This is a genomic window from Citrobacter sp. CFNIH10 (assembly GCF_002934585.1).
GTDB lineage: Bacteria > Pseudomonadota > Gammaproteobacteria > Enterobacterales > Enterobacteriaceae > Citrobacter_A > Citrobacter_A amalonaticus.
This window is the reverse complement of the sequence record NZ_CP026216.1, coordinates 4,468,927-4,524,923: the sequence shown is the minus strand read 5'-3', so window position 1 is coordinate 4,524,923 and position 55,997 is coordinate 4,468,927. Positions and strand designations below refer to the sequence as shown.

Genomic DNA, 55,997 nt, shown 5'->3' with positions numbered 1-55,997 from the left:
TGGTGATGTCATCAACCAGCTCGCGGGCATGACGGGTTTGAATAATCAGGTGCTCAGGTCCATAGAGGTTAGAGATGGCAATACACTGCGCCAAATCTTTCGTCACGATTAATCGACTGGCGCTGAGCGCCTGACGCGCCGTTTCTGCGCGCGGGAGTTCAGCCAGTTGACGTTCAACGGCTTCGGCAACGCGACGGGCGATGTCGGCATCCGGGGTCAGCAGAATGACCTGGGAATCCGGACCGTGTTCCGCTTGCGAAAGCAGATCGGAGGCGACGAAATCCGGCGTGGCGCCGCTGTCGGCAATCACCAGTACTTCGGACGGTCCGGCTGGCATATCAATCGCCGCGCCGTCAAGACGCTGGCTCACCTGACGCTTCGCTTCGGTCACAAATGCGTTTCCAGGGCCAAAAATTTTGTCTACTTTCGGCACGGATTCGCTGCCAAACGCCAGCGCGGCAATGGCCTGTGCACCGCCAACATTAAAGACTTCCTGCACACCGCACAGCTGCGCCGCGTAGAGAATTTCATCGGCAATCGGCGGCGGGGAACACAGCACCACCTTCTTACAGCCCGCAATACGTGCCGGGGTGGCGAGCATCAGCACGGTAGAAAAGAGCGGGGCGGATCCGCCGGGAATATACAAACCGACGGACGCCACCGGACGCGTCACCTGCTGGCAGCGGACGCCTGGCTGGGTTTCAACATCAACGATCGGTAATTGTTGCGCGTTGTGGAAGGTTTCAATGTTTTGCACCGCGACAGCCATCGCCTGTTTGAGATCGTCGCTCAGTCGTGCGCTGGCGGCGGCTATCTCTGCTGTGGTCACCTTTAGCGCCGCAACCTCGGTTTTATCAAACTTCGCGCTGTACTCGCGCAGGGCGTCATCACCACGGGTTTTGACGTTATCCAGAATCTCGCTCACGGTGCGGGTGATGCTGTCAGACGCGGAAATCGCCGGGCGCGTCAGTAATTCACGCTGCTGCTCAGGGGAACAGGCGTTCCAGTTAATGATTGTGCTAAAGCTCATGGCCATCACTCCATCATCTTCTCAATTGGCAGCACCAGAATCGAACTGGCGCCGAGCGCTTTCAGTTTTTCCATCGTCTCCCAGAACAGGGTTTCGCTGCTGACCATGTGCATCGCCACGCGTTGCTGATCGCCAGCCAGCGGCAGAATAGTTGGGCGTTCGGCGCCTGGCAGCAGCGCGATGACCTCTTCCAGACGCTCGCTTGGCGCGTGCATCATGATGTATTTCGATTCGCGAGCCTGGATAACGCCCTGAATACGGGTCAGCAGCTTATCGACCAGTTGCTGCTTGGCGTCGGTCATCTCACCGTCACGCTGGATCAGACAGGCTTTAGAACGGTAAATCACTTCGACTTCGCGCAGCCCGTTGGCTTCCAGGGTCGCGCCGGTCGAGACCAGATCGCAGATGGCATCGGCGAGGCCCGCGCGCGGAGCCACTTCCACAGAACCGTTAAGCAAGCAGGATTTAAAAGAGACGCCTTTCTGGTCGAGATAACGTTTGAGCAGGTGCGGATAAGAGGTGGCGATGCGCTTGCCATCCAACGCGGCGGGGCCATCCCAGGCTTCATCCACTGGCGTTGCCAGGGAAAGGCGGCAACCGCCAAAGTCGAGACGACGCAGCGTAAAGTAGCGAGGATCTTCACCCTGGGCGCGGCGGTTCAGCAGTTCTTCTTCCAGAACGTTCTCACCGATGATGCCCAGGTCAACCACGCCGTCCATCACCAGACCGGGGATATCGTCGTCACGCACACGCAGAATATCAATTGGCATATTCTCTGCCATCGCAATCAGGCGCTGAGTGTGTAAATTAATTTTAATCCCACAGCGGGCGAGTAATTCGCGTGAGTCATCGCTCAAACGACCTGATTTCTGAATAGCTATGCGTAAACGGCTGTTGTCTAACATTCTCTTTTCCTCTTTATCCTGTCTGAACCTGTCTGAATTTCGCGCCAAAAAAAAGCCCCCGGAAGATGATCTTCCGGGGGCTTTCTCATGCGTTCATGCACCACTGGAAGATCTGAATGTCTCCCAGCACACATCGCCTGAAAGACTAGTCAGGATGATGGTGATGATGGTGATGTTTAAATTGAACGCGTGTCATAAAATTCTCGATGAATGCTTATTCATGTGATGCCTTTTAACCTAAACCACTTTAACGTCTTAAAGCAAGCGCTTTTTTTAATTCCTATTTATAGTATGAATTGTCAGTCTTAAAGCGCTGGCGTAGCCTTATAGACATAGTGCTGGAGTCAGGAGAAAACGGATGAAAAAGGTCGCAGTTGTCGGTTTAGGATGGTTAGGCATGCCGCTGGCGATGTCGCTCGCTGCCAGAGGCTGGCAGGTGACGGGGAGCAAAACCACCCAGGATGGCGTGGAAGCGGCCAGAATGAGCGGGATCGAAGGATATCCGCTACGGCTCGAGCCTGAATTGGTGTGTGAAACAGACGATCTGGATGCGCTGATGGATGTCGATGCGCTGGTGATTACCTTACCGGCTCGACGCAGCGGTCCGGGAGAAGACTTCTATTTGCAGGCGATGCAGGAGCTGGTGGACAGCGCGCTGGCGTATCGTATTCCGCGCATTATCTTTACCAGTTCGACCTCCGTCTATGGTGATGTCCAGGGGACGGTAAAAGAGGGAACCCCGCGTAATCCGGTCACCGCCAGCGGCCGTGTGTTAAAAGAGCTGGAAGACTGGCTGCATAATTTACCGGGTACCTCGGTTGATATCTTGCGACTGGCCGGGTTGGTAGGGCCGGGGCGTCATCCAGGCCGCTTCTTCGCGGGCAAAACCGCGCCTGACGGCGAACACGGCGTCAATCTGGTGCATCTGGAAGATGTGATTGCCGCCATTACGCTGCTGTTACAGGCACCGAAAGGGGGACACATCTATAATATATGTGCGCCTTCGCATCCTGCACGCAATGTGTTTTATCCGCAGATGGCGCGTCTGTTGGGAATGGAGCCGCCGCAGTTCCGCGATTCTGCGGATAACGGTAAAGGTAAAGGTAAAATTATCGATGGCAGCCGGATTTGTAATGAGCTTGGGTTTGAATACCAGTATCCCGATCCGCTGGTGATGCCGTTGGAGTAATGCATACCGCCAGCAGTTAGTCGCCATACAACGCAAGGGGGCGTGTATGAAACCACTGCTGGACGTGCTCATCATCCTTGATGCCCTTGAGAAAGAGGGCAGCTTCGCGGCGGCGTCCGCCAAACTGTATAAGACGCCGTCAGCTCTTAGCTATACCGTCCATCGTCTGGAAAGCGACCTCAACATTCAGATCCTCGATCGCAGTGGCCATCGCGCCCGGTTCACGCGCACGGGGCAAATGCTGTTAGAGAAAGGGCGAGAAGTTCTGCATACCGTGCGGGAACTGGAAAAGCAGGCGATAAAACTCCACGAAGGCTGGGAAAATGAACTGGTGATCGGCGTGGACGATACCTTTCCTTTTTCCCTGCTCGCCCCCCTGATTGAATCCTTTTATCAGCACCACAGCGTCACGCGCCTGAAATTCATTAATGGCGTGTTGGGGGGATCGTGGGATGCGCTGATCCAGGGCAGGGCGGATATTATTGTTGGCGCGATGCATGAACCTCCTTCATCCAGCGACTTTAGCGTTGCGCGCCTGGGTGAGCTGGAACAGATTTTCGCCGTTGCGCCACACCATCCGCTGGCTGAAGAAGCCGAGCCGCTGAGCCGCAGTACCATCAAACGCTATCGCGCGATTGTGGTCGGCGACAGTTCGCCTCTCGCTGCTGCAACGGCGACGCAACTGCTTGACGATCAAGAGGCCATCACCGTCTTCGATTTTAAAACCAAACTGGAACTGCAAATCAGCGGTCTGGGATGCGGTTATCTTCCGCGTTATCTGGCGCAGCGCTTCCTGGAAAGTGGGGCGCTGATCGAGAAAAAAGTGGCGGCGCAAATTCTCTTTGAACCAGTATGGATGGGGTGGAATGAGCAGACGGCGGGGCTCGCCAGCGCCTGGTGGCGGGACGCGATTTTAGCAAATAGTGCTATTGCGGGGATCTATAAAAAAGACGATAGCGAAAAATCAAACATTTAAGAAAAAATAGTTCGCGACAAGCTACTCATTCTCTTGTCTTTTCGCCTCATTTTAGTGCACAATGCGCCGCTTGCAAAAAATGACATTAACCGACGTTTTAATACGCGTCGGTTATTTTTTTGCATCAAACCAATCATTCATACAAAGAGGCCGGGCTTCGTACCGGATAGATATTTACTAAAAACCGACAGTTGTTGTCGCTGAGGAATCCAGAAGATGGGGCAATTTTTTGCTTACGCGACGGCATTCGCCGTAAAGGGGAATGACCATGTCGCATAACGCTACTCCAAAAACCTCTCGCGTGGAATTGCGTAAAACGCTTACGCTGATTCCGGTTGTCATGATGGGCCTTGCCTATATGCAGCCAATGACGCTGTTCGATACGTTTGGTATCGTTTCAGGCCTCACTGACGGTCACGTTGCAACGGCGTATGCCTTTGCGCTGGTCGCTATTCTTTTTACTGCGTTGAGCTACGGTAAACTGGTTCGCCGTTTCCCGTCCGCTGGCTCAGCGTATACCTACGCCCAGAAATCCATTAGTCCGACCGTCGGCTTTATGGTTGGTTGGTCATCTCTGCTGGACTACCTGTTCATGCCGATGATCAACATCCTGTTGGCAAAAATTTACTTTGAAGCGCTGGTGCCGTCCGTACCGTCGTGGATCTTTGTTGTTGCGCTGGTGGCCTTTATGACTATCTCCAACCTGCGTAGCATCAAGACCGTGGCAAACTTCAATACCCTGATTGTGATCCTGCAGATGGGCATTGTGGCGGTGATTGTTGGCCTGATCATCTACGGCGTTTCGAACGGTGAAGGTGCGGGTACGCTGACCAGCACGCGTCCGTTCTGGTCGGAAGGTGCGCACGTCGTACCAATGATTACCGGAGCAACGATTCTGTGCTTCTCGTTCCTGGGCTTTGACGGTATCTCTTCGCTGTCTGAAGAGACCAAAGATGCAGAGCGCGTGATCCCGAAGGCTATCTTCCTGACGGCGCTGATTGGCGGCCTGGTATTCATCGGTGCCTCTTACTTCCTGCAACTGTACTTCCCGGATATCTCTCGCTTTAAGGATCCAGATGCCTCTCAGCCTGAAATCATGCTGTATGTGGCGGGTAAAACCTTCCAGTGGGGCGTGCTGATTTTCTCCAGCGTGACCGTTCTGGCGTCCGGTATGGCGGCACACGCAGGCGTCTCTCGTCTGATGTACGTGATGGGCCGTGACGGCGTATTCCCGACGCGCTTCTTTGGTTACATTCATCCGAAGTGGCGTACCCCGGCATGGAACGTGCTGCTGGTGGGGGCAATTGCGCTGATGGCGATTAAATTTGACCTGGTGACGGCGACGGCGCTGATCAACTTCGGTGCGCTGGTGGCGTTTACCTTCGTGAACCTGTCTGTGATTTCACAGTTCTGGATCCGCGAAAAACGCAACAAGACGCTGAAAGACCACTTCAACTATCTGGTGCTGCCGGTATGTGGCGCGCTGACTGTTGGGGCGCTGTGGATCAACCTGGAAGAGAGCTCTATGGTTCTGGGGCTGATCTGGGCCGGTATTGGTCTGGTGTATCTGGCCTGCGTGACCAAAAGTTTCCGCAACCCGGTTCCGCAGTACGAAGATATCGCCCAGTAATTCATAAGGTTTGTAGACCCGGTAAGCGAAGCGACACCGGGCAGGAAGCCGGAGTTAACCACTCCGGCTTTTTTTATGTCGCTGGTTTATTTCCCGTCATTATTCATAACCATTCGTTCTAAATTAGAGAATTTCGTTATTGGTTCCCGGCCGCATGCTCAGGAATAATTTCCTGATTGATATTCTTCAGGCTAATGAATTTATGTTTTCAATGATTTTAAGCGGGGTTATCTGCGGCGCGCTGTTGGGCTTTGTGATGCAACGTGGTCGATTCTGCCTGACCGGCGGTTTCCGCGACATGTATATCGCTAAAAACAACCGTATGTTTTATGCGCTGCTGATTGCGATTTCCGTGCAGAGCGTCGGTGCCTTTGCGCTGATTCAGGCGGGAGTGATTCGTTACGATGCGGGCGCGTTCCCGTGGCTCGGTACCGTTGTTGGCGGTTATATCTTCGGGATTGGAATTGTCTATGCGGGCGGATGTGCCACCGGAACCTGGTATCGTGCGGGTGAGGGGCTGATCGGCAGCTGGATAGCACTGGCGACCTACATGGTGATGAGCGCGGTAATGCGTTCGCCCCATGCCAGCGGTTTAAACCAGACGCTAAAAACGTACAGCACGGAGCACAACTCCATTGCTGACACGCTGAACCTTTCCGTCTGGCCGCTGATCGCCGTTCTGCTGGTGGTGACGCTCTGGGTAGTCAGTAAAGAACTGAAAAAGCCAAAGCTGAAAGTCGCCTCTTTGCCGCCGCGTCGTACCGGGCTTGCACATATTTTGTTTGAAAAACGCTGGCATCCGTTCGTGACGGCGGTACTGATTGGTCTTATCGCGCTGCTGGCCTGGCCGCTGAGCGAAGCTACCGGGCGTATGTTTGGGCTCGGGATCACCTCGCCGACGGCTAACATTCTGCAGTTCCTGGTGGCGGGAGACAGCAAATTCCTTAACTGGGGCGTTTTCCTGGTGTTGGGGATTTTCCTTGGTTCGTTCATCGCGGCGAAAGCCAGTCGTGAATTCCGCGTGCGGGCTGCCGATGCGGCAACCACGCTGCGCAGCGGCTTCGGCGGGATCCTGATGGGATTTGGCGCCAGTATTGCCGGTGGTTGCTCTATCGGTAACGGTCTGGTGATGACGGCGATGATGACCTGGCAGGGCTGGATTGGCCTGGTATTTATGATCCTTGGCGTCTGGACCGCGTCATGGATTGTGTTTGTTCGACCGCAGCGTAAAGCCCGTCTGGCAACCGCTGCGGCAAATTAAGCGTAAGGATTAATGATGGCGATTAAAAAACTGGACGTGGTCACACAGGTTTGCCCGTTCCCACTGATTGAAGCAAAAGCCGCGCTGGCTGAAATGGCGAGCGGTGACGAACTGGTAATTGAGTTTGACTGCACACAGGCGACAGAAGCGATCCCACAGTGGGCTGCTGAAGAAGGGCATGCGATTACAGATTATCAGCAGGTTGGCGACGCCGCCTGGAGCATCACCGTCCAGAAAGCGTGATAACAGGCCCTCCGCCGTGGCGCGGAGGGCGATTCTCAGACGATCTCTTCAGCGTACTGCCACAGCGCCTTCAGCAGTACCTGCTTCTCTTTATCATCCGCATATTCCTGATACAACATCTGCAACTCGTCGGCGTAGCGCTGCAAATATTCCGGCGTAAAGACCTGACGACGGTGCTCCAGCCAGCGCTGTTGCTCCGCTTCATCCAGCGTGCCGGGGAAATTACGCGCCCGATAGTTGAACAGCAGTTTCTCAATACGTGGATCGACAAAGGTGATGTCCAGTGCCGGCAGGTTTTGCGGGTCGGTTTCCAGCACAATTTTCATTGCCGCACGGTCAGCATCGCTAAAGAAACCATTATAAAGCTGGGCATCGACGTTGTCAGACGGCGTGAACGGCTCGGCTTCGGCAAAGATGGCGACCACTTTGTCACGCACCTGCGGATTTTCACGCAGGACTTTCAGATTATCGAGACAGTGCTGGCGATTAATCCCCAGACGGTCGGCATCTTCCGGGCGCAGCGTGTTCGCCTGCGCCAGCACCGGGCATTTGTTGATGTGCACCAGCTTCAGCGGCACGGCGGCGGTATCGCCCAGATCGGCTTTGGCGGTGTACAGACGTTCGCGCAGGGTGTCGCTGTCCAGTTCCAGCAACGGCGAAATATCACCGGCCAGGTCGACCATGATCACCGCATTACGGTTATCCGGATGCCAGGCTAGCGGTGCAACCCAACTGGTGTTGCCGCGCCATGCGCCAAACATGCCGGAAACATGCACCAGCGGTTTCATTTGCGGCACGTCAATCAGCGCGGCCAGCTTGTGCTTATTGCGGTGCGTATAGAGATACTCAAACAGACGTGGCTGCCGTGACTTCACCAGTTGCGCCATCGCAATGGTGGCATAGACATCCGCCATCGCATCGTGCGCGTTGCTGTGCTCAATACCGTTTGCTTTCGTCAGATGCTCCAGGCGAAAGCTGGGGAGGCCGTCGTCATTTTCCGGCCAGTTGATGCCTTCCGGGCGCAGGGCGTAGCAAGCGCGCATCACGTCCAGCAGATCCCAGCGCGAATTATCATGCTGCCAGCTCCAGGCGTAGGGATCGTAGAAGTTACGGTACAGCACGTTGCGCGTAACCTCGTCGTCGAAGCGCACGTTGTTGTAGCCAATAATGCAGGTTTTCGGCACCGTAAACAGGGTGTGGATCCGCGCGGCAAACGCAGCTTCATTATCACCTTTCTCTCGTGCTTCCTGCGGGGTGATTCCGGTGACCATCACCGCGCCCGGCTGGGGCAAATAGTCATCCGCCGGTTTGCAGTAAAAAACCTCTGGTTCACCGATGATGTTGAATTCGCTATCGGTACGCAGAGCGGCAAATTGCGCAGGTCTGTCGAGCGCCGGATGAATGCCAAAGGTTTCGTAATCGTGGAAGAGAAAGGTGGGTTGTTGCTTGCCGTCATTCATAAATAAGTGGGTTCCGTGACTTCTGGTTGCGCGCTGCCTGGACTGCACAGAGTACCAAAATTCGGCGTGGTAATCAGCCTGACTCACAGAGAAGAAAGACAGAAAGCGGCTGGAGATAAGGTGCAACGGATCAATCAAACAGGGATCAATGTGCGATAAGTCACATTTTCTTGCAATTATTCCCTGTTCGTTTATCAGAATTTCCGTAAAAAGGACGGCTCTTTTGAAACGTCTGAGGACATGCTGTTGAAACCCCGTCTGTTTATTACCGCTTCTTTACTCGCGATGCATCTCTCTTCTGCACTTGCTGCCGGTACGGCTGACTTTGCGCCACCGCCACCTGGCATTGAAGCCGGTTCATGGGTGCTTATGGATTACACCACGGGGCAAATTCTCACGGCGGGTAATGAACATCAACAGCGCAATCCTGCCAGCCTGACCAAGCTGATGACCGGTTACGTGGTCGATCGCGCCATTGACAGCCAGCGCATTACGCCGGACGACATCGTCACCGTGGGACGCGACGCGTGGGCGAAGGACAACCCGGTGTTCGCCGGATCCTCGTTGATGTTCCTCAAAGAAGGGGACCGGGTGTCCGTGCGCGATTTAAGCCGTGGGTTGATTGTTGATTCCGGTAACGACGCCTGCGTAGCGCTGGCAGATTACATCGCCGGAGGACAACCGCAGTTTGTCGCGATGATGAACAATTACGTCAAGAAGCTCAATTTGCGGGACACCCATTTTGAGACGGTGCACGGACTGGATGCCCCTGGTCAGCACAGTTCAGCTTACGATCTGGCGGTGTTGTCCCGGGCAATCATTCATGGTGAGCCGGCGTTTTATCACATGTACAGTGAGAAAAGCCTCACCTGGAACGGTATTACCCAGCAAAACCGTAACGGACTGCTGTGGGATAAAACCATGAACGTTGATGGCCTGAAAACCGGACACACTTCGGGGGCTGGTTTTAACCTGATTGCTTCTGCGGTGGACGGTCAGCGCCGACTGATTGCCGTGGTGATGGGCGCGAATAGCCCAAAAGGGCGTGAGGAGCAGGCACGTAAACTGCTGCACTGGGGACAACAAAATTTCGACACGGTGCAAATCCTGCGCAGCGGTAAGCAGGTCGGAACAGAGCGTATCTGGTACGGTGATAAAGAGAAAATCGCGTTAGGTACCGAACACGATTTCTGGATGGCGCTGCCAAAGGCGGAAATGCCGCACATCAAAGCGAAGTACATCCTGGATAAGAAGGAACTGGAAGCGCCGCTTGCCGCCCATCAACGGGTCGGGGAAATTGAACTCTACGACCGCGACAAACTGGTCGCTCACTGGCCTCTGGTCACGCTGGAAGCCGTCGGTAAGGGAGGCGTCTTCTCCCGTCTGAGTGATTATTTCCATCACAAAGTCTGAATCGTACTGACAGAGACTGGCAGGAGTTCGGTTCCGCTCACATAATAACCACAAAGTGCTTGTGACGGCGGTTTAGTCTTCGTTATGCTGTATATAAATACAGTGTAACGATGGAGGCAACATGAATTACGAGATCAGAAACGCTGATAAGCGCACCGTTGCAGGTTTCCACCTGGTGGGACCGTGGGAGCAAACGGTGAAACAAGGCTTTGACCAGTTGATGATGTGGGTCGATGGCAAGCAGGTTGTAGCGCAGGAGTGGATCGCCGTTTACTTCGACAATCCGGATGAAGTGCCCGCCGAAAAACTGCGCTGTAGTACGGTCGTTTCCGTGCCTGCTGATTTTGTCATCCCGGAAAACAGCGAAGGCGTGACGCTCAGCGAAATCGACGGCGGTCAATATGCGACGGCAGTTGCACGCGTCGATAATAATGATTTTGCCACGCCGTGGTATCAGTTCTTCAATAGCCTGATGCAGGACAAGGCATATGAAATGGCATGCAAACCCTGCTTTGAAGTCTATCTGAATAACGGTTGCGAAGACGGTTACTGGGATATCGAGATGTATATCGCGGTGCAACCAGCCACGAAGTAAGTCTAAAACCAGGCGGACCGGCGCGGAGCGACTACGCTTAGCGAGATGTCCTGTCCGCCACAGTGAACTTCTGCGCGTAAAAACAGGTACAATCATTTTTTGCTTTTCCTGATGGAGTGCATGAGTGCGTGCCGACAAGTCACTGAGTCCATTTGAAATCCGCCTGTATCGCCATTACCGCATTGTGCATGGTATTCGCATCGCGCTGGCCTTCATCCTGACTTTTTTGCTTGTTCGTTTATTTAACATTCCGGAAGGGACATGGCCCTTGATTACGCTGGTGGTGATTATGGGGCCGATCTCGTTCTGGGGAAACGTGGTTCCCCGTGCCTGGGAGCGGATTGGTGGTACGATCCTCGGATCGGTGCTGGGTCTGGTGGCGCTGCGTCTTGAGCTATTCTCATTGCCACTGATGCTGCTCTGGTGTGCGGCAGCTATGTTCCTGTGTGGATGGCTCGCGTTAGGAAAAAAACCGTATCAGGCGCTCTTGATTGGCATCACGCTTGCTGTTGTCGTGGGTGCGCCCGCTGGCGATATGGAGACCGCACTCTGGCGCGGCGGCGATGTCATTCTGGGGGCGCTCCTCGCCATGCTGTTCACCGGAATCTGGCCGCAGCGCGCCTTCATTCACTGGCGCATCCAACTGGCGCACTGCGTGACGGCCTATAACCGGGTGTATCAGGCCGCGCTGTCGCCTAATCTGTTAGAACGTCCCCGTCTGGATAAACATCTGCAACAGCTATTAGGTGACGTGGTAAAAATGCGCGGACTTATTACGCCGGCGAGCAAAGAGACGCGCATCCAGAAATCTATTTTTGAAGCCATTCAGACCGTCAATCGTAATCTGGTTTGCATGCTCGAATTGCAGATCAATGCCCTGTGGGCGACCCGTGAAAGCCATTTCGTCATGCTCAATGCCCATACGCTGCGGGAAACGCAGCAAATGACCCAGCAGGCGCTGTTGACGATTGCCCATGCCTTGTTCGAAGGTAATCCGCAGCCGATTCTCGCCAACAGCGAAAAACTGAACGAGACCGTTAACGAATTGCGCACGCTGATCCGTCAGCACGATGAACATCATGTGGCTGAAACGCCGATTCATGGCTATGTCTGGCTAAGCCTGGAAACCGCCCGTCAACTGGAGCTGCTGTCGCATCTTATCTGTCGCGCACTGCGCAAATAAAAAGCAGGTAAGGGGAATGCTGCCCTGGCTGCTTCGATTCAGCAAGGAATAAGGGTATGATGGAAACCAGAATGAAGCCATTGTCATTTGCGGCTGCGAAAAGTAATGTTAGCCCTATCGTTTAAACGAATCCGACTCTCACATTATCAGGGGTGTAAAAATGGAAACTACCAAGCCATCTTTCCAGGACGTGCTGGAATTTGTCCGTCTGTTCCGTCGTAAAAACAAACTGCAGCGTGAAATCCAGGACGTTGAGAAAAAGATCCGTGACAACCAGAAACGTGTTCTGCTGCTGGACAACCTGAGCGATTACATCAAGCCGGGGATGAGTGTTGAAGCTATTCAGGGCATCATCGCCAGCATGAAAAGCGACTATGAAGATCGCGTTGATGACTACATCATCAAAAATGCAGAGATCTCTAAAGAACGTCGCGACATCTCCAAAAAGCTGAAAGCGATGGGTGAAATGAAAAACGGCGACGCGAAAGCGGAGTAACGTTTTGCCAGCAGTGAGGATCCGTCAGGCGATCCTCACTGTCGCTTCACGCCACCGCTGACCATTCGCAATAAATGCTGTTCCGGCCAGTGCTCGGTCAGTCTGTTCCTTGCCAGTAACCACTTAACGTAATCGACATCGTGTCGCTGTCTGTCGAGCATCAGTCCGACGACGCTGCCGCTGTGCGCCACGTTCACGCCGTATAAACCACACTCTTCAACCAGCGACAATAGCGCGTCGAAATCCGGTTTTGGCAACAGCATCTGGCTGGCAATAGCGCTCAGCGTCGCCGCTTCTCCCATACGATAAGGATTTTGCTCCGCACAGGCTTCCTGTACTTTTTCCCATGCCCGCTTCAGCGCCGGTGCGCCCGCATGTAAACCCGCCTGCCGGGGAATGCGATGATAATCCGCGGTGCGTAAAGTTTGCGGACTCTCCAGTACGAGAAGATCCAGCGCCGGTTGAGCATCGCAGGGGATTTGCGTCGATGCGTCGTTGTGGTCAAACAGCGTCAGTTGCTGAAAAACGGTGCTGTCCGTCGGTTCCAGCGAGACGCATAGTTGCGCGAGGGTGGACTCATCCAGCTGATGACCCAGATGCTGCGCGGTGGCGACAGCGGTTGCGGCAATATCCGCCGTACTGCTGGCCATGCCTTTGGCAATCGGGATAGTTGAATGGATCGAAACACGGATATCCTGACTCAGGTGGGCAGGGTAGTCCCAGTGTTCAAGAAGTCGGTTGACCATCGCCCGCGAAAGAGGGCGCTCATCCGCCAGAGGGGAACCGGTGCTAACCTCGACAGTGCTGTACCAGTCAACCGGGCAGGAGACCAGTTTCTCGCTGCCCATTATCCAGCCCTGAATAAGTTCTCCGCATGACGCGGGGCACTGCGCAACAGCCACGTTATCACCTTTCTGATCTGTAATCCTCGGCGCATAGTGTCATGGCGATTGCGCTATTACCATGATTTGCCGCAATTTGCGCGGCGCGAACTCAGGCCGACACGGCGATACTTTCTGATTCTGCGAGAGCAATCCGCATCACATCCTGGGCTATCATCAGCTCTTCGTTGGTGTTGATGACCGCCACTTTAACCATGGCGTTTTCCGCCTGAATAAAGGTCGCATTCCGCTGATTCTTCTCTTCGTCTACGATCAGACCCAGGAAGTGCAGATTCTGACAGATTGCCGCTCTGGCGCGAGCTGAGTTTTCCCCGATACCTCCAGTAAACACCAGCGCATCCAGACCTCCCATCTGCATGATATAGCTGCCAATCGTGGCGCGAATACGCTCTGCAAACAGTGACAGGGCGAGCGCGGCGCGGGGATTTCCGCCGTCAGCAGCCTGCTCAACGTCACGATAATCATGCGAGACGCCTGAAACGCCAAGCAGCCCGGATTCATTGTTCAACAGGTGGTTAAGTTGCTGTGGCGTTTTGCCTTCACGTTGCGCAACCCATGGCAAGATGGACGGGTCGATATCCCCGCTGCGGGTACCCATCATCACGCCGGACTGTGGGGTGAAGCCCATCGAAGTATTAACCGACTTACCGCCTTTAATCGCGCAAATACTGCTGCCATTGCCCAGATGGCAACACACGACCCGCAGCGAGCTAAGCGGGACGCCAAGTTTTTCGGCGAGCGTCGCGCTGACGTACTTATGGCTGGTTCCATGAAAACCGTAGCGACGGATGCCAAACTCTGCGTAATACCGCCACGGAAGCGGATAGATATAGGCTGGCTCTTCCAGCGTTTGATGAAACGCGGTATCAAACACGGCAACCGAAGGCACGTTGGGCAGCAACTGGCGAAACACGTTGATGCCGAGCAGGTTAACCGGGTTGTGCAAGGGCGCCAGTTCGGCAAGGCGTTCAATTTCCGCCAGTGATTCATCGGTCACGCGCGCAGAATCTTTAAACGATTCCCCGCCATGCGCCACACGATGGCCGACCCCCTCGATGTCCTGCAGGCTGGTAATAATGCCGTGGCTGATCAGCATTTCGAGAAGCAGGGTCACCGCCTCGCGATGGTCGGCAACCGGGGTGGTCTGCTGCCATTTTTGATCCTGCGCTTTCAGGGTGATCCGGGCATCCGGCAGGCCGATACGTTCAATCAGCCCCTGACACAGCAAGTCACCCTGCGGCATGTCCAGTAACTGAAATTTAAGGGACGAGCTGCCCGCGTTGATCGCCATTATTTTGTGAGACATGAAGATTCCTTTTGGTTCAGAAAGGCAAACAGTTCATCGAGTCCGGAATGGTTGACGGCGCTGGTCACGAACACACGTTCTGCGCCAGCCTGTTCCAGCCAACCTGTGACCTGCGCAATTTTCTGCGGGTCCGCTAAATCTGATTTGGTCACAACGCCGAACGCCGGTCTGTTCATTGGTGCCGTAAAACCGGGGGAGAAAGGTGACCACTGTGCATCGCTGTTGAGCACGAGCGCAATGACATCCGCCTCGCAGGCACTCGCCAGCAGCGCGCTGTAAAGACAGCGGTTTTCCAGATATTCGCCAGGCGTGTCGATGGTTTCGGCAGACCAGACAATCGCCTGCGTTTTCTGATACGCGAGAGCCTCGCCGCGCAGACACTGCGTCAGCGAGGTCTTACCGCACTGGCTGGGGCCAATTAACATCATGCGCTGCATTACGCTATGTCCGCGTGATGGAACAGGTTGTAAAGCGCATCATTTCGCCGAGCGTGCGCGTAACCTGTTTGAGGGCGTATTCCACCGCCGAGACGTCGCCGGTTAACACCACCGCACCCGTGAAGCGGTCAAGAAAGCCGATCTCGACTGCGCCGGATTTCGTCGCGATATCGCAGGCAATAATGGATGCTTCACTTGGCGTGATGGTGAGAATGCCAATCGCCGAGACGCTGTCCTGCAACCCCAGCTTCTTGAACAGGTCTTTGCCGGGATTCGCAATCAGATGCGCCAGCGTGACCTGTTTGCCGGGTACGTACTCCTGGATCATGCGATCCGTGGTCGGTTGCCTTTCCATCATCCCTCCACCATCTGACGCCACATCGCTTCGTGCGGGCGAGGGATCACTGAACGATAAACCAGCAGGCCTTTTTCAACCGCGCTCTCACTGGCAACCGCGACCGCGTTGTTGACATCGGAGACATCACCCGCGACCACCATGTAGCATTTACCTCCGATACCGAACGCCATATGAACGCGCACGAGCGTAACGTTGGACGCCTTCACCGCCCGGTCAGCCGCGCTGATACAGGCTGCTACGCTCCAGGTTTCAACAATCCCCACCGCCTGACGTTTGTCCACGCTGTTCAGTCCGCTAATCGCGGGAAGCACGGTGGCATGAATATTGGGTAACACCAGACTGTCGACCAACATCTCGCCAGCGAGCGCATTTCCGGTCTCGATCGCCTGTTGTACTGCGCCGACGTCGCCGCCCAGCATGAGCAAAAACTTACCCGGACAAATGGTTTTGCTGACCAGCAGATCCACATTGGCGCTTTTCAGCATGGCATCGCCTGCTTCCATCCCTTTGGCAATGCTGGTGAGTTCTAAAATACCTATGGCCTGAGACATGGTTAACCTCTTACAACGATGATGGCCTGATCTGTTACCTCACAGACAATGCCGTCAATACTGGCGTGAACAGGCGCGCCGAGCGCACCTTGCGGAATTTCAGCGACGCACTGACCACGCGCGACACGCTCGCCTTTCTGAACGCAGGGCACCGCGCTGGCGCCGATGTGCTGGCGCAACAGCAGCGTCGTTCTCTCAACAACGGGCTCGCTGTCGATTAATGGCGCTTCCCGATACCACGGTGTCAGCCCCAGTTTGGCGATGAGTCGTTTTACCGGCACCAGACGGTATTTCGCCATCTCATCGGCCGGGTTGAGCGGCCCCTCGTAGCGCTGATTCTGTGCACGTAGCTCGCGCTTAAGCATCCGGTTAATCCGCATAGGTGAAATACCTACCGGGCAGGCCACACTTTCACAGACGTTACATTCAGAACAGGTGAGGGCGCTGAGCAACAGCTGTGGCGTGGCGGCCTGATGGAAATTGACTGCGCGCACCAGCAGATGCGGAGAGAGCTCGTGACCGATGAGATGCCTCGGGCAGAGATCGGTACACAGGCGACACTGTTCACAGACTGTTCTCGCCACCGACAGTACGGTGCGCTCATCCTGCATACGTCGCTGAATCAGTGGATGTGTTTTCGGCAAAACCAGCAGTCCGCCGGTGGTTTTCGTGACCGGCGCGTCCAGTGACGTCACCAGGCTTCCCATCATCGGTCCGCCGTTGATAAAACCGGGATCGTCGATGGTCGCGCCGCCAGCCATCTCCAGCACGTCGCGTAAGGACATACCGATGGGGACGGTCACGGTCTGTGGACGAGCAACGGCGCCGTTGATAGTGAGCGTGCGGCGCGTCACCGGATAGTGCTGTTCGACCGCGCGGGCGATATTCAGTACGGTTTGTACGTTATTGACCACCACGCCCACGCTGACCGGCAGCGCAGCGGGGGGAACGCGGCGACCCGTCGCCATCCAGATGGTCAGTACTTCATCGCCTGCCGGATAAACATCAGGCAGAATGTGCAGTCTGATCGCCGGAGGTAAAAGCGGCGTCAGGGCGGTAATCGCTGGCTGGTACTTCTCTTTCAGGGCGATGATCCCTTCGCAGGCGCCGGTGGCCTTCATTGCATACTGTACGCCGCGAATCAGACGCGCTGCCTGCTGCGCCATGAGTTGCTGATCGACTTTCAGCATCGGCTCGCATTCGGCTGCATTGACGAGAAAAATTTCCACCTGAGCCTGGAGTTTGACATACGTCGGAAAACCGGCACCACCAGCCCCCACAATGCCTGCCGCACGAACGCGTTCAACGAGCGTCGGCGCATCCAGGACGTCTGGTTTATCATTCAGGGCGGTATTCATAACAATTCCTCAAGCAGTTCCTGAATGGCCCCTACATCCGCCGCTCTGGGGTTGGTTTTCAGCGTCACGTCTGCCAGCGCGGCTTGAACCATTGCCGGAATGCGCGTTGACCAGTTCTGTTTTTGTTCTTTAAGCGCCACGGCAAGGGTTGGGATAGCACACGCTTTTTTCAGTTGCTCGATGTGCTGCACCAGCGCGTTCACGCTCGCCGTTTCATTGGCGCTGTCAGCACATAAATGACAGGCCTTCGCGAACCGGGCGTAACGTTTAGCCGCTCGCGGATCGTGCGCGTTGAAGCGGATCACCGACGCCAGCAGCAGGGCATTCGCCAGACCGTGCGGTAAATGGAACTGACCGCCTAACTGGTGGGCGATGGCGTGGTTCAGTCCCAGTCCTGCCTGGCTGAAGGCCATCCCTGCCAGCGTAGAGGCGTTGTGCATTTTGCCGCGTGTAGCGAGGCAGTCGCCTTTACGAACCGCGACAGGCAGATACTGAAAGACTATCTGAGCGGCTTTTTCCGCGAGTGCGTCGGTAAAGTCACTGGCGCGCGTGGACACATAGGCTTCCAGCGCGTGCGTCAACACATCCATTCCGGTATTGGCGGTAATGGTGGGTGGGACGCTGACGACCAGCATCGGATCAAGGATCGCCATGTCCGGGTAGAGCGCGTTATTGAACAGCGGATATTTAATGCCTTTCTCCGGATCGCTTATCACGCAGGCGCTGGTCACTTCCGATCCGGTTCCGCTGGTGGTTGGGATCGCCACACAGGTTTCAATATCAATATCAAATTGACGACTGAACCAGACAATGGCTTTCGCGGCATCCAGCGCGGAGCCGCCGCCGAAACCAATCACCACGTCGGGGCGCAGGGACTGCATTTGTGCAATCCCCTGAACGACGGTTCCGATAGTGGGGTCGGGCGTAATCTCACTGAAGACGCTGATCCGGTTATCTGCCGGTATCGCCTCGCGAAGCGTACCAATCAGCGGCGAACGGGCGAGAAAACCATCGCAGATAATCCAGATGTGCTTGTTCGTAAAACGGCCAAGCACTTTCAGGCTTCCAGGGCCGCTGTACAAACGGGTTTGTAGTGAAAAAGTATTCATCACAACCTCATTAGCGGATTGAGAAACCGTTAGTCAGCACACAGCGACGGGAGCGGGCAAACGTGCGTGCCGATGTTGTCCCTTCACCCGTCGGCGTGGCGATGGTGAAGGTGGTAAACCCTTCGCCGCCGACGCCAATCCCCGCATAGGAGGGGCCGTTTTTAACGAAAATGGAGGTCTGCAGCGTTCGCGCCGCAAGGTTCAGGCGAGAGACATTCTGCGAATGCATAATGGCGGTGTGGTGTAATCCTTCTTCCACTTTCAGCGCCAGCGACAACGCGGCGTCAAAATCTTTCACCTTCACCACGGGCAGCATCGGCATTAACTGCTCGCTGGTTACCCAACTGTCGTCGGCGCTGACGACGCCAATCAGCAGGCGAGGCGCTTTTGCCGGGAGCGGAATACCGGCGGCTTCAAGCATAGCGCAAGGGCTTTTACCCACCAGTTTTTTATTGGCTACCCCCTCTGGCAGACAGGTTGCACGCAGCTTCTCTGTCTCGGCTGGACTCAACAACAGCGCGCCGAAACTTTGCATCTGCTGAATCAGTTGTTCAGCGACGGATTCCACCACTATCAGGCTTTTTTCCGCGATGCACGGCAGGTTGTAGTCAAACGACGCGCCGTTGATAATATCTTCCGCCGCTTTCACCAGATCGGCCGTCTCATCGACGATGCAAGGAGGATTCCCCGCGCCTGCACCAATCACTTTTTTTCCGCTCTTCATACCCATTGCCACAATGCCCGGACCGCCGGTAATAGCCAGCACGGCAATTTTCGGGTGCGCCATCATCTGCTGGGTGGCTTCAAACGTCGGTTCGGCAACGGTCACCACCAGATTGCGAATGCCGCAGCGACGAAACGCAATATCTTCAATCATGGCGATAAGTTTCAGTGACACGGCCTTCGCACCCGGATGCGGGCTGAAATAGACGCTGTTGCCCGCCGCCAGCATGCTGATGCTGTTGTTAATAATGGTTTCTGTCGGGTTAGTGCTGGGCGCAACGGAACCAATCACGCCGAACGGCGAATACTCAAACAGCACCATGCCGCCGTCGCCAGTGAGTGCCGTGGTGGTCAGATCTTCAATACCCGGCGTATTGTCCAGCGCCGCTTTGTTTTTGAGGAATTTGTCCTCTTTGTTACCCATTCCGGTTTCCGCAGCGCTCTCTGCCGCCAGCGTAGCCAGTTGTGGTGCCAGCTCTTCCCGGATAGCACTAATAATGGCGCTGCGCGTTTTTAATGGTGATTGCTGATAACGCAAGAACGCCTGGTGGGCAGCATCGACAGCTTCACCAACAGACTGAAAGATGCCGTTCCCTTTGATTTCAGTTTTTGCGGGAGCCAGTTGCTCGCTCAAAATAGTGCGGATGAGGGTTTCCAGTTCGGTCGTATTCATTGATGTGTTCTCACGTTTATTGCCGCAATGGCAGCCTGTGCAATGTCCATGTCCTGTTCAACGCTTCCACCGCTGATACCAAGACCCCCAATAAGCAATCCATCACGCCATAGCGCGTAGCCGCCGCCAAAAGTGACGACTTTTCCCTGCATATGACTTTCCAGCCCGTATAGCGGCGCGCCGGGCTGAACTACTGACGCAAGTTCGTGCGTCGCGGTTTTCATCGCCACCGCGGTCCAGGCTTTTTTCGGCGCCAGTTCACTGCTGACCAGCAGGGCATCCGGCATCCGCCAGGTGACGGCTTCGGTGCCGTTAGCATCAACAATGCTGATGACCACCGGGACGTTTAAGACTTGCGCTCGCTCGACGGCGGCGCGTGTTAACTGGTGAAGATCGCCAAAGGAGAGCGACATCGTAGATTCCTTTTTGACAGGGGCGTGACCCGCTGCCAGATAGCGCTTCGTCACTTCCCGGATAATGGTGTCCTGATGGGCGTCGTGATCTTCCGCGCGCGCCAGTGCATACAAGCAGTCTGACAGGCGGTTGATATAGCGCATCAGCACATGCCTGACGGTGACCTCGGCCGCGAGTTCCACCAGACGGCGTTCGGCCCGGCGCGCCAGAGTGCGGGCAAAATGCAGGCGGCTTGCGGCTTCGCAACGGCCAGGCAAAATGAAACTGTGCAAGGGGGCAACGCGTCCCATCGCGGTGTCGATAGCCGCTTCCAGTGCGGCAATTTCCTCAGAGCTGATATAGCGCTGATCCGCAGACGGCTGCTCGCTTTCGCTGGCAAGTTCAGCGCTGAACCAGAAAATTTGTAGCTGAATGGCCTCCAGCAGCGCGCGATGCTGCGCGCTATGGGTGGCGCAGACGCACAGGCTCAGCGCGGCGTTAAGCTCATCGAGCGTGCCATACGCTTCCACGCGGGGGTGCGTTTTACTGACGCGCTGTCCGGTAAAGAGCGCGGTTGTGCCTGCATCACCTGTGCGGGTATAAATCGCCATAACTCCCCCTTACCGAGAAAGCGTGTCGACAATGCCGACAACGGCCAGATCGATGGCCTCATTCGGCCCGGAAAAAACATGTCTGGCGCTGGAGCCACTACTCAGGAGCACCAGTTCGCCAACGCCAGCGCCGACGGAGTCAACGGCGACTTCATCACCTGCCGTTGGGGTCGCCGGCAATTCACCGTCGGCACTCACGCGGCGTACCAGCAGAAGTTTTTTTCCGACCAACGAGGGCGATTTTTGCGTGGATACCACCGCGCCTGTAACACGTGCCAGATGCATGGTTCACTCCTGCTTCATCAATTGGATGTGGCGCGAGCTCGCGGTCTCGCGAGCCAGCGCGGTAACAACACATTTGCGATGCAGCACCAGCAACCCTGCAGGTAACGGGGCAACATCGGCATAACTTAACAGTCGGGTGGGGTGCAGCATGATAGGCTGCCCCTGTTCGTCACAGAGAATCAGCGGCAGTCGGGCCAGTTTTTTTACCGGCACGGCGGGCAGTAACCGACGTTGCACTGAGAGTTGCACCCGCAGGCCCAATGCCAGCGCCTCATGGATCATGACGGCGGCGGCATGTGACGAATCGTTGTTGGCGATCTGCTCCAGCAGGGGCAGATCGACCTGTAAAATATGCACAGAGGCATACTGAGAAAACAGGGCGCGGGACGGTGTTTCCCGCAGTTGCGCGACGCTCAGCGTGACGGTGCTTTGCGCACGACGTTGCAGGCGGGAGACCACCTCCTCGACGATTCGCTGCAACAGATCGCCGTTCATCGCTCAGTCACCAGTGTGACGAAAGCATTGGGATCATCTGCCCCGGCGGCATTGGCCTCGTCCGTATCAATATGCATCTCCAGACGCATGTCGGGGGAAACGCGTACCGCAACGTTATCGAAGATCAGCCGACGATCGGTGCCCTCAATGGCGACACTGACGCTATCGCCGTGCGCAACGCGCAGGATCAGCGCATCCAGCGGCGACATGTGAATGTGGCGCTGGGCGACGATCACCCCGGAGGTGAGTTCGAGTTCGCCAAAGGGACTCACGAGGCGAATACCCGGCGTACCTTTGAGATTTCCGGACATCCGCAACGGCGCGGCGATGCCCAGCGTTCTGGCATCTGTGCGCGAAATCTCCACCTGGCTGGTGCTACGCAGCGGCCCCAGCAGGCGGACATTTTTCAGTTGACCTTTTGGTCCCACTAACGTGACGGTTTGCTCAGCCGCATACTGTCCCGGTTGCAGAAGCCCTTTTTTCTCACTAATAGGATGTCCCGGAAATAGACGGGCATAATCCTCAGCGTTAAGGTGGATATGACGGTTGGAAACGCCCAGTGGAATGGGGCGATCCCGTAATTCATTCAGCACTTTGCTGACCGTCGTTTCCAGAAGTTGCTTATCCATTACGCTTAACCTCGTTTACCTGAATGCAGGCAGAGCGACCGGGGTTCGCCTTTCTGGCGCTTACAGGCCGGGTCCAGACACAAATTGCAGCTGATGATCCCGTCTTCAGGCGCCGCTTCCGGTGCTGACTCTTCTACAACGACTTCAGTTTCAGGTTCTTCGATGGGGGCTGGCACGGATTCCGGTGCAGACACCGTTGCGGGTGCAGGCACAGGTGCCGGAGTGGCAGCCATCGCGCGAGAAAGAATGCCCTCGCCAGGTCTGGCGATCACTTTATGCGCGACCAGGCCATCTTGCTGTTCAGCGAGATGAGCACCGGTGATAATGGCAGACTGTACTGATGCCACATCACCGGTGATCTTGATCACCGTCCAGCCTGAACCGTTGGTTTTTTCAAGGCCAACCAGCGTGATGGAAGCCGCTTTCGCCATGGCATCTGCGCAACAGATGGCTAATGCCAGACCACTAACTTCGAGTAATCCCAGTGATTGCTTCACGCTGTGCTCCTTTTCGATAATGCTCAGGCCGATTTCGGTAAAATAGCCTCAACGTCGCTGTGCGGACGCGGGATAACGTGGCTGGATTTCACCTCACCCACGACGCTTGCTGCCGCGCAGCCTGCATCAACGGCGGCTTTAACGGCGCCGACGTCACCGCGAACCATGACGGTCACCAGGCCGGAGCCGATTTTTTCGTAACCGACCAGTTGCACGTTGGCGGATTTCACCATGGCATCTGCGGCTTCAATCGCGCCGACCAACCCTTTTGTTTCAACCAGACCCAGTGCGTTATTCATACTGCAATTCTCCTGTGGATTAAGCATTGAGATCCCGGAAGGGGATCCCTTTGACTAACCTTGCCGCGTTGTTTCCAGTACTTCGCCGGTCAAGGCTGTTTTGGCGATACGTCAGCGTAAAAAGCGGCGCTGAAGTGGGTAAATTCTTGTAGTGCACGACCAGGGTTTCTTCATTGCAGGCGATGCCGACCAGCAGCGGAGACTGGCGGGCCGCCTGCCATGCGCTCTGAACGACTTCTCCCGCCGCCTGGTTTTGGATCACAAACGGAATGCCTTCTTCTTCAATGCCGAGCAGCACCTCTTTCCAGACTGAAAGGCAGTCGCCGATGGTCGAAATCACAATGGCAGGCGTGGTGACGCTACTGTCCATGGGCAAACTCCTTATGCCAGGAGAGGATGAGCCCCGTCGCAACCGCGTTTCGCGGGCCTTCGGTGCCGCGAATGTTTCCGCGTCCGGCCACCAGGCGATAATGCGCCAGGGCGTCCGTCACCAGTTGCGGCACTTCAAAGTCCAGCGAGGAGCCACCGACCAGAACGACAAACGGAATATCGCGGATATTGCCCGTCGGGCTAACCTGTCGCAGTGCGCGCAGGGCGTTAGTGACAAACACGCGCTCTTTGGCGCTGCGGCGAATGGCGCGAACTTTCTCCAGCGCGAGATCGCCGGGCAGGGGCACCAGTTCATCCGGCTTGACCACACAGACGCGGGCAAACACCGCAGGGGGAAGTGGCGTCGGGAAGAATTGAACGCTACCGTCTTCGTGGCGCAGATGGAAAAGGCTTTCGACTTTGGCTAACGGATACTTTTTGATCTCTTCCGCCAGATAGCGGTCATCAAGTCCCAGCTCCCGGGCGATGATCATGGTAACCATGTCGCCAGCCCCGGCGAGGTGGGTGGCGATAATTTCGCCTTTGGGATTGATAATGGAGGCGTCGGTCGAGCCCGCACCTAAGTCCAGAATCGCCAGCGGACGCGTGGTACCTGGCGTGGTGAGCGCGCCCAGAATTGCCGCTTCGGCTTCTGCACCGCCAACCTGTACATCCACGTTCAGCTTTTCTTTGATTTCGCTGGCGATCATTGCCATCTGCAGACGGTCTGATTTCACCATCGAGGCGATACCGACAGCCTGCTCAAGAGAAAACTCACCGGCCAGTCCACCGGTGACACTGACCGGAACGGAGGTATCTACGGCCAGTAAATCCTGGATAAAAATTTCGTTGCTTGGCTTATTGGTCAGTTCAGCCATTGTCTGGCGAACGTGTTCCAGCATACCGCCAATATTGGTGCCCGCTTCACCGGTAACGTTGTCCAGTTTCGGGCATTCGCCAACTGCTTTCATAATGGCATCGGCGCCTGCCGCGACATCAACGCGTAGCGTGCGCCCTTGGGACTGCAGTTCAATGTTTCCGGCAGGAATGGCACGTGCTTTAACATCGCCTGACGGGGTTTTCACCACCACGGCGGAACGGTTGCCAATCAGCGCTCGCGCCATCGGGACAATGTTTTTGGTCTCGTCCGCATTGAGATTAAACACCGTCGCGATGCCATAAGGATTTGACAGCGTTTCGATGACTTTACCGGGCACGGCGACCTCAATGGCGGCCAGCATTCCGAGCGGGATACGGTCGATGTACAGCACTTCGTCAACGATGGGCAGGGGTTTTTCCAGTCGGTTACTGACCAGAACGCCATCGTCCTGTTGCAAAATGACACCGGTTAACTGGTAACCGGCACGGACAGAGGCGTTAATCATGGTGGCGACATCAGCGAAATCGAAAGCAGATGACACCACCAGAATTAACGGGGTATCCGCCGGTCGGGTGAGTAACTCTTCCGGCGTGATAGTGATCCCCACACCCAGACCGACGCCGCCCGGTGTTTTCGGGTTATGACCGATCATGGTGGATTCGGTGATGATGGTTTCCGTGATGGTTTCCATCGCGACATCACCAATCACCGGGGTGGCTTCGTTGATACGAATAAGCGAGATATCGCTGACATTGATGCCTGCACGGTTAGCCGCAAGCGTGAGCGCCTCCTGAATCCCAAACACATTACGCAATGTGCCTTTTATCCCGGTGGTTTCTGCCAGCGCGCTACCGGTAATGGTGAGCGCGCCAGTGTCATCCAGCGTCGCCAGCGCGACTTCTGTGGATGAGTTGCCGATATCAATGCCAGCTATATATCTCATGACCTTTCCTTAGTCGTCGCCTTTCAGCTTCTTACGCTCGACGTACAACACCGCCGCTTCACGAACAAACGCGGCGCAGATTTTGGCCTGATAGCGGTTTTCAAGATCGTCCGCGATCGCGAGCAGTTCTTCTTTCGTTGAACGATAAGGACGCAGGGCGTTATAGATCTCGAGAATGCGATCGTCCGGCACCGCCGTCAGTTCTGCGGCGCGCTCAAAGTTCATCGCCAGGCGGTCACGTCCGGCATCTTTGGCAATAGCCGCCTGAATGCGCAGCGTTTCCGGTGTGATACGCATATCCTGTGCGGTCACTTTGTTGCTCAGAACGTTTTCGAGGGTGAACTCATCCAGCGTTTTGTTGGTGGCCGTTTTAACCCACTCAGGGTGCTTACTGGCGAGCGGATAGTCAGTCACTTTGGCGGTCTGGGTCGTAGTGCCCGAAGCTGCTGCCGGGGCAGATGTGTCGCCCTGCAGGCTGTTCATGCGGCTCAACACATCCCGAACCATCGATTCAATTGCATCGGTATTCATAAAGGGATCCTTATTAAAGCGCCACGCGCAGTTCCTGCGGGTTTTTGCCCGTCACGACGTACTTCGTCTCTTTAATGTGCAAGATGGCGGATTTAGCCTGATATTTCGGGCGCGCCATCTGGTCGTTCAGCGTCGGGACCGGCTGCGGTGATTCACGCTTGGCATAACGCGCGGCGTTTTTCCCAATCTGGCGATAGGTTTCCAGCGTCAGCAGCGGAGCCTGCGGGAACAGCTCCAGGTTGGACAGCGGCGGCAGTCCCTGTTGATGGATGACCGTCGTGCCTTTTGACTGGATGCCGATAGAGATGCCGGAACCACTCAGACGGTTACCCTCAACGGCAACGAAGGCCACGTCGGATGATTTAAAGCAGCGAATTACACGCGCTTTAATACCTTCCTCTTCAATCCCGGCAATCACTTCGCGCAGAATGTTTTTATGCGGTAGACCGACGATGTTAACGGTCTGAGAGAGACCAAACGCCGGGCCGACCGCAATAATCACTTCGTCCTGTTGCGTGCCCTGTTTCGCCTCGCCAATTTCCGTCAGGAAACTGTCACCGGCCGGTGCAGCAGGCGCGGTTGACGTTCCCGGTGCACGAAATGAGACGGGCTTATCGCTGGTCTGCATTTCGGACAGCACGTCTTCGATAATCTGGCGCAGCAATTTTTCATTAATTTCCATTGTTCACCCCTTAGCCAAGCTCGTTGGGATCAAGTGCGCCAGGGATGTTTTTAATTTCTTCCCAGCGTTCGCCTTGCAGGCGATAACCTGTTGCCGGACCGGCATAATCGTTGACGTCATTGACGGCAGAGAGCACTTGTCCATCGCCGACGATGATGGCGGAGGTATGCAGATAGTCCCCGGTTAACTTGGCCTTCTGGATGTTGAGCATGTCCTGCGCGACATCGGTAAAGCCGCCCTGAGCCAGCGCTTTCACCACTTCCAGACCGTTGCGGTTCTTATTGATGATTTCCTGCGCAAACTTGATGTCCTCAACGATGTTACGTTCAGGCATATCTTTCGAACCGTGGGCGTAGGTTGCGGCTTCAACTTCTTCATCCGTAATGGGCGGCAGCCCCATGCCAGCGAAAACCGCCTGCAGAGCGCGCGCTGCTTTGTTACGAATGGCGATAACGTCTTCTTCACGTACCGGACGCAGACCACCGTCCACTTTCAGGTCGCGCTGGATAACGTTGTAGTCATCAAAGTCTTCCGCATCTTCGTTGGAGCCCGCGAACATGTTGTCGTAGTTCGGCACGGCGGAATAACCGGAAGAGATAAAGTCTGTCCCCGGCAGGAACTGCATCAGCAGACGCGCGGTACGACGCATATCGGAGTGGGTAAAGGTCTGGTCGTTACTGGAGGCGCATTCCAGATCCAGCGAGGAACAGATCAGGTTTTCTGCCAGTACCGCACGAATTCCTGATGGCACTGCGGACGGAACGCCGATGCAGCTTACGGAGCCGTTTTGCAGACCCTGTACGCCTGCCGCTTTGGTGATGTAAATGCAGCGCGCTTCGAGATACAGCATGGATTTGCCCTCGGCATAACCCATCTGTACTTCAGAACCTGAACCGGAAGTGAAGCGCATTTTCAACCCACGCGAAGCGTAAGAAGAGGCGAGGAAACCTTTTGACCACGGCGTGTCGTCGCCGTCAGTAAAGACCGGTTCGGTACCGTAGACGGAAATGGTTTCGGCGTAGCAGGTGTGTCCCAGCATACCGAGCTTCAGTTCGGTTGCCTCTTCCAGTGAACACTGGGTTAACACGCCGGGGCGGCCCACCTGGGAACCGACGAGCAGTGCAATGGCGTTGAACGGAGCATAACGCGCCACGGCTACTGTGGTCTCTTGCTCGTCAAATCCGCGCCATGCGCCTTCTGCGGCGTCGGCCGCAATCTGTACCGGGTTATCTTTGACGTTGGTGACGTGCGCCTGTTGGGATGGCGTGCGACGCGCGCGCATCTTTTGCATCGCCATCATCATCTCAACCACGTTCATGTGCGAAACCACTTCGACAATTTTTGCCGGGGTCATCGCCGTGGTCAGTGGCACAATGTCGCGACGTTTTACGTTAGGATCGCACAGCATGTTAGCGAGTTTAACGGAGTCCATCGCCATCACTTCTTCTGCGCGCGCCAGGTTGATGCCGTAACGGGCAATGAAGTGGTCAATCAGGTCAAACTGGCTGACCGATTTGCCATCGAGTTCGGTGACGGCGCCGTTAACGATTTTAATCGACGGCTTGGGATCGTTCGGGCTTTCCATCGCAATGAAGCCTTCTTCGATCCACTCCTTAACGAATCCGTCCTGATTGACAGGGCGTTTCGCCAGTGCTTCAAATCTTTTCGATCTCATGAATGAGCCTCACGGAGTTCAGATATAGGACGGGCGATCGTTTTTCGGTTCAGCACCGAGGGTCGCAAGAACGGTTTTACCGATTTCTCGCGCTGAGATAACCGCCTGACGCACTGCGCCAGAATCGCCGGAGATCACCAGGATCGCTTCGTTACTGAAGCTGGTGCCATGTGCCGGAGAGCTGTAGGCCACAACTTCAACATTCGCGGCTTTCAGGGCGGTATCTGCCATTAACACGCCGACGGAAGCCGGAGCACCCACAATCACGCCGCAGGCACGGCCAACCGGCGCACCAAACGCTTTTTCCAGCGCGTAACTGGCGCGAGCGGTGTACTGCAGTTCGATATGTCCGGCTTCGTTGCCATACACATCACCAAAGGTGCGATCGAGTTCTTTCAGCGCCACTTCAATTCCGCGCTTAACGTCGGAAACGTCGTTACCGCCGATAATGATGAGAGAACCGTGACCCGCGCCGCCTTTGGTATCGCGAGGGAGTTCAATGCTTACCACTTCGGTATTGGTGGCTTTGACCGCTTCGTCTGCCGCCATAATGTGCGGACCCGCGCCGGTACGCGCGCCCAGGATGCCAATGGAGCGATAGCGCTTCTCAAGCTTCATTGCTTCCAACAGGGCACTGTCTACGTTTGCAATCACCAGACCTACGGTGTCGCCAATCGCGGTGCCAACAAATTCCGTTAAACTGCAGCTCTTCTCTGCCATAGCCGTCTCTCGTTTTGGATGGGTTTTATCAGGGATACCCGCTTGATCAGGCGTTGCCACACGGGCAATGACCTGCGCCATGATCTGTTCAACCAGTTCATTGCTGCTCATGGGTTAATTCCCTTCGGTAAGATTTTTTCAACATCGGTATGAGGGCGTGGAATCACGTGTACGGCTTTCACTTCTCCCACGTTGCGCGCAGCAGCAGCGCCAGCATCGGTCGCCGCTTTTACGGCACCGACATCACCGCGAACGATGACGGTTACCAGCCCTGAGCCAATTTTTTCGTAGCCGACCAACATGACATTGGCTGACTTCACCATTGCATCTGCGGCCTCTATGGCTGCAGTTAAGCCTTTGGTTTCTACCATTCCTAATGCTTCTTGTTGCATAAAGACCTCGCCTGGGTTGTCCCGATATTCATGACTATAAAAAGAAGCGAGGAAAAAGAATGGCTGACTTGAAAGTCTGGGTGAAAAATTAGTGGGCTGTGAATGTGATAAACTTGCTATGTTTTATTTTATCTATTTGTTTTTATTGTTTTTGTTATTTTTTATTAATGTGATATTTTAGCTTTTTATATTCCATATTTACATTTTAGAGGGTGACAATGTTAATTTAATTTGCTATGCGGAAAATCCAATTTGTGACGTTGATTGGAAAAGGAAAATCTTCAAATAACCAATTTTTGCTATCACGAATCGTCCTGGTTAATTACATTCAGGCACTCTACACGCTGCCTTTGAATAAATAGATGGCAAGAAATTGCTATAACAACACGATTTTTCCAGGTCTGAGAATGCGCAGTTTGCCAACAATTTTCAGCGGCCTCTTCCTATAGTAGTGCCGTTGTACTCTACGACCAGCAAGGGTCCGCTGGTAAGGACACGAACGCTTCTAAGAAGGTGTCACAATGAATGATTCACTGAAAGCGCAATGCATTGCCGAGTTTTTGGGTACCGGATTGTTTTTGTTTTTTGGTATCGGCTGCCTTAGCGCACTGAAAGTCGCAGGCGCCAGTCTGGGTCTCTGGGAAATTTGTATTATTTGGGGTCTGGGTATTTCGCTTGCGGTTTATCTGACGGCGGGAATTTCCGGAGCGCATCTGAACCCGGCCATCACAGTCGCACTCTGGTTATTTGCCTGCTTCCCGGGACGTAAAGTTCTGCCTTACACCATCGCACAGGTTGCGGGGGCATTTGGTGGCGCGGTGCTGGCTTATCTGCTTTACGGCAATTTATTCACCGAGTATGAAACTGCCCACAACATGGTTCGTGGCAGCGCAGATAGCCTCTATCTGGCCAGTATTTTCAGTACCTATCCGGCGGCCGCGCTGAGCGTGTGGCAGGCGGCAGGGGTCGAAATCGTCATCACCTCAATCCTGATGGGGCTGATTATGGCGCTGACCGACGATGGTAACGGTGTGCCTAAAGGGGCACTGGCGCCACTGCTGATCGGTATTCTGGTGGCGGTAATTGGTGCATCCACAGGCCCATTAACCGGCTTTGCCATGAACCCGGCGCGTGATTTTGGTCCTAAGCTGTTCGCCTGGATGGCAGGTTGGGGAGATATTGCGATGACTGGTGGACGCGATATTCCGTACTTTATTGTGCCGATTATTGCGCCATTGATTGGTGCGTGTGCGGGCGCGGCTATCTATAAGTACCTTATCGGTAAAAATTTGCCCTGTAATACGTGTAAAATCGAAGAGACGGACGCGTAATTTTGGCTGGCGTGGCTAATATCACGTCTTTAATTTCTTTTTCGTGATCTGCTTTCACGAACTGACTAAAAAGTCTCCCCACCCAGGGAGACTTTTGTTATTGTCCCTTGTACTTTCTGTCATTTACATACAAGGATGGGGATGATAAGAAGTAAATGTAAAATTTATGTTTTCATTATAACAATGGATTAACTGAGGGATTTTATCATGATTTCTGCGAGCACCCTGAACTCAGAACTCATTAATAAAATCGCACAGGATTTTGCGCAAGCGACCAGCCTGGCTGTTGTGGTTGTCAATATTCACGGTGATGAGATTTCTGAGCTGTTTAATTTCACACCTTTTTGCCAACTGATGCGTCAGCATCCGCAACACAGTACCCGGTGTCGTATGAGCGATCGCTGTGGGGGACTGGAAGCGTCAAAATCGGATCAACCCTGTATCTATCGCTGCCATGCCGGGCTTACCGATTTCTCTATTCCTCTCGTGATCGCAGGCCATCTTGTTGGATTCGTTCTGTGCGGCCAGGTGCGTTTACGTAACGATGATGGTGCCGATCTGCTCGATATCATGAAGGTTGACGATCGCTGGCAGGCCGATCCTGAACTGCTCAATGAGTTCAGTAATGTCCCGGAAATGGACTATTCTCGCGTGATGGCCTCGGCGGATCTGCTCAAACTCATTGTTGAAAACTGCCTCAAGAAGCAACTCAATTTCGTGGTGATCAAAGACAGCACGCAACCTGCTGAGCCTTCACGCCCGACCCGCGCCGCCAGCCCTCATGACAGCAAAATGAAAAAAGCGTTACGCTATATTGATGCCCACTTGTCAGACGATCTTCGCCTTGAAGATGTGGCCTCGCACGTATATCTGAGTCCATACTACTTCAGCAAACTGTTCAAAAAATATCAGGGCATTGGCTTTAACGCGTGGGTCAATCAACAGCGCATGGCCAGTGCCAGAGAGCTGCTTTGTCACAGTGACTGGAGCATTGCCAGTATTGCCCGCAATTTAGGTTTTTCGCAAACCAGCTATTTTTGCAAAGTGTTCCGTCAGACTTATCAGGTTACGCCGCAGGCCTATCGGCAAAAAATAAATGAAAACTTGCCTGCTGAATCGGCATAAATAGCAATATTTTGCTATTGCCGATTTTTGATATTCCCGCGTAATCCGGTCATTTATAATGGTTAAGTGTTTTTAGTACAGCAATAAATTGTCATAGCGCAATAAAATATCGCTCTTTACGGAATAAACTTCACCAGTTTTTATTTCTGTGATGAGATACAGTGTCATTGTTAAGAGGTTTCATTATTCTCTTGCACGACATTTCATTCAGAATCGTTTTATTGCGGCGTTTTTTGTTGATAAAAAATGCGTAACGAATAAGTAACGAAAAGTATTGCTGTGATGAGGAGAATTCATTCTGTTCATCATTTAAGCCGACAGGTTTGACACATTTGTGTCTGGGAAGGGGGTGAAAATCCCCCGCAGCCCCCGCTGCTGTGATGCTGACAACCCCGTGAAGACCACTGATCGCAAGATTGGGAAGGACGGGCGAGGACGACGCTAAGCCAGAAGACCTGCCTGTCGGATACTACCAACAACTTCGGTGGGAAGTGGGTTGCTCAGATGCGTACAGTCGGAAGACTGGGTGTCAGTACATCCCTACCACCCTGAACAGGATCAGGGTCATGGCGGCAAAGCAGTACGCGTTTGTTCTGGCAGGTACCGGTAGCGGCTGTGGTAAAACCACAGTGACGCTGGGCTTGCTGAACGTGATGAAACAACGTGGTTTACGCGTCCAGCCCTGCAAAGTCGGCCCTGATTACCTTGACACCGCCTGGCATACGGCCATCAGCGGTACCGCCTCCCGCAACCTCGACAGTTTTATGCTCCCCGAGCCGGTGCTTAATGCGCTGTTCCGCGAACAGATGCAGGATGCAGATATTGCAGTGATCGAAGGGGTGATGGGGCTGTACGACGGTTACGGTACAGATCCTGATTATTGCAGTACCGCCGCGATGGCCAAGCAGTTGGGCTGTCCGGTCATTCTGCTGGTTGACGGGAAAGCCGTTTCTACTTCCATTGCCGCCACGGTGATGGGCTTCCAGCATTTCGACCCGACGCTGAACATTGCCGGCGTCATCGTTAACCGCGTCAACAGTGAGTCCCATTTCCAGTTGCTGAAAACCGCTATCGAGCACTACTGCGCTGTGCCGGTGCTGGGTTACGTCCCGCGCGTTGACGGCGTCGCGCTACCCGAACGGCATCTGGGATTGGTGACCGCGCGTGAGTCCGTCGTCAATCAACAATCGTGGCAGGATTTCGCCGCCCGGCTGGAAAGTACACTGGATATCGATCGGTTGCTGGCGTTAAGCCATCTTCAGGCATTGCCGCCAGGCGAATGGCCTGAACGTCCTGCGCCCAACGCCGGAGAAGGACTGACGCTGGCGATGGCTGATGATGAGGCCTTTAATTTTTATTATCCCGATAACGTGGCGCTGCTGGCGCGTACCGGCGTCAACATTGTGCGCTTCAGCCCGCTCCACGATCGCGAATTACCCGATTGTCAAATGGTCTGGCTGGGCGGCGGTTATCCGGAACTGCACGCGTCCGCGCTGGCGGCCAATACTACTATGCTGACAAGCCTGCGCGAGGCGCATCAGCGCGGTGTCGCCATTTATGCCGAATGCGGCGGATTAATGTACCTCGGCAGCCTGCTGGAAGATGCCGACGGGGTTGAGCATCGCATGGCCGATATCCTTCCCGGTCGCAGCAAAATGGGTAAACGGCTAACCCGCTTTGGCTATTGTGAAGCGCAGGCTTTGCAGCCCACGCTGCTGGCCGCGGAAGGCGATGTGCTGCGCGGTCATGAATTCCATTACTCCGATTTTTCCCCTGAAACCCCCGCTGTGCTGGCTTGCCGTAAAGTCCGTGACGGTCAGACGGTGCAGGCGTGGTCCGGTGGCTGGCGAACGGGCAACACCTTCGCCAGCTACCTGCACGTTCACTTTGCTCAGCGTCCATTAATGCTTAATCACTGGCTGAATGCCGCGCGGGAGGCGTTATGACGCTACTGGCATGGTGTGTGGCCTGGCTTCTCGATGTCGTGATTGGCGACCCACCAGACTGGCCGCATCCGGTGCGCTGGATAGGCAATCTGATCACTGCCGTGCAGCGGATTATTCGCCGCTACTGCCACAGCGACCGGGCGTTACGCATTGGTGGTGGGGTGATGTGGCTGGTGGTTGTCGGCTTGACGTGGGCGGTTGCCTGGGGCGTGTTGCACCTGGCGGCGTGGATTCATCCTTGGCTCGGTTGGGTCGTTGAAGTCTGGATGATTTTCACCGTGCTGGCGGGGCGCTGTCTGGCAACGGCGGCGCAAGAGGTTGAGCGCCCGCTGCGCGAAGGTAACCTTGCACAAAGCCGCGAAAAGCTCTCGTGGATTGTGGGGCGCGACACATCGCAACTTCAGCCAGAACAGATCAACCGGGCGGTCGTGGAAACCGTGGCGGAGAATACGGTTGACGGCATTATCGCGCCGCTGTTCTTCCTCTTAATTGGCGGCGCGCCGCTGGCTATGGCCTACAAAGCGGTGAATACCCTGGATTCCATGGTGGGTTATAAACACGAAAAATACCGGGCGATTGGCATGGTCAGCGCTCGCCTGGACGACGTCGCGAACTACATTCCTGCACGGCTGAGCTGGCTGCTGCTGAGCGCGGCAGCGGTGCTGTGCCGTCGTGACGGCGTCCGGGCGCTCTGTGTGGGCTGGCGGGATCGCTATAACCACAGCAGCCCGAACTGTGCCTGGGCGGAGGCTTCCGTTGCCGGTGCGTTGGGCATTCGACTGGGCGGCCCGAATGATTACTTTGGCGAGCGCGTTGAAAAACCGTGGATCGGCGACGCGCAGCGCACTATTTCCGTAGATGACATTTCCCAAACGATTCGACTGATGTGGGTTGCCTCAACGCTGGCTCTGGTGCTGTTCCTTGTGACGCGCTGGCTGGTAGTGGGTGTGGCCTGAGGATAAATGACAATGCAATACATCCAGCAACCCCAGGCGATTGAAGCCAAAAGTTTTGACATCATTGGCGAGATCATTCATGAAACGCGCCCGGAGTACCAGTTTGCCAGTCCGCTACATGAAGCCATCATCAAACGGGTGATTCATACCACCGCTGACTTCGACTGGCTGGATATTCTCTGGTTTTCGGATGATGCGCTGGAACAACTTTGTGCAGCGCTAAGTCGCCCATCGGTTATCTATACCGACACCACCATGGCGCTTTCGGGGATCAATAAAACCCTGCTGGCGAAGACGGGGGGCGAGTGTCGCTGCTATATCAGCGATCCGCGCGTGGTAGCGCAAGCGAAAGCGCAGGGTATCACTCGCTCAATGGCGGCTGTCGACATTGCCGTGACGGAAGAAGGCGAAAAAGTGTTTGTCTTTGGCAACGCGCCCACTGCGCTGTTTCGCCTGTTGGAAAAAGATGTAGCGGTAAGCGGCGTGGTGGGCGTGCCGGTGGGATTTGTCGGCGCGGCGGAATCCAAAGAGGCGCTGACGCACAGTCAGTTGCCCGCCATTGCCGCCCTCGGACGCAAAGGCGGCAGTAACGTTGCGGCGGCGATCGTGAACGCCATGCTGTATTACATGCAGGGGGCGCGATGAGCGATCAGACTTTCGACGCGCCCGTCTGGCATAACGGCAAAGCGCTGCGCAAAGGTTATACCACTGGATCGTGCGCCACGGCGGCGGCAAAAGTCGCCGCGCTGATGGTGTTGCGTCAGCATCTGATCCATCAGGTATCGATTGTCACACCTTCCGGCGTCACTCTGTGTCTGAACGTGGAATCTCCACACATTGAAGGACAGCAGGCTATTGCCGCGATCCGTAAAGATGGTGGCGATGATGTCGACGCCACCCACGGGATGTTGATTTTCGCCCGCGTCACGCTGAATGACAGCGGTGAAATTGTCCTGTCCGGGGGCGAAGGCGTCGGCACCGTCACCCGCAAAGGCATTGGTTTGCCTGTCGGCAGCGCGGCAATTAATCGCACCCCGCGCCACACCATTGAGTCCGCCGTGCGTGAGGCGATAGGTCCGGTACGCGGGGCGGAAATCGAAATTTTTGCCCCGGAAGGCGAAGAACGAGCGCAAAAAACCTACAACTCGCGTCTCGGTATTCTTGGCGGAATTTCCATTATTGGCACCACCGGTATTGTGACCCCCATGTCCGAAGAGAGCTGGAAGCGGTCGTTATCGCTGGAGCTGGAAATCAAACGTGCCGCCGGACTGGAGCGGGTAGTTCTGGTGCCGGGTAATCATGGTGAGCGTTTCGTCCGCGAACAGATGGGCATCGATACCAACGTGGTGGTCACCATGAGCAACTTTGTCGGCTACATGATTGAAGAGGCGGTGCGGCTGGGATTTCGCCAGGTCGTGCTCGTCGGACATCCTGGAAAATTGATCAAAATTGCTGCCGGGATCTTCCATACCCACAGTCACATAGCCGATGCGCGAATGGAAACGCTGGTGGCGCATCTGGCGCTGCTCGGCGCGCCGCGGGAGCTGTTGACGCTGGTAAGCGATTGCGACACCACTGAAGCGGCAATGGAGCACATCGACGCGTTCGGCTTTCAGCACATCTACAACCATCTCGCTGAACGCATCTGTCAGCGCGTGATGCAGATGCTGCGCTTTACCAAAACCCCGCCGACCTGCGACGCGATCATGTTTTCGTTTGATAACCAGGTTCTGGGTAGCAACCGCCCCGTCGATGCTATCGCCCGGGAGATGCAATGCTGACGGTCGTGGGGATGGGGCCAGCCGGTCTGCACCTGATGACGCCGGCGGCGCGCGCGGCGGTTGATGAGGCCGACGTGCTGGTCGGCGGTAAGCGCCATTTGCAGCAGTTCCCGGACTTTCGCGGCGAGCAGTTTGCGCTGGGCGCCAACATTCCCGAACTGCTGGCATGGATTGCGGCGCATCAGGATAAGCGGGTGGTGGTTCTGGCTTCTGGCGATCCGCTGTTTTACGGCATCGGTACGCGGATGGTGGCGCATTTTGGTGTTGCGCAGGTACGCATCATTCCAGGTATCAGCGCGGTGCAGTATCTGTGCGCGCAGTCGGGAATCGACATGAATGACATGTGGCTCACCAGTAGCCACGGGCGCAGCGTCTGTTTCGATACGCTGGCGCAGCATAACAAGGTGGCAATGGTCACCGACGGTCAGTGCGGGCCGCGTGACATTGCTGCACAACTGGTTGCACGAGGAAAGGGCGATCGCTGGATGGTGATTGGCGAAAACCTGGCGATGGAAAACGAACGGATCCACTGGCTGCGCGTCAGCGAGGTCCATGCCGAATATGAGATGAATGCAGTGGTGATCCTTGATGAAAGATGAGCTTTTCCTGCGTGGTGAGAAGGTGCCGATGACCAAAGAAGCGGTACGTGCGCTCGCTCTCGCAAAACTTGAACTGCACCGGGCCAGTCACCTGATTGATATCGGGGCCGGAACCGGCAGTGTGTCCATCGAAGCCGCGCTACAGTTTCCGTCGCTACACATTACGGCTATTGAGCGCAATCCGGCGGCGCTGCGTTTACTCGACGAAAACCGTCAGCATTTCGCCTGCGCGAATATCGATATTCTGCCGGGTGAAGCGCCAATGATGATGACCGAGAAAGCCGATGCCGTCTTTATGGGTGGCAGTGGGGGACATCTTACAGAACTGATCGACTGGTCTATGCGCCAGTTGCACGCTGGCGGACGCCTGGTGATGACCTTCATCCTACAGGAAAACCTCAACACCGCGCTGGCACATCTGCAACAGCGCGGTGTGCAGGACGTGGACTGCCTGCAAATGCAGATTTCGTCGCTGACCACGCTGGGCGCGGGTCACTATTTCAAACCGAACAATCCCGTTTTTGTCATCGCCTGCCAGAAGGAAGAACGCCATGTCTGAGACATTTGATCCCCGTTGTGTGTGGTTTGTCGGCGCAGGTCCGGGTGATCGGGAGCTGATTACGCTTAAGGGTTACCGGCTGTTGCAACAGGCGCAGGTGGTGATTTACGCCGGATCGCTGATCAACACCGAACTGCTGGAGTATTGCCCGGAGGGCGCGGAGTGCCACGACAGTGCGGAACTGCACCTTGAGCAAATCCTCACCCTGATGGAAGAGGGGGTGAAGGCCGGAAAAACGGTAGTGCGCCTGCAAACCGGCGACGTGTCGCTGTATGGCTCGGTGCGCGAACAGGGGGAAGAGCTGACCAAACGTGGTATCCCCTGGCAGGTGGTGCCGGGGGTCAGCGCTTTCCTCGGCGCGGCGGCGGAGCTGGGGGTTGAGTACACCGTGCCGGAAGTCTCGCAAAGCCTGATTATTACGCGACTCGAAGGTCGCACGCCGGTGCCAGAACGTGAACAACTGGAATCGTTCGCCAGCCACCAGACCTCAATGGCAATTTATCTCTCCGTCCAGCGTATCAACCGGGTTGCGGAACGGTTGATTGAGGGCGGTTACCCGGCGACCACACCGGTGGCCGTGATCTACAAAGCGACCTGGCCGGAAAGTCAAACTGTGCGTGGCACGCTGGCGGATATCGCCGATAAAGTGCGCGACGCCGGGATCCGCAAAACGGCGCTCATCCTGGTCGGGAATTTCCTCGGAGATGAGTATCACTACTCCAGACTCTATGCCGCGGACTTTAGCCATGAATACCGTAAAGCCTGAATCAATCGCGCTGTTTTGCCTGACGCCCGGCGGTGTAATGCTGGCTAAACGGCTGGCAGCGATGTTACCGCTGACCTGTTTTACCAGTGAAAAATTGCTGGAGGACGGTTTCTTACCGTTCGACGGCGGGTTCGCCCACGCCGCGCGCGACGCGTTTTCGAACTATTCCGCGCTGATTTTTATCGGGGCGACCGGCATCGCGGTGCGCGTGCTGGCCCCGCTGGTGAATGACAAGTTCAGCGATCCGGCGGTGGTGGTGATCGACGAGCGCGGCCAGCATGTGATCAGCCTGCTTTCCGGCCATGCGGGCGGCGCGAACGCGCTGACCCGTTATCTCGCCGGCATGCTGGGCGCCGATCCGGTGATTACCACTGCCACCGATGTCAATGAGATGGCGGCACTGGACACCCTCGCGTTTCAGCTCAACGCCCGTATGACCGACTTTCGCACCGCAGTAAAAGCGGTGAATCAGATGCTGGTGAGCAACCAGCGCGTGGGACTGTGGTGGGATGAAGAACTGGATGAAGACGTCCGCCACTGCGATCGCCGTGGGTTCATTACCGTTACCGATCTCCAGCAGTTGCCTGAACTGGATGCGCTGGTGTGCGTCACGTTACGTAACGAATTGCCGGATATTCCGGTTCAACACTGGAAACTGGTGCCACAACGGGTGGTCGCTGGCATTGGCTGTCGTCGCGATACGCCGTTCCCACTACTGGCTGCGCTGCTGGCGCGTCAGCTTGAAGCGCAGCGCTTTGATCCGCTGGCGCTGAAAGCCATCGGCAGCGTGTCGCTCAAGAAAGACGAAGAGGGGCTGATCCAACTTGCCTCCTGCTGGCGTGTGCCGTTTGAAACCTTTAGCGCTGACGCGCTGCGTGAGCATGAACATCACTTTCCGGCTTCGCCGTTTGTTCGCCAGACGGTCGGCGTCGGAAGCGTCTCGGGTCCGGCAGCATGGCTGCTGAGTCATGGGCAATTGACCGGCGAAACCTTGCGTGAGCAGGGCGTCACTATCACTTTGGGAGTTTCACACTGATGTTAACCGTAATCGGAATCGGCCCCGGCTCACAGGCCATGATGACCATGGAAGCCGTTGAGGCCCTGCAGGCGGCAGAAATTATTGTGGGTTACAAAACCTACACTCACCTCGTCAAAGCGTTTACCGGTGACAAGCAGGTGATCAAAACCGGCATGTGCAAAGAGATCGAGCGCTGCCATGCGGCGATTGAACTGGCGCAGGCCGGACACAACGTGGCGCTGATCAGCAGCGGTGACGCCGGTATTTACGGCATGGCGGGGCTGGTGCTGGAGCTGGTCAGCAAACAGAAACTGGACGTTGAAGTGCGCCTGATCCCGGGGATGACTGCCAGTATCGCGGCGGCGTCGCTGCTCGGCGCACCGCTGATGCACGATTTTTGTCACATCAGTTTAAGCGATTTACTTACGCCGTGGCCGGTTATCGAAAAACGTATTATCGCCGCCGGAGAAGCGGACTTCGTCATCTGCTTCTACAACCCGCGCAGCCGGGGCCGTGAGGGACATCTGGCGCGCGCATTTGAACTGCTTTCCGCCAGTAAGAGCGGGCAAACGCCGGTGGGAGTGGTGAAATCTGCCGGGCGTAAAAAGCAGGAGAAATGGCTGACTACGCTGGGCGAGATGGATTTTGAACCGGTGGATATGACCAGTCTGGTGATCGTCGGTAACAAAGCGACTTATGTGCAGGACGGTCTGATGATCACGCCACGAGGTTACGTGCTGTGAGTTTTGGTGAGGTTCTGGTCATGGGCGGCACCAGCGATGCCCGTGCGCTGTGCCAGCAACTGGATGCCGCTAATGTGGCCTACACCCTGTCGGTGGCGACGCCGACCGGGAAACAACTGGCTGGCGATATCAAGGGGCAGGTGCGCTGTGGTCGGCTCGAGCAGGATGAAATGGTGAACTGGCTGAAGGAGAACGGAACGCGATGGGTGATCGATGCTTCGCACCCGTATGCCGAAGTGGTGAGCCGCAATATTCTGTGCGCCTGCGAACGGGCTGGAGTACTGCTCAGTCGTTACCAGCGCCCGGAACAGCTTAGTGAACTGACGCATCCGCTGCTCTTTACCGTACAGAGCATTGCCGAGGCGTGCGACGTTGCACGACGTTTTGGCGAGCGCGTACTGCTGACTACCGGGAGTAAAGATCTGGCGATATGGCGCACAGGTTTACCGGAAAAAACGCTGCTCGCCCGCGTGTTGCCCGTCCCCGAGGTGATTCAACAGTGCGCCGATCTGGGCTTTGGCGTAGGCGAGACGTTCGCGCTGTGCGGGCCGTTCAGCGCTGAATTTAACGCTGCGTTTTATCGTCAGTGTCAGGCTGACGTCGTGATAACCAAGGCTTCTGGCGCAGAGGGCGGTTATCAGGAAAAGGTTCAACCCTGTCTGGATGCAGGTATTCCCTGCATCGTGATTACCCGCCCGGCGCCGCTGGTGACGGGAGATGAGTTACTGGAAAGTCAGGCCGCATTTGCGCAACGTTTGGCGCGCTGGCTGGCCGCTGCTTAAGGAATCAGAAAATGAAAAAAGCGCTTCTGGTGGTTAGCTTTGGCACCAGCTATCACGATACCTGCGAGAAGAACATTGTGGCCTGCGAGCGCGATCTGGCCGCCAGCTGTCCTGACCGCACCCTGTTCCGTGCCTTTACCTCTGGAATGATTATTCGCAAGCTCAAACAGCGTGATGGTATTGAGATAGATACCCCGCTGCAGGCGCTGCAAAAGCTTGCTGATCAGGGATATCAGGATGTGGCGATTCAGTCGCTGCACATCATTAACGGCGACGAATATGAAAAAATTGTCCGTGAAGTGCAGACTCTGCGTCCGCTGTTTGCCCGCCTGACGCTGGGCGTGCCGCTGTTGAGCAGCCATGACGATTACGCGCAGTTAATGCTCGCCCTGAAACAGCAGATGCCTGTCCCCGCCGCCAATGAGAAAGTGGTATTCATGGGCCACGGCGCCAGCCATCACGCGTTTGCCGCTTATGCCTGCCTCGACCACATGATGATGGCGCAGGGTTTCCCGGCGCGCGTCGGCGCGGTGGAGAGCTATCCGGAAGTCGATATTCTGATTGAGAGCCTGAGCAAAGAGGGGGTCAAAGCCGTCCATCTGATGCCGCTGATGCTGGTTGCAGGGGATCACGCCATCAATGATATGGCTTCGGACGACGATGATTCGTGGAAAACGCTGTTTACGGCGGCGGGGATCACGGCAACGCCGTGGCTGAGCGGTCTTGGCGAAAATCCGGCGGTGCGGGCGATGTTCGTCGCGCATTTGCAACAAGCGCTGAGCGTGGCGATGGAGGAAGCGGCATGAGCGGCAAACTGTACGCCCTGAGCACTGGCCCGGGAGCAGCCGATCTGATTACCGTTCGCGCCTCACGTATTCTGGGTTCACTGGATATTCTCTATGCCCCGGCGGGACGTAAGGGTGGCGACAGCCTCGCGCTTTCCATCGTGCGGGAGTACATCGGCACGAACACAGAAATTCGTTGCTGCCATTTCCCCATGAGCGCAGACAGCGCGGAAAAAGAGGCGGTCTGGGATGAAGTGGCCGCGGCGTTGGTTAAGGAAGTGGAGGCAGGCAAACAGGTGGGATTTATCACCCTGGGTGACGCCATGTTGTTCAGCACCTGGGTCTTTTTACTACAGCGCATCGGGTGTGCTGACTGGCTGGAGATCGTGCCTGGTGTGACGTCGTTTGCCGCCATTGCCGCCCGATCCAAAACGCCGCTGGCGATGGAACAGCAGTCGCTGGCGGTGATCTCCTGTACCGCACCGGAAGCGGAGATCGCCCAGGCGCTACGTCAACACGACAGTCTGGTACTGATGAAGGTCTATGGTCGCTTTGCGCGGATTAAAGCGCTGCTGGATCAGGCCGGATTACTGGATTGTGCACTGATGATGTCCGAGGCCACGCTCCCTGGAGAGCAGTGCTGGCGGCATCTCAACGAGGTCAGCGACGATCAGCCGTTGCCTTATTTCTCGACCATCCTGGTCAACAAACAGTGGGAGTATGCAGAATGAAACTCGAACAACAGCTGAAACAGCTGTCATTCAGTGGTCTGGCTGCGGCGCTATTGCTGATGATTGTGCCGGAGCAGGCGTTCGCCATGCACATCATGGAGGGATTTTTACCGCCGATGTGGGCGCTGGCCTGGTGGTTGCTGTTTTTACCGTGCCTGTGGTACGGACTGGTGCGCCTGCGACATATCGTGATGGATGACAGCCATCAGAAAGTGCTACTGGCGCTGTGCGGGGCGTTTATTTTTGTGCTGTCGGCACTGAAGATCCCGTCGGTTACCGGTAGCTGCTCACATCCGACAGGCGTCGGGCTGGCGGTGATCCTGTTTGGTCCGGGCGTGGTGGCGGTTCTCGGCGCTATCGTACTGCTGTTCCAGGCGCTGCTGCTGGCGCACGGTGGCTTGACCACCCTGGGCGCTAACGGCATGTCGATGGCGGTGATTGGCCCGGTTGTCGGCTATATGGTGTGGAAGATGGCCTGTCGCGCCGGGATCCGTCGTGATGTTGGCGTCTTCCTCTGCGCCATGTTGGCGGATCTGGTGACTTACTTTGTGACATCTGTACAGCTTGGCGTGGCCTTCCCGGATCCCGAAGCGGGTGCGACAGGGTCTGTCGTCAAGTTTATGGGGATTTTCTGCCTGACGCAGATCCCGATTGCTATCGCCGAAGGCTTGCTGACCGTGATGATCTACGACCAGCTGACGAAACGGCAACTGATAACCGCGCAAGGACATTAACATGAAAAAGACGCTGATATTGTTAGCCATGGTGATTGCTTTGGTCGTGTTGCCGTTCTTTATCAATCACGGTGGTGAATACGGTGGCTCGGACGGTGAAGCGGAAAGCCAGATTCAGGTGGTTGCTCCGCATTATGAGCCGTGGTTCCAGCCGCTGTATGAACCGGCGAGCGGAGAAATTGAAAGCCTGTTGTTTACGTTGCAAGGCTCGCTTGGCGCGGCGGTGATTTTCTATATTCTGGGCTACACCAAAGGCAGACAACGCCGTGATGACCGGGCTTGATCGACTGAGCTATCAGAGCCGCTGGTTTCATGTCGCACCAGAGCGTAAGTTCCTGTTCTGGCTGCTGCTGATGACTCTGGCGTTTACCCTGCCAGCCTGGGGGCAGGGTATCGAGCTGGCGCTGATTGCCGGGCTGACCTGCTGGCTGCTGCGCATCTCCCTGCGCCGTTGGTGTCGCTGGATGGCGCTGCCGTTTGGTTTTCTGGTGGTGGGGGTGGTGACGATTCTGTTCAGCGTCAGCCGCGACCCACAAACGCTGTTGGTCAGTTTTCCGCTTGGCAGTTACTGGATGGGGGTCACGGCGTCTGGGCTGCACACCGCGAACGAGACGTTCTGGCGGAGTCTGGCCGCGCTGGCCGCCACGTTCTGGCTGGTGCTTAACCTGCCGTTTCCGCAGCTGATTTTACTGCTCAAACGGGCACGGATACCGCGTCTGCTGACGGAACAGATCCTGCTGACCTGGCGCTTTATTTTTATTCTGTTAGATGAAGCGATGGCGATTCATCGCGCGCAAACGCTGCGTTTTGGCTATCGTAGTTTGCCGATTGGCTATCGCTCGCTGGCGATGCTGGTGGGCGTTTTGTTTACCCGGGTACTGATTCGCTATCAGCAAATGGCGGTGACGTTAGATATCAAATTGTATCAGGGCGATTTTCACCTGTAAGGAAAAGCATGCTTGCCACCACCGAACTCTGGTTTCGTTATCAGGATGCGCAGGTACTTAAAGGGCTGACGCTGGATTTTTCACAGCATGCCGTCACCGGACTGGTGGGAGCCAACGGCTGTGGGAAATCCACCCTATTTATGAATCTGAGCGGATTACTGCGACCGCAACAGGGCGCGGTATTGTGGCAGGGAAAACCGCTGGACTACAGTAAGCGTGGCCTGCTGGCGCTGCGTCAGCAGGTCGCGACGGTGTTTCAGGATCCCGATCAGCAAATTTTCTACACCGATATCGACAGCGATATCGCCTTCAGCCTGCGCAATCTTGGCGTGGAGGAGGGAGAAATTGCCCGACGAGTCGACGAAGCGTTGACGCTGGTAGATGCGCAACATTTTCGCCAGCAGCCGATTCAGTGCTTAAGCCACGGACAAAAGAAGCGGGTGGCCATCGCCGGTGCGCTGGTGCTACGGGCAAAATACCTGTTACTGGATGAACCCACGGCGGGGCTTGATCCTTCAGGACGTAGCCAGATGATCGACATCATCAAACGGATTGTGGCGCAGGGAAATCACGTGGTGATCTCCAGCCATGATATTGATCTGATTTATGAAGTCAGCAATGCCGTCTACGTTTTACGTCATGGCGAAGTGCTGGCGCACGGTGAGCCGGGTGAGGTTTTTGCCCGTACAGAACTGATTGAAGAGGCCGGGTTAACGCAACCCTGGCTGGTGAAACTGCACGCAGAGCTAGGTATGCCGCTGTGCAAAACCGAAGATGAATTTTTCCGTTGTATGCGACAACGCGCAATCAAGGAGGCGTCATGACGCAGGCCATTATGTTGCAGGGAACGGCGTCTGACGTCGGCAAGAGTGTTCTGGTGGCGGGACTGTGCCGCATTTTTTATCAGGATGGTCGGCGGACCGCACCGTTTAAGTCGCAGAATATGGCGCTCAACTCCGGCATCACGCCGGAGGGGAAAGAGATGGGCCGCGCGCAGATTTTCCAGGCCGAAGCGGCGGGCATTGTGCCAGATGTCCGCATGAATCCGGTGCTGTTGAAACCGACCAGCGATCGCAAGGCGCAGGTGGTGCTGATGGGACAGGTGGCGACCGATATGGATGCGGTCAGCTATCACGAATACAAGCCGCGTCTGCGCGAGCAGATCCTTTCCGTTTACACCAGTCTGGCGCAGGAGTTTGATGTACTGGTGCTGGAAGGGGCGGGTAGTCCGGCGGAGATCAACCTGCGTGACCGAGACATCGTCAATATGGGGATGGCCGAGATGGCGCAATGCCCGGTGATCCTGGTCGCCGATATCGATCGCGGCGGGGTGTTTGCCTCAATCTACGGTACGCTGGCGCTGCTGCATGAACACGAGCGTGCGCGGGTGAAAGGGGTGATCATCAATAAGTTTCGTGGTGATGTGGCGTTGCTTAATCCCGGTATTGAGCAGATTGAAAGCCTGACCGGCGTTCCCGTGCTGGGCGTGATGCCGTGGCTGGATGTCGATCTCGAAGATGAAGATGGCGTGGCGCTGCAAAAAGGGAAATACCTGCGCACGGAAAAACGCGACATCAACATTGCCGTGGTGCAGATCCCGCATATCTCCAATTTCACCGATTTTAACGCGCTGGCCGCGCAGCCCGATGTGCGCGTGCGCTATGTGCGTCATCCGCAAGAACTGGCGGACGTTGACCTGGTGATCCTGCCGGGCAGTAAAAATACGCTCGGCGATCTGGTGTGGCTACGTGAAAGCGGCATGGCCCACGCGGTTTTGCAGGCGCACCAACAAAACATCCCCATTGTCGGGATCTGTGGTGGCTACCAGATGTTGGGCGAGACCATTATCGATGAGGTCGAGTCAGGGCTGGGAACGCTACCGGGTCTGGGGCTGCTCGATACGGTAACGCATTTTGCCCAGCGGAAAACCACAACCCAGGTAACGGCGACGATGTCGTCGACACTGCCGGACTGGTTGTCTGCGGCGTCCGGGTTGCCAGTGCGCGGCTATGAAATTCACATGGGCGAAACGACGCTGAACGGCGATTGCCAGTCGGTGATGCAACTGCAGAAGCACGGCGAAAACGTCGCGGATGGTGCCGTCACCGCCGACGGACGAGCGTTTGGGACTTATCTGCATGGCTTGTTCGACAGTGATGATTTTACGCGAGCGCTGGTCAATGGCCTGCGCGTGCGTAAGGGGCTGACTCCCCTGGATCCCACCTTCCAATACGCGCAATATAAATCGCAGCAGTTTGATCTGCTGGCGGATGCGATGCGGCAACACATCGATATTGAGAAAATTTATACCATCATGCAGCAACATCGGGAGTCAGTATGATGATTCTGGTCACTGGCGGCGCCCGCAGCGGTAAGAGTCGTCATGCCGAAGCCCTGATCGCTGATTTCCCGCAGGTGCTGTACATCGCGACATCGCAGATTTTTGATGACGAAATGGCAGCGCGCATTCAGCATCATCGTGATAGACGTCCAGCGCACTGGCGTACCGCCGAGCGCTGGCAGCATCTTGATGAATTGATTAGCGCAGAGAACGCGCCGGATGAAGCCATTCTACTGGAGTGCATCACCACCATGGTCACTAACCTGCTGTTTGCTTTGGGCGGCGACAGTGACCCCGATAGCTGGGATTACGCCGCGCTGGAAACGGCGATTGAGGCGGAGATCCAGACGCTGATCGCGGCCTGTCAGCGATGTCCGGCCAGGGTGGTGCTAGTGACCAACGAAGTCGGGATGGGGATCGTGCCGGAAAACCGTCTGGCGCGGCACTTTCGGGATATCGCCGGGCGTGTGAATCAGCGTCTGGCGGCAGCGGCGGATGAGGTCTGGCTGGTGGTATCTGGTATTGGAGTCAAAATTAAATGAGTAAGTTGTTCTGGGCAATGCTCTCTTTTATTACGCGTTTGCCCGTTCCGGGTCGCTGGTCGCAGGGACTGGAATTCGATCAGTATTCTCGCGGTATTGTGACTTTCCCGCTCATCGGTCTGCTACTCGGTGCGTTGAGTGGGCTGGTGTTTATGCTCTTTCAGCCCTGGTGCGGCGCACCACTGGCGGCGCTCTTTACCGTGTTAGCGCTGGCGCTGATGACCGGGGGCTTTCACCTCGACGGTCTGGCTGATACCTGCGATGGCGTTTTCTCCGCCCGCAGCCGCGAACGTATGCTGGAGATTATGCGCGACAGCCGACTGGGAACGCACGGCGGTCTGGCGCTCATTTTTGTCTTGCTGGCGAAAGTGCTGGTGATCAGTGAACTGTCGCTACGCGGCACTCCTGTGCTGGCCGCGCTGGCAGCCGCCTGTGCCGTTGGGCGTGGGACAGCCGTGTTGTTGATGTATCGCCACCGCTACGCCCGTGAAGAGGGATTAGGCAACGTGTTTATCGGTCATGTCACCGGGACGCAAACCTGTTTTACCCTTGGTCTGGCCGCGATTCTGGCGGCGGTTCTGTTGCCTGGAATGCAGGGGGTGGCGGCACTGGTCGTGACGATGGTGTCTGTCTTCCTGCTGGGACAACTGTTAAAACGGACGTTGGGTGGGCAAACCGGCGATACGCTGGGGGCGGCAATAGAACTTGGCGAGTTGATATTCCTGCTGGCTCTGCTGTGAGTCAGCCAACACAATGAGAACGCATATGCAAACGTTAACCTCTTTACTCCGCGAAATTCCGCCGCCAGACCGTGGCGCGATGACACGCGCGCAACAGCATATTGATGGCCTGCTTAAACCGCCCGGTAGCCTGGGTCGGCTGGAGGCGCTGGCGGTACAGCTGGCCGGTATGCCAGGTCTACACGGTGTACCGCGTGTCGGTGAAAAAGCGATACTGGTGATGTGCGCCGATCACGGTGTCTGGGATGAAGGGGTTGCCGTTTCGCCTAAAGTGGTGACCGCAATTCAGGCGGCAAATATGACGCGCGGCACGACGGGCGTTTGTGTGCTTGCCGCTCATGCCGGTGCAAAGGTTCATGTGATCGATGTGGGGATTGATGCTGAACTCATTCCCGGCGTAGTGAACATGCGCGTCGCACGAGGGTGTGGAAACATCGCCACTGGCCCAGCGATGAGCCGTACGCAGGCGGAAGAGCTACTGCTGGAAGTCATTCGCTACACACGCGAACAGGCGCAGCGCGGCGTGACGCTGTTTGGCGTTGGCGAGTTGGGGATGGCGAATACCACGCCTGCTGCGGCGATTGTTAGCGTCCTGACAGGCAGTGAGGCTGAAGCGGTGGTGGGAATTGGCGCTAACCTGCCGCTTTCCCGTGTAGGCAATAAAGTGGAGGTGGTTCGCCGGGCGATTGCCGTCAACCAGCCCAATCCGCATGATGGGGTGGATGTGCTGGCGAAAGTCGGTGGATTTGACCTGGTGGGCATGGCGGGAGTTATCCTGGGCGCCGCGTCCTGCGGTTTACCGGTGTTGCTGGATGGCTTCCTGTCCTATTCCGCTGCGCTGGCCGCCTGTCAGATTGCGCCGGAGATCAAACCGTATCTGATCCCATCACATTTCTCCGCCGAAAAGGGCGCACGGATTGCGCTGGAGCACCTGGAGCTTGAGCCTTATCTCAACATGGGAATGCGCCTGGGGGAGGGGAGCGGTGCTGCACTGGCGATGCCGATTGTGGAAGCGGCCTGCGCGATGTACAGCAACATGGGAGAACTGGCGGCCAGCAATATCGTGCTGCCGGATGGCAAAGAAGCGTAATAAAGTGACCTTGCCTGGCCGGTAAACCGCGCAGTTTGCTGGTCAGCGTGAGAGAAGAGGTTAATCGCCTTTAAAAACGCTATAATTTGCCCACATCTGCCGCGACTGAGGAAAGGGAAATGTTGCCTCGTGTAAAATTGTTTTGTTCATTATTTATGCTGCTTGCAAGCCAGAGCGCGCTGGCTGTCAGCTATCCACTGCCACCTGAAGGAAGTCGTCTGGTTGGAAATCCGCTGACGATTACCGTTCCCGACAAGAATACGCAACCGCTTGAAGCATTTGCCGCTCAGTATGGGCAGGGGCTGAGTAATATGCTGGAAGCGAATCCGGATGTGGATGTGTTCCTTCCGAAGTCGGGTTCAACGCTGATTGTGCCGCAGCAAATCATTCTGCCTGCTACCGTTCGTCAGGGCATTGTTGTGAACGTGGCGGAGATGCGTCTTTACTACTATCCAAACGGCAGCAACACGGTTGAGATTTTCCCGATTGGTATTGGCCAGGCAGGACGAGAAACGCCGCGTAACTGGGTGACGAGAGTCGAGCGTAAGCAAGAGGCGCCGAGCTGGACACCGACGGCGAATACCCGCCGTGAATACGCAAGCAGGGGAGAAAGCCTGCCCGCCTTCGTTCCTGCGGGGCCGGATAACCCGATGGGGCTGTACGCCATCTATATCGGCAAGCTGTACGCTATTCATGGCACCAACGCAAATTTCGGCATTGGTCTGCGCGTGAGCCAGGGCTGCATTCGTTTACGCAATGATGATATCGAACATCTTTTCCAGAACGTGCCCGTCGGCACCCGCGTGCAGATTATCGATCAGCCGGTGAAAACCACGACGGAACCTGACGGTAGCCGCTGGATAGAAGTGCATGAACCACTGTCCCGCAACCGCGCGGAATATGAATCTGACAGAAAAGTCCCGCTGCCAATCACACCTGTGATGCGTAGCTTTATGAGCGCTGAGGGTGTGGATGCGAACCGTGTCAGCGAAGCGCTCGAACGCCGTTCGGGGATGCCCGTCAACATCAGCCACGGACAAACCCGCATTTAATGACGCCGGAATGGTGTTCTGAAAAGCAAAAAGCCCGCTAAAAAGCGGGCTTTTTAAATCTGGCTCCTCTGACTGGGATCGAACTTCATCTGTAGCTCCTGCTGTTAGTGGCTTTCAAAAAATGGTGTCTATTTTTACCAGCATTTTTAATGCTGTATCACTATAAAGTCAATTACTATCAATTGGTTATGACAACACGCTTCACTGAACGATTTTCCTGTGCTGCTATAAATTTTATCTCGTTTATTCAACAGATTACCGCTATTGCCCGATATGTTTCCTCCCGGAAAGATAAGTAAGGGCAGAAGAATACGTTATGACCAATGCTGAGATAGCCAGCCATCTTTATTCCCTTTCTCTATGCTGCCGGATGCGTTAACGTCAATGTAATGAACATCAACATTTTTAGGGAAAAGAATGACAAAAAGAGTTAATCGGGCAGACCAGATACAGCTTCTCGCTGGATAACAATAACACCAGCTTCCCCATCCGTCTTGCCAAGCCACGGCTTGATTCGACTGGCACAGGAACGAATTCAGTGATCCTCGATGGATTTGTTGAGCAGGGAATGATGGTCTTTGCTCAGGGCTATGATTCGAACGTATTAGGGATCACAGATGAAGGAGTAAAAGCTAAAGTCTGGTGCACAACAGATGGTGCTTGTGTAGGTCGTCGTGCCGTTGACGAGAACAAGGAATGGACGGAACCGGGTCAAGGCGGTCAGAAAGTAGTTCGCGTGTCGTATACATGGAAGCTGGTTGACGTTCCGAGCTTGGTGGATAAAAAAGCGTTTGCTGGTGTCAAAAGTATGAATGAACCAGCTCATGGCGCAATAAATCTTGTTAAAACCAGTAATGGTTGGAAAGCTAACTAAAAGGATGCTGGATCGTTAAATGCCCCTATTGCTCCGTAGAAGGTCAGAGCTGGGGCATGTTTGCGCAATTATTTGCTTCTTATTTTATACGCTTATCAAGGTGATACGTAAATTGCTTACCATCTGGATTAACTATGCCACGATCAATTAAAACATTAACTATTTTGTCGATCTCATCTTTATTAATTTCTCCATCGCGCCTTGTACTTTTTACCACTCCTCCCAGACCGGTGCGATTTTTTGGTTTATTATTTTTCATAGCAGAAAGTGCATTGATAACGCGAGTGATATGATTTTCACGTTTTATTGCAGTCGTAGCTGATTCAGTGGAATGGCTATCTGATAGCATGGATAGCACAGAATTTATATAAGGCTTATCATTTTTAGATATGTCCTGTATAGAATATCGTACAATTTTAGTACCAATGCTTTTGAGATAACTAATTAAAGGGTCGTATCCTTTATCATTAGAAATGATGATAAAAGAAGCCATTGAATTATTCTGTATTATTTTCCCTACAAAAAATGCGATGTGAAGATCTAGTGCATTTGAACCAGTCCCATGAATTTTCACATATTCAGCTCGATTCCCAATGGATTGTAACATGGACACGATTTCGTAATGGATCTTGTCCTGCTGATGACCCACGAAAATAATAAAATGTGTTTGGGGGTGTGTAATAAAATGACTAATAGATGGCTGAACGTTTTCATAGTCAACCATCACATAAGTTATTTCTTTTCCCTGAATAAAATTGCTCATATCCCTCCACCCATGGCTAGCAGTAGCTTTTGGTATGAAACGTTAAACCGAATCAGACATGCTCTTTCCAAACATGCATACTCAATATCAGTGTAAACATCATAGCATGCGTGAACATAATAGTTAAGCGAGATCGGTAACCTTCAATTGTGTGTTTTATTTGTAAAAGTTATGAATGGGGCGATATGAACATTTATGTGAATAAATATTGACATGAGATCAAGTGTTAAGAGAAATATCGATAAGAATAAACTTTTTTCTATTAATTTATTATGGTAAGTTGATTTCGATGTTTAGTATTTTAATTGTATTCTGAATGTCAAAGTAATTATGCGATGTTATCGTTGTTTTACATATTTAACAAGGGTTTTATTATTATGAATTTTAAAGTGATTACTTTAGCGTTGATATCTTCAGTACTTCTTACAGCATGCCAAACGCAGCCTGTTTCAGTATATGATGCTCCAACAGCACCGCAATCAAGAGTCTTTAAATATCAACAAGCAGCACCTTCTACTTTGGTGGTAATTAGAGATAAAGGTATGTTAGGCTCAGGATGCTATGCTTCAATATTTATTAATGGACAAATTGTTGCAAAATTAAATCCTTATGAAAAGGCAAGTTTTCAACTTGATGAAGGGGATTGGATTGTAGGTGCATCGTTAGATGGTGCAGGGCTATGTGGATTGAATCCACCAAGAGTAGAACGGGAAACCAGAACTAAAGCTGGAGAAACTAAAGTGCTTCGTGTCTCAACTGGCAATTCTGGATTTATGGATATTCTTCCAACAACACTTTGAATATATGAATAATAGATTGCCCATTTTTTCAGTTAATGTGATAAGTGGGTAATTAAAGGTATAAATATAACAGATTAATGCGTAGCATTTATCATAAAACAATCTGCGTGATCTCCACTGATTTCATCACATATCATGATATTCCAACGTAATAAAACTAGAAATCTATGTTAACGACATGGAGGTGTAGCCAAACCCGCATTTAGAATGATTTCCACATCACATTATGCGTGTAAGATCATGGTTTCAAACTTGACGATTACAGAATAGCAGCGGTCGGTATAGTGATGTCTTGGAGCAAAAATCTGGAGACGAATCAATTATAAAATACAAATAATGGGTATAGGCAGCACGAACGCTGTTGCTTTCCTTGTGGCTCATTTGAAGTTCTACAGCATCTTCTGACCATAGACCAGACTCAATTAAGGCGCTACATGCCAGTGTGCGAAAACCATGACCGCAGATGTCCTGCGCGGCGTCATAGCCCATTTTACGCAGCGCCTTGTTGATGGTGTTTTCACTCATGGGTTTGAATGAGTCATAACATCCAGTAGAAATTAATCCGGCATCGTTACCTTCTTCATAGGTAAGCTGGCGCTTTCAGTATCTTAAGAGCCTGCCTACAAAGGGAAACGAAGTGCTGACGTTTTATTTTAGCCCCACGAGTCGAGTGCTTGACGTTTTCAATCGCTTCCCGCTGTTCGGGGATCACCCATAACTTACTGTTGAAGTCGATTTCCGATCACCGAGCGAAACGAAGTTCGCTGGAACGAATGAAGATAAGCAGATTGAGTTTAATCGCCAGTGTTGTCAGTCCACGCCCTTTGTAGGCATCAATACGTTCAAGCAGTAGCGGGATCTCCTCCAGCTCCAGTGCAGGGCGGTGTTCAGTCTCAGACTTCTGAACAGCGCCTTCCATATCATAGGCGGGATTATGACGCATAAGCTTTTGCTGGACAGCATGACGCAGGACCGCGGTGATGTATTGTTTAATCCGCATGGCAATTTCAAGGTAGCCAACTGTTTCCGCTTTTTTGACTGGCACAAGCAGGTCACCCGTATCCAGATCTGAAATGTTGCTGTCACGAATATCCGGGAAGACATAGGTTTCCAGCCGTTTCCATACGGTGTCGGCATAATCTTCTGACCATTTTGTTTTGGTGGTAAACCAGCTTTTGGCGACAACACGGAACGAACGGGTTTTATCCCGTTTCTCCTGAAGGACTTTTTTATCAGCCTGTTTTTTAGCGTTCGGGTCAATCCCCTGAGCTAACAGCCTCTTAGCCTCGTCACTGCGTTGTCTGGCATCGGCAAGCGATACAGCAGGGTAAACCCCAATGGAAAACACCTTCTGTTTGCCATTAAAGCGGTAGCCTAACTGCCAGTATTTCGAACCGTTGGGATGCACGAGAAGGTAGAGACCAAATCCATCAGTGAGCTTGACGACCTTTTCCGATGGTCTGGCATTTTTACTTTAGTATCAGTAAGTGACATGACGATTCCCTCCGCGTGCTGGTAAAACGCAAATCGAACCAGCTTTACCAGCAAAAGGGTATAGCTTCGAGTTGTTTTTAGTGAACGAGGGTGAACCTGAAGAAGGGGATAACCAGTTGATATAAATGCAGAAAGCAGACGTCAGTGAACGTCTGCTTCCCTTAATTTGGCTCCTCTGACTGGGATCGCCTTTGCCATTAACTGGCTGAAGATTAAGCTAAATCAGAAATCCAGTCTTGTCAAGACCGCCAGAATGACCACCATTTATATTGTTTATCTAAAATGGTGATAATCAGCAGCGCACCTATTAAAGAGGATACGGAATCTTGAGCTCATTTGATCTACTAGCACTAATTTGACGCTCCATCAATTGTGCTTCATGTAAAGCTGCATCACTGAAACTTTTACCAGTTAGAAGAGTATCAATCGCTTTAAATAATGACGAATCAAACTGGTTATGAAGCCATTGATATCTCCCCCAACGGAGTTTTTTAAACTCAGAAGAACACTCTTCACCAAATGCAACTAAAATTAAGTTTTCAATATTATTATCGCAATGCCATGCCACTTTTGATGGCTCATCCTTTCCTGACTTCAATAAATAAATGGAACGCATCAGAATAGTGCAGTAAGTAGAGTAAAGCGCCCACACAAATTCACCAATATGTGGCCTTACTAACTTAACTTCTTCAGAGTTGGCATTGATTAAACATATCATATCAAATTGCTCCAATTCATGTGAATATTTATGTAGTCGTGGATCAGTATAGAAATTTTTCATTTCTTCATCAGTGAGAACGTCCGTAAAAGAGGCTGCACCAGGAAATATTTTGCGAAAGTCGATTATCCCTTTCCAAAGAATATCGACTGCATCAATTTTTCTTGAAATTGTTGCTTTTTGTACCTCAGAGAAAGACGCAGCAGCAATTTTTAATATATTTGATTGTCGATCTAATTCTGCCTTCATATCTGTTAGATGAGCATCGCTTTCGGTTTTAAGTTCAGCCTTAAGCCTTTCTAATTTATTATCATATTGATTTTTAATGCTTAAATGAATTCGGTTTCCAATCCAGGTTCTTAAAAGCCAACCAACACCAGTCAGAAATACCAGACTGAAAGCAGTAGATGTAATCGTTTGTAAAAGAAAATTTCCCAACATCTCCATTTTTAATCCCCGTTTTTTGTTTATAGCTGTGAGAAAGTATCGTAATTTGATGCAGCTAACCCTATCATTTTATACTGAAAAGCACTGTAACTTAATGAATTTATTGATTTAATTTATTATTTGAGGTATCTATTTGATTCTCTTGATTTTGTCTTGCAAGTATCTGAGTAATGTATTTGAATATTAAGAACATAAAAGTTCAATGACTTGGTATATGTAATCATTTTGTTGGGAGGGTGTTGGTATTATGAGTGACCGAAGATCAGAGAAGCGATTTAGTAACAGCCCCCTAAGTGCCGCCCACAGGGGTTACGTCTACCAAGATTTAGTCACGGCATATCTATTCATCTGTTGCCTTGTTCGCCGAGACGAGAAAATAACTGTTGATCGCAAAACCGTTGAAGACGACCGTTTTGATGATATTGAGGTCATTGTAAATGGGCATAAATTACGTAGGCAACTAAAATCAAGTGAAAATATAACCAGACCATTAACTTTCGATGATTTTGATAAAAAGAATTCATCTTTACGGTTTGATCGATTAGTCAACACATTTCTCTCCTCAGAAGAGGATACTGCTACTGAAGAATATCGGCTCTGTGCAACATGGCAGTATCCTGATTCTGACGACCCTGTTGTTGAATTACTTATACCAGCTAATAGCGCTGCTGGTACTTTCGATGGATACTCCACGGAGCTATACTATTTAGATTCTGATAGGGTCTGGCCGAAGAGTTCTTCCCCAGTATTTAAACCATTGGTGAGTATCCCTGGAGGGGAAGCTGTACCTAGTCGCGATGATGTAATTGCTTTTTGCGAGCGGTTTATTATTGAAATTGCATTTCCTCCTGCTTCCCTTGATCTTGAACATCCCGGGCCTCTCGAGAATTTACTATTAAAAATGCTTGTGGAGCATGTTGGTATTGGTCGCTATCCAAATGATGAACGCCGCGTGGAAGATGTGGCAGCACTGGCAGTTCATATTGCTAATGTTGCAAGGACAAGGGGAGAATCATTATCGCCATCCCTTATAGCGCAACGTTTATCACTCCGTACTGACTTTGGTCGTATTGCTCAAGCATTCCCTCTAGACAGAGCTGTTTTATTCGAGCGGAAGTCATTACAGAAACAACT

Annotated in this window: 62 protein-coding genes, 2 pseudogenes, 1 riboswitch and 1 other annotated feature (2 of these 66 only partly in view); of the genes and pseudogenes, 36 read left to right on the top strand and 28 right to left on the bottom strand. The window is 54.1% G+C overall.

The annotated features are described in order from the left end of the window. The 3 genes from hisD to hisL all read right to left on the bottom strand — a co-directional run. Nucleotides 1-1,030: the 5' portion of a histidinol dehydrogenase gene (gene hisD, locus C2U53_RS26180; protein WP_054176356.1), read on the bottom strand. Its footprint begins 275 nt before the window's first position; the window shows 1,030 of its 1,305 coding nt (coding positions 1-1,030); the start codon lies at nt 1,028-1,030; its stop codon lies beyond the left edge, outside the window. Nucleotides 1,031-1,035: 5 nt separating this feature from the next. After that, nucleotides 1,036-1,935, bottom strand: a complete 900-nt coding sequence (gene hisG, locus C2U53_RS26175) for an ATP phosphoribosyltransferase (protein ID WP_043000214.1) — start codon at nt 1,933-1,935, stop codon at nt 1,036-1,038. A 46-nt stretch (nt 1,936-1,981) separates the two neighbouring features. Next, nucleotides 1,982-2,105: a sequence feature (His leader region), on the bottom strand. Further along, nucleotides 2,081-2,131 (bottom strand): his operon leader peptide, encoded by a 51-nt coding sequence (gene hisL, locus C2U53_RS26170; protein WP_001364200.1) that lies wholly within the window; start codon nt 2,129-2,131, stop codon nt 2,081-2,083. (Overlaps the previous feature by 25 nt.) Before the next feature lie 162 nt (nt 2,132-2,293). Between hisL and C2U53_RS26165 the strand changes: the two genes are divergently transcribed. The 6 genes from C2U53_RS26165 (at nt 2,294) to tsuB (ending at nt 7,234) form a co-directional block, all read left to right on the top strand. Next, entirely contained in the window at nt 2,294-3,124 is an 831-nt protein-coding gene (locus tag C2U53_RS26165) for an SDR family oxidoreductase (protein ID WP_099433269.1), read from the top strand. Nucleotides 3,125-3,170: 46 nt separating this feature from the next. Beyond that, nucleotides 3,171-4,100: a LysR family transcriptional regulator gene (locus C2U53_RS26160; protein WP_043000217.1), complete on the top strand. Its 930-nt coding sequence runs from the start codon at nt 3,171-3,173 to the stop codon at nt 4,098-4,100. Nucleotides 4,101-4,316: 216 nt separating this feature from the next. Further along, on the top strand, nt 4,317-4,379 hold the full coding sequence (gene yoeI, locus C2U53_RS26155; RefSeq protein WP_099433339.1) for a membrane protein YoeI: 63 nt from the start codon (nt 4,317-4,319) through the stop codon (nt 4,377-4,379). Next, nucleotides 4,369-5,730: an APC family permease gene (locus C2U53_RS26150; RefSeq protein ID WP_044258725.1), complete on the top strand. Its 1,362-nt coding sequence runs from the start codon at nt 4,369-4,371 to the stop codon at nt 5,728-5,730. The genes yoeI and C2U53_RS26150 overlap by 11 nt, the downstream gene beginning before the upstream one ends. 202 nt (nt 5,731-5,932) lie before the next feature. After that, the gene (gene tsuA, locus C2U53_RS26145) at nt 5,933-6,991 is read left to right on the top strand and encodes a thiosulfate utilization transporter TsuA/YeeE (RefSeq protein ID WP_043001890.1); all 1,059 of its coding nucleotides are present in this window, start codon (nt 5,933-5,935) and stop codon (nt 6,989-6,991) included. Nucleotides 6,992-7,006: 15 nt separating this feature from the next. Further along, entirely contained in the window at nt 7,007-7,234 is a 228-nt protein-coding gene (tsuB, locus tag C2U53_RS26140; protein ID WP_000985275.1) for a thiosulfate utilization sulfurtransferase TsuB/YeeD, read from the top strand. Between the two features lie 35 nt (nt 7,235-7,269). Here tsuB and sbcB read toward each other — a convergent pair whose 3' ends face one another. Further along, nucleotides 7,270-8,694 (bottom strand): exodeoxyribonuclease I, encoded by a 1,425-nt coding sequence (sbcB, locus tag C2U53_RS26135; protein ID WP_104446687.1) that lies wholly within the window; start codon nt 8,692-8,694, stop codon nt 7,270-7,272. A gap of 240 nt (nt 8,695-8,934) precedes the next feature. Between sbcB and dacD the strand changes: the two genes are divergently transcribed. The 4 genes from dacD (at nt 8,935) to C2U53_RS26115 (ending at nt 12,381) form a co-directional block, all read left to right on the top strand. Beyond that, nucleotides 8,935-10,107, top strand: a complete 1,173-nt coding sequence (dacD, locus tag C2U53_RS26130) for a serine-type D-Ala-D-Ala carboxypeptidase DacD (protein ID WP_044257558.1) — start codon at nt 8,935-8,937, stop codon at nt 10,105-10,107. A gap of 121 nt (nt 10,108-10,228) precedes the next feature. Continuing rightward, nucleotides 10,229-10,702, top strand: a complete 474-nt coding sequence (sbmC, locus tag C2U53_RS26125) for a DNA gyrase inhibitor SbmC (protein WP_043000221.1) — start codon at nt 10,229-10,231, stop codon at nt 10,700-10,702. A gap of 124 nt (nt 10,703-10,826) precedes the next feature. Next, nucleotides 10,827-11,885, top strand: a complete 1,059-nt coding sequence (locus C2U53_RS26120; RefSeq protein WP_044327340.1) for an FUSC family protein — start codon at nt 10,827-10,829, stop codon at nt 11,883-11,885. A gap of 160 nt (nt 11,886-12,045) precedes the next feature. Then, on the top strand, nt 12,046-12,381 hold the full coding sequence (locus C2U53_RS26115) for a DUF496 family protein (RefSeq protein ID WP_042318175.1): 336 nt from the start codon (nt 12,046-12,048) through the stop codon (nt 12,379-12,381). Between the two features lie 35 nt (nt 12,382-12,416). Here C2U53_RS26115 and C2U53_RS26110 read toward each other — a convergent pair whose 3' ends face one another. From C2U53_RS26110 to pduA, 21 genes are all read right to left on the bottom strand, one after another. After that, the gene (locus tag C2U53_RS26110) at nt 12,417-13,283 is read right to left on the bottom strand and encodes an L-threonine kinase (RefSeq protein WP_043000223.1); all 867 of its coding nucleotides are present in this window, start codon (nt 13,281-13,283) and stop codon (nt 12,417-12,419) included. A 91-nt stretch (nt 13,284-13,374) separates the two neighbouring features. Then, the gene (locus C2U53_RS26105; protein WP_104446686.1) at nt 13,375-14,589 is read right to left on the bottom strand and encodes an acetate/propionate family kinase; all 1,215 of its coding nucleotides are present in this window, start codon (nt 14,587-14,589) and stop codon (nt 13,375-13,377) included. After that, nucleotides 14,574-15,026, bottom strand: a complete 453-nt coding sequence (pduV, locus tag C2U53_RS26100; protein ID WP_044257562.1) for a EutP/PduV family microcompartment system protein — start codon at nt 15,024-15,026, stop codon at nt 14,574-14,576. Before pduV ends, C2U53_RS26105 begins: the two co-directional genes overlap by 16 nt. A 4-nt stretch (nt 15,027-15,030) precedes the next feature. After that, a complete protein-coding gene (pduU, locus tag C2U53_RS26095; RefSeq protein WP_042318179.1) occupies nt 15,031-15,381 on the bottom strand; it encodes a propanediol utilization microcompartment protein PduU in 351 nt (116 codons plus the stop codon). Continuing rightward, nucleotides 15,381-15,935 carry a propanediol utilization microcompartment protein PduT gene (gene pduT, locus C2U53_RS26090; protein ID WP_099433137.1) on the bottom strand — a complete coding sequence of 185 codons (555 nt, stop codon included), beginning with the start codon at nt 15,933-15,935 and terminating at the stop codon, nt 15,381-15,383. The genes pduU and pduT overlap by 1 nt, the downstream gene beginning before the upstream one ends. Nucleotides 15,936-15,937: 2 nt before the next feature. Then, a complete protein-coding gene (locus C2U53_RS26085; RefSeq protein WP_044267056.1) occupies nt 15,938-17,293 on the bottom strand; it encodes a 4Fe-4S dicluster domain-containing protein in 1,356 nt (451 codons plus the stop codon). Continuing rightward, nucleotides 17,290-18,402 (bottom strand): 1-propanol dehydrogenase PduQ, encoded by a 1,113-nt coding sequence (locus C2U53_RS26080; RefSeq protein WP_099433136.1) that lies wholly within the window; start codon nt 18,400-18,402, stop codon nt 17,290-17,292. The genes C2U53_RS26085 and C2U53_RS26080 overlap by 4 nt, the downstream gene beginning before the upstream one ends. 10 nt (nt 18,403-18,412) lie before the next feature. Beyond that, complete coding sequence (gene pduP, locus C2U53_RS26075; protein WP_044267059.1) at nt 18,413-19,798, bottom strand: CoA-acylating propionaldehyde dehydrogenase PduP; 1,386 nt, start codon at nt 19,796-19,798, stop codon at nt 18,413-18,415. Then, the gene (pduO, locus tag C2U53_RS26070; RefSeq protein ID WP_058588250.1) at nt 19,795-20,802 is read right to left on the bottom strand and encodes a two-domain cob(I)yrinic acid a,c-diamide adenosyltransferase PduO; all 1,008 of its coding nucleotides are present in this window, start codon (nt 20,800-20,802) and stop codon (nt 19,795-19,797) included. Before pduO ends, pduP begins: the two co-directional genes overlap by 4 nt. 9 nt (nt 20,803-20,811) lie before the next feature. Next, on the bottom strand, nt 20,812-21,087 hold the full coding sequence (pduN, locus tag C2U53_RS26065) for a propanediol utilization microcompartment protein PduN (protein WP_104446685.1): 276 nt from the start codon (nt 21,085-21,087) through the stop codon (nt 20,812-20,814). A gap of 3 nt (nt 21,088-21,090) precedes the next feature. Then, nucleotides 21,091-21,582: a microcompartment protein PduM gene (pduM, locus tag C2U53_RS26060; RefSeq protein WP_044257566.1), complete on the bottom strand. Its 492-nt coding sequence runs from the start codon at nt 21,580-21,582 to the stop codon at nt 21,091-21,093. Further along, nucleotides 21,579-22,211 carry a phosphate propanoyltransferase gene (locus tag C2U53_RS26055; RefSeq protein ID WP_043000232.1) on the bottom strand — a complete coding sequence of 211 codons (633 nt, stop codon included), beginning with the start codon at nt 22,209-22,211 and terminating at the stop codon, nt 21,579-21,581. The genes pduM and C2U53_RS26055 overlap by 4 nt, the downstream gene beginning before the upstream one ends. Nucleotides 22,212-22,216: 5 nt before the next feature. Beyond that, on the bottom strand, nt 22,217-22,708 hold the full coding sequence (locus tag C2U53_RS26050) for a BMC domain-containing protein (protein WP_044257567.1): 492 nt from the start codon (nt 22,706-22,708) through the stop codon (nt 22,217-22,219). 23 nt (nt 22,709-22,731) lie between these two features. Further along, nucleotides 22,732-23,007, bottom strand: coding sequence for a propanediol utilization microcompartment protein PduJ (pduJ, locus tag C2U53_RS26045; protein WP_042318188.1), 276 nt, complete (start codon nt 23,005-23,007; stop codon nt 22,732-22,734). A 19-nt stretch (nt 23,008-23,026) separates the two neighbouring features. Beyond that, nucleotides 23,027-23,377 (bottom strand): glycerol dehydratase reactivase beta/small subunit family protein, encoded by a 351-nt coding sequence (locus tag C2U53_RS26040; protein WP_043000234.1) that lies wholly within the window; start codon nt 23,375-23,377, stop codon nt 23,027-23,029. Then, nucleotides 23,367-25,199 (bottom strand): diol dehydratase reactivase subunit alpha, encoded by a 1,833-nt coding sequence (locus C2U53_RS26035; protein ID WP_043000235.1) that lies wholly within the window; start codon nt 25,197-25,199, stop codon nt 23,367-23,369. The genes C2U53_RS26040 and C2U53_RS26035 overlap by 11 nt, the downstream gene beginning before the upstream one ends. A 9-nt stretch (nt 25,200-25,208) precedes the next feature. Further along, a complete protein-coding gene (pduE, locus tag C2U53_RS26030; protein ID WP_043000236.1) occupies nt 25,209-25,730 on the bottom strand; it encodes a propanediol dehydratase small subunit PduE in 522 nt (173 codons plus the stop codon). 13 nt (nt 25,731-25,743) lie between these two features. Further along, on the bottom strand, nt 25,744-26,412 hold the full coding sequence (gene pduD, locus C2U53_RS26025; protein ID WP_043000237.1) for a propanediol dehydratase medium subunit PduD: 669 nt from the start codon (nt 26,410-26,412) through the stop codon (nt 25,744-25,746). Nucleotides 26,413-26,422: 10 nt separating this feature from the next. Continuing rightward, nucleotides 26,423-28,087, bottom strand: a complete 1,665-nt coding sequence (gene pduC, locus C2U53_RS26020) for a propanediol dehydratase large subunit PduC (protein WP_042318193.1) — start codon at nt 28,085-28,087, stop codon at nt 26,423-26,425. Nucleotides 28,088-28,105: 18 nt separating this feature from the next. Further along, the gene (gene pduB / locus C2U53_RS26015) at nt 28,106-28,918 is read right to left on the bottom strand and encodes a propanediol utilization microcompartment protein PduB (protein WP_043000238.1); all 813 of its coding nucleotides are present in this window, start codon (nt 28,916-28,918) and stop codon (nt 28,106-28,108) included. After that, nucleotides 28,915-29,199 carry a propanediol utilization microcompartment protein PduA gene (pduA, locus tag C2U53_RS26010; protein ID WP_012906330.1) on the bottom strand — a complete coding sequence of 95 codons (285 nt, stop codon included), beginning with the start codon at nt 29,197-29,199 and terminating at the stop codon, nt 28,915-28,917. Before pduA ends, pduB begins: the two co-directional genes overlap by 4 nt. A gap of 521 nt (nt 29,200-29,720) precedes the next feature. On the opposite strand from pduA, the gene pduF reads away from it, so the two are divergent. The 24 genes and pseudogenes from pduF to C2U53_RS25885 form a co-directional block, all read left to right on the top strand. Further along, nucleotides 29,721-30,530: a propanediol diffusion facilitator PduF gene (pduF, locus tag C2U53_RS26005; RefSeq protein ID WP_099433134.1), complete on the top strand. Its 810-nt coding sequence runs from the start codon at nt 29,721-29,723 to the stop codon at nt 30,528-30,530. Nucleotides 30,531-30,737: 207 nt separating this feature from the next. Next, entirely contained in the window at nt 30,738-31,655 is a 918-nt protein-coding gene (gene pocR / locus C2U53_RS26000) for a regulatory protein PocR (RefSeq protein ID WP_043000240.1), read from the top strand. 302 nt (nt 31,656-31,957) lie between these two features. Continuing rightward, a riboswitch (cobalamin riboswitch) is annotated at nt 31,958-32,133 on the top strand. Nucleotides 32,134-32,221: 88 nt separating this feature from the next. Continuing rightward, a complete protein-coding gene (locus C2U53_RS25995; protein ID WP_043000241.1) occupies nt 32,222-33,601 on the top strand; it encodes a cobyrinate a,c-diamide synthase in 1,380 nt (459 codons plus the stop codon). Further along, nucleotides 33,598-34,557: an adenosylcobinamide-phosphate synthase CbiB gene (gene cbiB / locus C2U53_RS25990; protein WP_104446684.1), complete on the top strand. Its 960-nt coding sequence runs from the start codon at nt 33,598-33,600 to the stop codon at nt 34,555-34,557. The genes C2U53_RS25995 and cbiB overlap by 4 nt, the downstream gene beginning before the upstream one ends. A 12-nt stretch (nt 34,558-34,569) precedes the next feature. Next, on the top strand, nt 34,570-35,202 hold the full coding sequence (locus C2U53_RS25985; RefSeq protein ID WP_043000243.1) for a cobalt-precorrin-8 methylmutase: 633 nt from the start codon (nt 34,570-34,572) through the stop codon (nt 35,200-35,202). Next, nucleotides 35,199-36,338: a cobalt-precorrin-5B (C(1))-methyltransferase CbiD gene (gene cbiD, locus C2U53_RS25980; protein ID WP_044326735.1), complete on the top strand. Its 1,140-nt coding sequence runs from the start codon at nt 35,199-35,201 to the stop codon at nt 36,336-36,338. Before C2U53_RS25985 ends, cbiD begins: the two co-directional genes overlap by 4 nt. Continuing rightward, a complete protein-coding gene (locus C2U53_RS25975) occupies nt 36,332-36,937 on the top strand; it encodes a cobalt-precorrin-7 (C(5))-methyltransferase (protein ID WP_043000245.1) in 606 nt (201 codons plus the stop codon). Before cbiD ends, C2U53_RS25975 begins: the two co-directional genes overlap by 7 nt. Further along, on the top strand, nt 36,927-37,496 hold the full coding sequence (locus tag C2U53_RS25970) for a decarboxylating cobalt-precorrin-6B (C(15))-methyltransferase (protein WP_054176325.1): 570 nt from the start codon (nt 36,927-36,929) through the stop codon (nt 37,494-37,496). The genes C2U53_RS25975 and C2U53_RS25970 overlap by 11 nt, the downstream gene beginning before the upstream one ends. Continuing rightward, nucleotides 37,489-38,262, top strand: coding sequence for a cobalt-precorrin-4 methyltransferase (locus tag C2U53_RS25965; protein WP_043000247.1), 774 nt, complete (start codon nt 37,489-37,491; stop codon nt 38,260-38,262). The genes C2U53_RS25970 and C2U53_RS25965 overlap by 8 nt, the downstream gene beginning before the upstream one ends. Beyond that, nucleotides 38,243-39,298, top strand: coding sequence for a cobalt-precorrin 5A hydrolase (gene cbiG / locus C2U53_RS25960; RefSeq protein WP_043000248.1), 1,056 nt, complete (start codon nt 38,243-38,245; stop codon nt 39,296-39,298). Before C2U53_RS25965 ends, cbiG begins: the two co-directional genes overlap by 20 nt. Then, nucleotides 39,298-40,023 carry a precorrin-3B C(17)-methyltransferase gene (locus C2U53_RS25955; RefSeq protein ID WP_042318211.1) on the top strand — a complete coding sequence of 242 codons (726 nt, stop codon included), beginning with the start codon at nt 39,298-39,300 and terminating at the stop codon, nt 40,021-40,023. The genes cbiG and C2U53_RS25955 overlap by 1 nt, the downstream gene beginning before the upstream one ends. Further along, nucleotides 40,020-40,805 carry a cobalt-precorrin-6A reductase gene (locus C2U53_RS25950; protein ID WP_044266784.1) on the top strand — a complete coding sequence of 262 codons (786 nt, stop codon included), beginning with the start codon at nt 40,020-40,022 and terminating at the stop codon, nt 40,803-40,805. Before C2U53_RS25955 ends, C2U53_RS25950 begins: the two co-directional genes overlap by 4 nt. Before the next feature lie 11 nt (nt 40,806-40,816). Continuing rightward, nucleotides 40,817-41,611 carry a sirohydrochlorin cobaltochelatase gene (locus C2U53_RS25945; protein WP_043000251.1) on the top strand — a complete coding sequence of 265 codons (795 nt, stop codon included), beginning with the start codon at nt 40,817-40,819 and terminating at the stop codon, nt 41,609-41,611. After that, nucleotides 41,608-42,321 carry a cobalt-factor II C(20)-methyltransferase gene (locus C2U53_RS25940; RefSeq protein WP_104446683.1) on the top strand — a complete coding sequence of 238 codons (714 nt, stop codon included), beginning with the start codon at nt 41,608-41,610 and terminating at the stop codon, nt 42,319-42,321. Before C2U53_RS25945 ends, C2U53_RS25940 begins: the two co-directional genes overlap by 4 nt. Beyond that, nucleotides 42,318-43,055 (top strand): cobalt ECF transporter S component CbiM, encoded by a 738-nt coding sequence (cbiM, locus tag C2U53_RS25935; protein WP_042318216.1) that lies wholly within the window; start codon nt 42,318-42,320, stop codon nt 43,053-43,055. The genes C2U53_RS25940 and cbiM overlap by 4 nt, the downstream gene beginning before the upstream one ends. 1 nt (nt 43,056) lies before the next feature. After that, the gene (locus C2U53_RS25930; protein WP_043000254.1) at nt 43,057-43,338 is read left to right on the top strand and encodes an energy-coupling factor ABC transporter substrate-binding protein; all 282 of its coding nucleotides are present in this window, start codon (nt 43,057-43,059) and stop codon (nt 43,336-43,338) included. After that, entirely contained in the window at nt 43,325-44,002 is a 678-nt protein-coding gene (locus C2U53_RS25925; RefSeq protein WP_104446682.1) for an energy-coupling factor ABC transporter transmembrane protein, read from the top strand. Before C2U53_RS25930 ends, C2U53_RS25925 begins: the two co-directional genes overlap by 14 nt. Nucleotides 44,003-44,010: 8 nt before the next feature. Next, on the top strand, nt 44,011-44,826 hold the full coding sequence (locus C2U53_RS25920; RefSeq protein ID WP_043000256.1) for an energy-coupling factor ABC transporter ATP-binding protein: 816 nt from the start codon (nt 44,011-44,013) through the stop codon (nt 44,824-44,826). After that, entirely contained in the window at nt 44,823-46,343 is a 1,521-nt protein-coding gene (locus tag C2U53_RS25915; protein ID WP_054176323.1) for a cobyric acid synthase, read from the top strand. The genes C2U53_RS25920 and C2U53_RS25915 overlap by 4 nt, the downstream gene beginning before the upstream one ends. Then, a complete protein-coding gene (gene cobU, locus C2U53_RS25910; protein ID WP_104446681.1) occupies nt 46,340-46,885 on the top strand; it encodes a bifunctional adenosylcobinamide kinase/adenosylcobinamide-phosphate guanylyltransferase in 546 nt (181 codons plus the stop codon). The genes C2U53_RS25915 and cobU overlap by 4 nt, the downstream gene beginning before the upstream one ends. Further along, on the top strand, nt 46,882-47,625 hold the full coding sequence (cobS, locus tag C2U53_RS25905; protein ID WP_044257577.1) for an adenosylcobinamide-GDP ribazoletransferase: 744 nt from the start codon (nt 46,882-46,884) through the stop codon (nt 47,623-47,625). The genes cobU and cobS overlap by 4 nt, the downstream gene beginning before the upstream one ends. Nucleotides 47,626-47,650: 25 nt before the next feature. Continuing rightward, nucleotides 47,651-48,715, top strand: a complete 1,065-nt coding sequence (gene cobT / locus C2U53_RS25900) for a nicotinate-nucleotide--dimethylbenzimidazole phosphoribosyltransferase (RefSeq protein WP_043000260.1) — start codon at nt 47,651-47,653, stop codon at nt 48,713-48,715. Between the two features lie 119 nt (nt 48,716-48,834). Beyond that, complete coding sequence (gene ldtA / locus C2U53_RS25895; RefSeq protein ID WP_104446680.1) at nt 48,835-49,767, top strand: L,D-transpeptidase; 933 nt, start codon at nt 48,835-48,837, stop codon at nt 49,765-49,767. A 433-nt stretch (nt 49,768-50,200) separates the two neighbouring features. After that, nucleotides 50,201-50,641 (top strand): annotated as a pseudogene (locus C2U53_RS25885) (hypothetical protein); the annotation flags it as partial. A 79-nt stretch (nt 50,642-50,720) separates the two neighbouring features. On the opposite strand, the gene C2U53_RS25880 reads toward C2U53_RS25885, so the two are convergent. Then, nucleotides 50,721-51,404, bottom strand: a complete 684-nt coding sequence (locus C2U53_RS25880; RefSeq protein WP_051642326.1) for a PIN domain-containing protein — start codon at nt 51,402-51,404, stop codon at nt 50,721-50,723. A gap of 377 nt (nt 51,405-51,781) precedes the next feature. On the opposite strand from C2U53_RS25880, the gene C2U53_RS25875 reads away from it, so the two are divergent. After that, entirely contained in the window at nt 51,782-52,204 is a 423-nt protein-coding gene (locus C2U53_RS25875; RefSeq protein WP_090049559.1) for a hypothetical protein, read from the top strand. A gap of 336 nt (nt 52,205-52,540) precedes the next feature. Here C2U53_RS25875 and C2U53_RS25870 read toward each other — a convergent pair. Beyond that, nucleotides 52,541-53,698: pseudogene (locus C2U53_RS25870) on the bottom strand (tyrosine-type recombinase/integrase); the annotation flags it as partial. 307 nt (nt 53,699-54,005) lie between these two features. Next, nucleotides 54,006-54,863 carry a hypothetical protein gene (locus C2U53_RS25865; RefSeq protein ID WP_043000261.1) on the bottom strand — a complete coding sequence of 286 codons (858 nt, stop codon included), beginning with the start codon at nt 54,861-54,863 and terminating at the stop codon, nt 54,006-54,008. A gap of 247 nt (nt 54,864-55,110) precedes the next feature. Between C2U53_RS25865 and C2U53_RS25860 the strand changes: the two genes are divergently transcribed. After that, nucleotides 55,111-55,997 carry the beginning of an ATP-binding protein gene (locus C2U53_RS25860; protein ID WP_104446679.1) on the top strand. The gene runs 5,278 nt beyond the window's last position, so 887 of the gene's 6,165 nt are visible here — the first part of the coding sequence; its start codon is at nt 55,111-55,113; its stop codon lies off the right edge, out of view.

Coding starts and splice junctions, on each gene's coding strand:
- pduE (WP_043000236.1), bottom strand. CDS start 25,730: ATGAATACCGATGCAATTGAATCGATGGTTCGGGATGTGTTGAGCCGC.
- C2U53_RS25880 (WP_051642326.1), bottom strand. CDS start 51,404: ATGAGCAATTTTATTCAGGGAAAAGAAATAACTTATGTGATGGTTGAC.
- C2U53_RS25925 (WP_104446682.1), top strand. CDS start 43,325: ATGACCGGGCTTGATCGACTGAGCTATCAGAGCCGCTGGTTTCATGTC.
- C2U53_RS25875 (WP_090049559.1), top strand. CDS start 51,782: ATGAATTTTAAAGTGATTACTTTAGCGTTGATATCTTCAGTACTTCTT.
- pduM (WP_044257566.1), bottom strand. CDS start 21,582: ATGAACGGCGATCTGTTGCAGCGAATCGTCGAGGAGGTGGTCTCCCGC.
- pduP (WP_044267059.1), bottom strand. CDS start 19,798: ATGAATACGACCGAACTGGAAACCCTCATCCGCACTATTTTGAGCGAG.
- cbiM (WP_042318216.1), top strand. CDS start 42,318: ATGAAACTCGAACAACAGCTGAAACAGCTGTCATTCAGTGGTCTGGCT.
- pduV (WP_044257562.1), bottom strand. CDS start 15,026: ATGCAGCGCATGATGTTAATTGGCCCCAGCCAGTGCGGTAAGACCTCG.
- pduJ (WP_042318188.1), bottom strand. CDS start 23,007: ATGAATAACGCACTGGGTCTGGTTGAAACAAAAGGGTTGGTCGGCGCG.
- C2U53_RS26055 (WP_043000232.1), bottom strand. CDS start 22,211: ATGGATAAGCAACTTCTGGAAACGACGGTCAGCAAAGTGCTGAATGAA.
- C2U53_RS25920 (WP_043000256.1), top strand. CDS start 44,011: ATGCTTGCCACCACCGAACTCTGGTTTCGTTATCAGGATGCGCAGGTA.
- ldtA (WP_104446680.1), top strand. CDS start 48,835: ATGTTGCCTCGTGTAAAATTGTTTTGTTCATTATTTATGCTGCTTGCA.
- pduN (WP_104446685.1), bottom strand. CDS start 21,087: ATGCATCTGGCACGTGTTACAGGCGCGGTGGTATCCACGCAAAAATCG.
- C2U53_RS25930 (WP_043000254.1), top strand. CDS start 43,057: ATGAAAAAGACGCTGATATTGTTAGCCATGGTGATTGCTTTGGTCGTG.
- C2U53_RS25965 (WP_043000247.1), top strand. CDS start 37,489: ATGTCTGAGACATTTGATCCCCGTTGTGTGTGGTTTGTCGGCGCAGGT.
- dacD (WP_044257558.1), top strand. CDS start 8,935: ATGCTGTTGAAACCCCGTCTGTTTATTACCGCTTCTTTACTCGCGATG.
- pduO (WP_058588250.1), bottom strand. CDS start 20,802: ATGGCGATTTATACCCGCACAGGTGATGCAGGCACAACCGCGCTCTTT.
- pduA (WP_012906330.1), bottom strand. CDS start 29,199: ATGCAACAAGAAGCATTAGGAATGGTAGAAACCAAAGGCTTAACTGCA.
- cobS (WP_044257577.1), top strand. CDS start 46,882: ATGAGTAAGTTGTTCTGGGCAATGCTCTCTTTTATTACGCGTTTGCCC.
- hisG (WP_043000214.1), bottom strand. CDS start 1,935: ATGTTAGACAACAGCCGTTTACGCATAGCTATTCAGAAATCAGGTCGT.
- pduC (WP_042318193.1), bottom strand. CDS start 28,087: ATGAGATCGAAAAGATTTGAAGCACTGGCGAAACGCCCTGTCAATCAG.
- pduF (WP_099433134.1), top strand. CDS start 29,721: ATGAATGATTCACTGAAAGCGCAATGCATTGCCGAGTTTTTGGGTACC.
- C2U53_RS26040 (WP_043000234.1), bottom strand. CDS start 23,377: ATGGACAGTAGCGTCACCACGCCTGCCATTGTGATTTCGACCATCGGC.
- C2U53_RS25945 (WP_043000251.1), top strand. CDS start 40,817: ATGAAAAAAGCGCTTCTGGTGGTTAGCTTTGGCACCAGCTATCACGAT.
- pduT (WP_099433137.1), bottom strand. CDS start 15,935: ATGTCTCAGGCCATAGGTATTTTAGAACTCACCAGCATTGCCAAAGGG.
- C2U53_RS26105 (WP_104446686.1), bottom strand. CDS start 14,589: ATGTCTCACAAAATAATGGCGATCAACGCGGGCAGCTCGTCCCTTAAA.
- tsuB (WP_000985275.1), top strand. CDS start 7,007: ATGGCGATTAAAAAACTGGACGTGGTCACACAGGTTTGCCCGTTCCCA.
- tsuA (WP_043001890.1), top strand. CDS start 5,933: ATGTTTTCAATGATTTTAAGCGGGGTTATCTGCGGCGCGCTGTTGGGC.
- sbcB (WP_104446687.1), bottom strand. CDS start 8,694: ATGAATGACGGCAAGCAACAACCCACCTTTCTCTTCCACGATTACGAA.
- C2U53_RS26115 (WP_042318175.1), top strand. CDS start 12,046: ATGGAAACTACCAAGCCATCTTTCCAGGACGTGCTGGAATTTGTCCGT.
- pocR (WP_043000240.1), top strand. CDS start 30,738: ATGATTTCTGCGAGCACCCTGAACTCAGAACTCATTAATAAAATCGCA.
- C2U53_RS26160 (WP_043000217.1), top strand. CDS start 3,171: ATGAAACCACTGCTGGACGTGCTCATCATCCTTGATGCCCTTGAGAAA.
- C2U53_RS26085 (WP_044267056.1), bottom strand. CDS start 17,293: ATGAATACCGCCCTGAATGATAAACCAGACGTCCTGGATGCGCCGACG.
- C2U53_RS25995 (WP_043000241.1), top strand. CDS start 32,222: ATGGCGGCAAAGCAGTACGCGTTTGTTCTGGCAGGTACCGGTAGCGGC.
- C2U53_RS25955 (WP_042318211.1), top strand. CDS start 39,298: ATGTTAACCGTAATCGGAATCGGCCCCGGCTCACAGGCCATGATGACC.
- C2U53_RS25915 (WP_054176323.1), top strand. CDS start 44,823: ATGACGCAGGCCATTATGTTGCAGGGAACGGCGTCTGACGTCGGCAAG.
- C2U53_RS25985 (WP_043000243.1), top strand. CDS start 34,570: ATGCAATACATCCAGCAACCCCAGGCGATTGAAGCCAAAAGTTTTGAC.
- cbiG (WP_043000248.1), top strand. CDS start 38,243: ATGAATACCGTAAAGCCTGAATCAATCGCGCTGTTTTGCCTGACGCCC.
- C2U53_RS26080 (WP_099433136.1), bottom strand. CDS start 18,402: ATGAATACTTTTTCACTACAAACCCGTTTGTACAGCGGCCCTGGAAGC.
- C2U53_RS26150 (WP_044258725.1), top strand. CDS start 4,369: ATGTCGCATAACGCTACTCCAAAAACCTCTCGCGTGGAATTGCGTAAA.
- C2U53_RS25940 (WP_104446683.1), top strand. CDS start 41,608: ATGAGCGGCAAACTGTACGCCCTGAGCACTGGCCCGGGAGCAGCCGAT.
- C2U53_RS26165 (WP_099433269.1), top strand. CDS start 2,294: ATGAAAAAGGTCGCAGTTGTCGGTTTAGGATGGTTAGGCATGCCGCTG.
- sbmC (WP_043000221.1), top strand. CDS start 10,229: ATGAATTACGAGATCAGAAACGCTGATAAGCGCACCGTTGCAGGTTTC.
- C2U53_RS25865 (WP_043000261.1), bottom strand. CDS start 54,863: ATGGAGATGTTGGGAAATTTTCTTTTACAAACGATTACATCTACTGCT.
- C2U53_RS26035 (WP_043000235.1), bottom strand. CDS start 25,199: ATGAGATATATAGCTGGCATTGATATCGGCAACTCATCCACAGAAGTC.
- pduU (WP_042318179.1), bottom strand. CDS start 15,381: ATGGAAAGGCAACCGACCACGGATCGCATGATCCAGGAGTACGTACCC.
- C2U53_RS25970 (WP_054176325.1), top strand. CDS start 36,927: ATGAAAGATGAGCTTTTCCTGCGTGGTGAGAAGGTGCCGATGACCAAA.
- pduB (WP_043000238.1), bottom strand. CDS start 28,918: ATGAGCAGCAATGAACTGGTTGAACAGATCATGGCGCAGGTCATTGCC.
- cbiD (WP_044326735.1), top strand. CDS start 35,199: ATGAGCGATCAGACTTTCGACGCGCCCGTCTGGCATAACGGCAAAGCG.
- cbiB (WP_104446684.1), top strand. CDS start 33,598: ATGACGCTACTGGCATGGTGTGTGGCCTGGCTTCTCGATGTCGTGATT.
- cobU (WP_104446681.1), top strand. CDS start 46,340: ATGATGATTCTGGTCACTGGCGGCGCCCGCAGCGGTAAGAGTCGTCAT.
- pduD (WP_043000237.1), bottom strand. CDS start 26,412: ATGGAAATTAATGAAAAATTGCTGCGCCAGATTATCGAAGACGTGCTG.
- cobT (WP_043000260.1), top strand. CDS start 47,651: ATGCAAACGTTAACCTCTTTACTCCGCGAAATTCCGCCGCCAGACCGT.
- C2U53_RS25975 (WP_043000245.1), top strand. CDS start 36,332: ATGCTGACGGTCGTGGGGATGGGGCCAGCCGGTCTGCACCTGATGACG.